Source organism: Cardiobacterium sp. Marseille-Q4385 (assembly GCF_916618745.1).
Taxonomy (GTDB): domain Bacteria; phylum Pseudomonadota; class Gammaproteobacteria; order Cardiobacteriales; family Cardiobacteriaceae; genus Cardiobacterium.
In genome coordinates, this window is the sequence record NZ_OU745373.1 from 285,733 (window position 1) to 343,403 (window position 57,671).

Below are 57,671 nucleotides of genomic sequence, written 5' to 3' on the forward strand. Positions count from 1 at the left end.
GCCGCTGCCAAACAAACCGCCAAAGAACGTTCCGCTCAGGAAGTCAAAGCCGCTAAAGAACAGGCAGACAAAGAAGCGCGCGAAGCCGCCGCTGCCAAGACCAAAGCAGACAAAGAAGCAAGAGCTGCCGCTGAAAAAGCCGCTGCCGAAAAACGCGCTGCCGAACAAGCTGAGAAAAAAGCTGCCGCCGAAAAAGCCGCTGCCGAAAAAGCAGTGAAAGCCAAAGAAGCTGCTGAAAAACGTGCCGCTGAAAAAGCTGAAAAAGCCAAGGCTGAAAAAGAAGCGGCCGCCAAAGCCGCCAAAGAAAAAGCAGCTGCTGACAAAGCCGCAAAAGCCAAAGCCGAAAAAGAAGCAGCTGCCAAAGAAGCCAAAGAAAAAGTAGCTGCCGAAAAAGCCGCAAAAGCCAAAGCCGAAAAAGAAGCAGCAGCCAAAGCCGCGAAAGAAAAAGCGGCTGCTGAAAAAGCTGCGCAGGCCAAAGCCGAAAAAGAAGCAGCGGCCAAAGCCGCGAAAGAAAAAGCGGCTGCTGATAAAGCCGCAAAGGCCAAAGCCGAAAAAGAAGCGGCCGCTAAAGAAGCAAAAGAAAAAGCCGCCGCCGAAAAAGCTGCTAAAGCCAGGGAAGCCGCTGCTGCTGAAAAAGCGGCAAAAGCTAAGGCCGAAAAAGAAGCCGCTGCTAAAGCTGCGAAAGAAAAAGCCGCTGCCGAAAAAGCAGCAGCAGAGAAAGCCGCCAAAGAAGCGGCAGCGGCGAAAGCCAGGGCGGAAAAAGAAGCTGCCGCTAAAGCCGCAAAAGAAAAAGCGGCGGCTGAAAAAGCAGCAGCCGAGAAAGCCGCTAAAGAAGCAGCGGCAGCGAAAGCCAAAGCGGAAAAAGAAGCAGCCGCCAAAGCTGCGAAAGAAAAAGCGGCTGCCGAAAAAGCAGCAGCAGAAAAAGCCGCCAAAGAAGCCGCTGCAAAAAAAGCCAAAGAAGAAGCCGCCGCCAAAGCCAAAGCAGAAGCTGACAAAAAAGCAGCAATGGCGAGCCTTGCCGCAGAACTCGCCGGTGACGCCGAAAAAGCCGCCGGTAAAGAAAGCGCCGAAGCCAAAGCTGCCCTCGGCGATTTCGGCACCAATATCCTTGGCGCCAGAATGAAAAAATTCTGGCGTCTACCGCCAAACATACCGGGCAACCTCAAAGTCAAACTCTTCGTGAAGCTCGATAAAAAAGGCAACGTCACCAAAGCTGCCATCAAACAAAGCAGCGGCAACAAACTCTTCGACGACGCCGCCTTGCGCGCCGTACACGACGCCTCACCGCTGCCACTGCCGAAACATCCCGGCGCCGTTGAAGCCCTCGTGACCGACGGCATCATCGCCAACTTTGACCCCTAACCGCACATTCACTGCCGCGACCGCCACAAGCGGCTACAATGCGCGCCCCTCGCAACGATAACCCCAACACAAGGTGAACCTTATGAAACACAGCAACAAATGGAAACTGCTTGGCCTCAGCCTGCTCCTCCCGTGGTTCAGCGCACAGGCCCAAGTCGAAGTCAACGTTTCCGGCGCCCAAGTCGCCGCCCGCCCCATCGCCATCCTGCCCATACAGGGTGATCCGGGCGTCAAAATGGACTACCTCATCGCCAGCGACCTGCACAAAACCGGCCTCTTCCAGCCGCTTGACCCCAGCAGCTTCCCCGCCGCTGGCGCTGACAACTATCCCGCCTGGAAACAGGCCGGTGCGGATTACGTCGTCTCCGGCAACATGCAAGGCGGCAGCAGCGGCCAATTCAGCCTCGGCGACATCAACTCTGGTAACGTTCTCGCCAGCGACAACCTCAGCGACGCCGATGCGCGCCAACTCGCGCACCAAGTCTCCGACTGGATCCTCTACCGCCTCACCGGCAAACGCGGCGTCTTCGGGACCCAGCTCGCCTACATTCTCGAACAGGGCGGTAAAAATGGTCGCAAATACAGCCTCGTCGTCTCCGACGTGGATGGCGCCAACCGCCGCGAACTCTACACCTCCTCCGAGCCCATCCTTTCCCCGTCCTGGGCACCGAACGGTCGCGCCATCGCCTTTGTTACCTATGCCAACCACTACGCGCAAATCGTTATCCAGGAACTCGGCGGTGGCCGCCGCGTCGTTGCCCAGGGCAATGGCATCAGCAGCGCCCCAGCCTTCTCGCCGGACGGCAACTACCTCGCCTTTGTGCAGTCGGACAACAACAACCCCGACATCTACCTGCTCAACCTCGCCAGCGGCGGCAAAACCCGCCTGACCGACCACAGCGCCATTGACACCGAGCCTGCCTTCTCGCCGGACGGCAACTACATCTACTTCACCTCCGACCGCTCCGGCAGCCCGCAAATCTACCGCATGAGTCGCAACGGCGGATCTGCCGAACGCGTCGTTTCCGGCAACGGTTACAGTGCCAACAGCCACCTCTCGCCGGACGGCAGCTCGCTCGTCCTCACCCGCCAAAGCGGCGGCGGCTACCAAATCGGCACCTACGATCTCGCCAGCAAACGCTTTGACGCCCTCACCAATGGCCGTCTTGACGAAGGCGCGAGCTTTGCCCCGAATGGCCAACTCATCATCTACGCCACCAAAGAAGGCGGCAGATCCGTCCTCAAAGTCATCAACAGCAAAGGCGGCGTGGCGCAAACCCTGTCCGACCCGAACGGCCGCCTGCGTGACCCGGCCTGGAGCCCGGATACCCGCCCCTAATCCCCTCTACTAAAAACAACAACAGGAAGACCCGACAATGAAACGCAAACACTACCTTGGCACTCTCCTCTTCACCCTGCTCGCTGCCGCCTGCTCCAGCCCCTACGGCCTCGAAGGCGAAGAAGGCGCGAACGGCGCGGGTGCAGACGGCATGGGCGGCGGATACGGCTACGGCGACGGCGCTACCTACGGCAGCAATACCAGCTACGGACGCGGCAATGCCGGCACTGCCGACTACTACAACGACCCGCAATACGGACGCAACGTCACCGGCGGGCCACAATCGGCAGACAAAGACCGTATCATCTACTTCGCCTACGACAGCAGCACCATCGACAGCCGCTCCGAAGCCGTCATCCGCGAACACGCCGCTTACCTGCGCGCCAACCCGCAGGCTAACGTCGTTCTCGAAGGCCACACCGACGAACGCGGCACCCGCGAATACAACATCAGCCTCGGCGAGCGACGCGGCTACTCGGTCAAAGAACACTTCGCCGCCCAGGGCGTCGCGCCGCAACAAATGCGCGTCCTCAGCTACGGCGAAGAACGTCCCGCCGCCTACGGCTCAAGCGAAGAAGACTACGCGAAGAACCGCCGCGTCGTCATCATGTACTGAGAAACCACAGGAGAGCACCCATGAAAAAACACACCGGCATTGCCCTCATCGCCCTGGCCCTTATCCTTGGCGGCTGCGCCACCGTTGACCCGGCGGAACTCGCCGCTACCCGCCGCCAGGTGGACGAACTCAACAACCGCATCAAACAAATGGAAAGCGACCAAGCCTCCATGAAAGTGCGCATCGACGAAGTCGGCAAAAGCCCCCGCCTGCCGAGCGGCGTTTCCGCCGTACCGACCGCGCGCCGTGGCGAAGCAGCCCCGCAAGGCGGCCAGCAAAGCGGCGGCGGTTACGAAACCGGCCTTGCCCAATACCGCGCCGGCGACCTGAATGGCGCCATCGGCACCTTTGAACAATTCCTGAACAGCGGCAGCGCCAGCGCTAACGAAGCCGCACTCGCCCAGTACTGGCTGGGCGACGCCTACTACATGCAGCGCAATTTCGACATGGCCAGCCGCTACCTCGGTGCCTACCTCAAAGCCCAGCCAAACGGCGAACGCTCACAAGCGGCGCTGAACAAACTGGTGGAAAGTCTGCGCGCCCTCGGCCGCACGGCTGACGCTGACACCCTGGCCAGCCAGGGCGTCAGTGCCTTGCAATAAAGCGCACAACATCAAGCAAAAGCCGAAGCCCCGCTTCGGCTTTTTTTATGCCGACGGCGCCAAGCGGCGTCATTACTGGACTCACCAAGCGGCGTAAATACTGGGCCCGCCAAGATACCGATAAAGGAAGATTGGCGACAGGCTCAAGCTCATCTCTACCCTATCGTCGTCAGCAGGCGGCGTACCGGTGCGGGCAAGCCTTTATCAAGCGCGACTTCTCGCGGCAGCCAGTCGGCCGGATTGGCAGGATGTCCGATTTGCACGGCAAGCGGGGTGATGTGCAGGGTGTAGTGGGTGAAGATGTGGGTGATGACGGGCAGGAGGCGCTGTGCGGTGATGCTGCCGAGCCGGCGGGCGGCGTGCAGGGCGGCGTCTGCATCATCGTATTCGGGTAATGACCACAGGCTGCGCCAGATGCCACTATCGGGGCGGCGGTAGAGGTGGACGCTATCGCCGCAGTAGGCGAGCAGCATCACGGTCGTTTTTTCCGGCTTGGTTTTAGGACGGCGTTTTTCCGGCAATGCAGCGGTAGCGTCGTGGGCAATAGCGTAGCAGTCGGCGGCGACAGGACAGGCGCCACACTGCGGACGGCTGCGCGTGCAAATGGCGCTGCCGAGGTCCATCAGGCCCTGGGTGTAGCGACGCAGAGTGGCAGCGTCGTCCGGCAGGAGGGCTTCGGCTGTCGCCCATAATGCCTGCTGCGTGGCAGGGCGGTCAGGCGCGCCGTAGATGCCGGCGTGACGAGCGAGAATGCGTTTGACGTTGCCATCGAGGATGGCCTCTTTGTGGCCGTAAGCGAAGACGGCGATGGCAGCGGCGGTGCTGCGCCCAACACCGCGCAGGGTTTCGAGGGCAGCGCGGTCGGCGGGGAAACGCCCGCCGAAGGTATCCATCACTTGCTGCGCGGCCTGATGCAGGTTGCGCGCGCGGCTGTAATAGCCGAGCCCCGACCAGCAGGCAAGCACATCATCGGCGGAAGCGGCGGCGAGCGCGGCGACGTCGGGGAAGCGGGCAAGGAAACGCGGATAGTAGTCGAGCACGGTCGCCACTTGCGTTTGTTGCAGCATGATTTCCGAGAGCCAGACGCGGTAGGGATCATCGCATTGCCACGGCAGATGATGGCGGCCATGCCGCGCCTGCCAGGCGGCAATGCGGGTGGCAAATGGCGGCAGGTGGGCAGGGCGCGCAGACGGCGGAAAAGCGAGGGAAGTTTGGCTCATCAGGCAAAGGAATCAGCCGTTCAGATGATGCCGATGCCGTGTAGGAAAACGACGATGATGGCGAGCGGCGCGAGGTAGCGCACGAGGAAGTACCACAGGTTGAACAGCCACACGGGCAAGGTACTGCCGGTCATCGCCTCCTGCTGCACTGCGTTCTTGCGCCACGCCCAGGCGGTGAAGAGCGCTATCAGCAACGCACCAAGCGGCATTGACCAGCCGGTAACGAGGTAATCGAGGGTATCGAAGATGCCGCGTTCGCCGATGAGTTTGACGCCCGCCAATTTGCCGAAGGCCAGCGCCGAGGGGATGCCGCAAAGGAAGATGGCGCTGCCGATGAGCCAGGTGTAGCGGGCGCGGGTGTGCGGCTTTTTGTAGGCGAGCACGGCGACGATATTTTCCAGCATGGAGAAGGCCGAGGTCAGGGTGGCGAAGAGGACGAGCACCATGAAGACGACGAAGAGCGGCACGCCGAGCGGCAGTTTGGCAAAGACAGCGGGCAGGATGGCAAAAATCAGGCCGGGGCCCTGATCAGGCTGGTAGCCGAGGGCGAAAACGGCGGGGAAGATGACGAGACCGGCAAGGAGCGAGATGGCCAGATTCATCCACACGATGCTGTTGGCGCTGCGCAGCAGGTCGTAATCATCACGCAGGTAAGAGGCGTAGGTAATCATCACCGAAACGCCGATGCTGAGGGCAAAGAAGGCCTGCCCCAGCGCAGCGAGCAGGGTTTCGCCGGTGAAATACGACCAGTCGGGTTTGAGCAGGAAAACCACACCCTGCCAGGCGCCGGGCAGGGTCAGCGAGCGCACGGCAAGGAGGAGGAACATGACAAACAGGGCGGGCATCATGTATTTGTTCGCCTTTTCGATGCCCTGGCTGACACCCGCGCTGACGACGTAGATGGTCGCGATCATAAACAGTCCCTGGAAGAGGACGGCCTCAGTGGGGTTGGCAATCATCGTGCCGAAGAAATTGCCGTAATCCGTGCCTGCGCTCAGGTCGCCGATGAGGCCATGATAGAGGTAAGCGATGACCCAGCCGCCGACCACGCTGTAAAACGAGAGCAGGACGAAGCAGGTGATGACGCCGAGCCAGCCAACCAGCGGCCAAGCGCTGCCGGGGCGGATGCGGTGGAAAGCCTGGATAGCGTTGTGGCGGCTATGACGGCCAATGACAAATTCGGCGATGAGCACGGGCGCGGCGACGAGGAAGGTCATGACAGTAAAGAGCAGGAAAAACAGCGCACCACCGTGAGTACCGGCGGTGTAAGGGAATTTCCAGATGGCGCCGAGGCCGATGGCAGAGCCGGCGGCAGAGAGAATGAAACCGAGGCGGGAAGTCCAGTTATCGTGCGTTTTTTTCATGAGTAATGACGGAATGTTTGGTGGAAAGGGGCGACATTATGCCCGCTTCCGCCAGCAATAGTGGTTTCAAATAGCGATGGCGAGCCGAAGGAAGACGGGAGGGAAGCCGATCAGACGGTGCAACACCGTGACGATTTTTTAGATGTTTAACTATGTTTTCCCTACATCATGCTCATGCCGTATCGCAACAGACCATAGGCGATGCCCCACATGATGAGAGCGATGACACCGTCCAGCAGCCGCCAGGTAACAGGGCGGCGAAACAGCGGTATCAGCAGGCCTGCGCCATAGCCGAGGGCGAAAAACCACAGGGCGGAGGCACTCACCGCGCCGAGCAGGAACAGCCCCCGCGCCAGCGGCGATAGCGTCCCGGCAATGCCGCCAATGATGACCACGGTATCAAGATAGACATGCGGATTGAGCAGGGTGATGGCCAGCATCAGCAACACCACCTGCCACGGACTGCCCTGCGTGCTGTCGCCGTCCACAACCAGCGCAGTGCCACCACGCCAGGCACTGCGCCATGCCCGCGCGCCATAAACCAGGAGGAACAGTGCACCAACGAAGGCCAGCGCGACTGAAGCCGTCTGGCTTTGGCTGATAAACGCACCGAGGCCGAAGACACCAACGCTGATAAGCAGGCAGTCGCAGAGAAAACAAGTGAGGATGATGGGCAGGACGTGCCAGCGGCGCAAGCCCTGTTTGAGAACGAAGGCATTTTGCGCGCCGATGGCGACGATGAGCCCGCCGGAGACGAGAAAGCCCTGAAGGATGGTGTGCATGATGGATAACCTGGGGAAGCGAATAAAGTGGAATTAGAAAACGTGCAGACTTCGGTGCTTGCACAGAATATCGCCGCTTGGCACGGTTTTCATAAGTGCCGCGTCAATCCGCCCCTGACAATATCCCCGCCGCCCAGTCCCGATAGCCGGCGCTGACCGCAGCGGCGTCCACACAGACAATCTGCGGGCAGTCATACGGATGCTGCGCCAGGAGCAGTGCCTCCACCGCCGCATACAGATGCCGCGCCGTCTTAATCACCAGCCGCACTTCGTCATCGCGGCACAGCTCGCCCTGCCACCAGTAGCGGCTTTCGATCGCCTCACATTGCACGCAGGCGGCAAGATGTGCCGTCAGCAGGGCATCTGCCAGCCGCGCGGCATCGTCGCGGTTGGCGACCGTCGTCAGCACTAGACACAATTCGATATTCATGGCAGACCTCATGGGGCAACAAAAAAACACGTTTATTGTCATATAATAAAAGTTCTCAACAACATTGGAGATGATAACATGCTGAAAAGACGACAATTTATTACCACTACCACCGCATCATTGGCCGCCCTGTCCCTGCCGCTCTCCGCGCAAACGGGCAGCAAACTCACCCTGTGGGGGCCGCCGGTCACGCCGAGCGTGCTGCTCGCCATTGCCGCCCGCGACGGCAAAGCGAAAGACATCCGCCCGTTTGCCGTGCAAATCTGGCGCAGCCCCGACCAGCTCCGCGCCGGCCTGCTGAACGGCGACATCGCCGCCTCCATCGTGCCGAGCTACGTCGCCGCCAACCTCTACAACCAGGGCAGGAAGGTCAAGCTGTTCAACATCATGAGCGAGGGGCTGAACTATATCGCTGCGCCTGCCGCCGATGGCAAGCCGTTGGTGACAAGCCTTGCCGAGCTTGCCACGCACAGCGTCGTCATCCCCTTCAAGAACGATATGCCCGACCTGCTCCTGCAAATCCTCTACAAAAAAGCAGGGCTTGAATTTGCGAATATCCACTACACCGCAACGCCGCCGGAAGCGCTAGTAATGTTCCTGAGCGGCAAGGTGGACTGTGCCATGCTGCCCGAACCGCTCCTGAGCCTCGCGCAAATCAAGGGGAAAGAAAAAGGCAGGGAGATCGTGCGCGCGCTGGATGTGCAGCAGCTGTGGGGCGAAGCCTTCGGCATTGCGCCGCGCGTACCCATCGCTGGCCTGCTCTTCACCGACGATTTCATCCGCGACAATCAGGAGTTCATCACCGCCCTCAACGATGACCTCAGCGCCGCCGTTACCTGGAGTAAAGAGAACCCGCAGGAAACCGCCGCCCTTGCCGCAGAGTACCTGCCCTTCCCGAAAGAAGCGCTGGCTGCCGCTATCCCGCACTCACGCTTCGCCGCCATTCCCGCGGCGAGCATTGACAGCGAACTGCGCAATTTCTACACCGAACTGCACGCGCTGAACGCAAAAATCACCGGCGGCAAAGTGCCGGATGCGGGATTGTTCTACCGTTAAGATCCTATCGACATCCCCCGGCAGCCGCATAACCCAGGAATCCTCATGCCCCCTCCTTCCCACCGCCATGCGGCGCCGCTGCTGCTCCTCGGCTGCGTCATCTTCGGCCTCGGCAGCCTGATCGTGAAATTTGTCGCCGTCGGCTCTTACGCCATCGCCTTCTGGCGCCTCGCCATCGCTGCCGTCATCTTCCTTGTCCTCGCGCGGCTCTGTCGTCATCCCTTCCCGCAGAGCCGCCGCGCCATCGGCGCCGCGCTACTGTCCGGTGTCTTCCTCGCCTTCGACCTCGCCTTATGGCACGAAAGTATCCATGCTGTCGGCCCCGGCATTTCCACCCTGCTGAACAGCCTGCAAATCTTTTTCCTCACCGCCATCGGCATTGCCTGCTTCGGCGAGCGACCCAACACCCTGCAAAGCCTCAGCCTGCTGCTTGCCATCGGCGGCGTGGCACTCATCGGCAGCCCCGAATTCGGGCATAACGGCAACGCGGTGTGGGGCTTTATCAGCGGCACGGCCTCAGGCGCACTGCTGGCGCTTTCCATGCTCTGCGTGCGCAAGACGCATCAAATCGAAAAAACCAGCCTCTTCCCGCTGATGATGATTTTGAGCCTGGGCGGAGCGCTGGCGCTGATTACGCCCGCGCTCATCTTTGACCGGGGCGCGCTCTACCCGACGACACTGCACGACATCACGCTAGTGTTCATCTACGGCGCGGTGATGCAGTGCTTCGCCTGGGGGCTGATTGCCTATGCCATCCCGCTGCTATCGCTATCGCTGACCGGGCTACTGCTGCTTTCCGAACCGGTCGCCGCCCTGGTTATTGACTATTTTTGGCTGCGCAAACCCATCAACAGCGTGCAATGGGGTGGTGCCGCATTAACCCTCATCGCCATTTACCTGGGCTCATACCAGCCCCGGAAAAACGTCTGAATGTGCCTGCGCCGCACCATCTTCTCCGCTTAACTTGCTGAATCGGGATGACTTCAGCGTTCCAGCACATAGCCGTAACCGCGCCGCGTGCGGATGGGGTCGGCGTCCGGTGCGATAGCGCGCAGTTTCTGGCGCAGCGTCTTGATATGGCTGTCCACTGTGCGGTTATCGATATGATCAGGGTGATCCCATAGCGTGTTGACCAGCTGGTCGCGGTCGAACGTCTGCCCGGCGTGGGCGAGCAGATGACGCAGCAAGCGGAATTCATAGCGGGTGAGATCCAGCGTCTGCCCGTGATAGGCGATCGTCTGCGCGCTTTCATTCACCTGCCAGACATCGGCAGCCGCCCTGCCCTGCCCTTCGCTGCGGCGGCACACCGCCTTGATGCGCGAAATCAGTTCGCGGCTGCTGAACGGCTTGCCGCAGTAATCATCCGCGCCCAGTTCGAGGCCGACGATGCGATCCACCTCCTCATTGCGCGCGGTGAGGAAAATCAGCGGCGTCGCCCAGTCACGGCGGATGCGGCGGCACAGCTCGAAACCGTCCGTATCCGGCAGGCCAACATCCAAAATGATGCAGTCAAACGCCTGCTGTTGCAGGGCGGCAAGGGCGGCGATGCCGGTGTCGTGCCAAACGACCTGCCAGTTCTCACGCGCCAGCGCGTAAGTCAGCGGATCGGCAATGGCGGGATCGTCTTCAATCAAAAGAATCTGTTTCATGGCCGGATTATAACGTGGCGTTAAGCGGCCGTTCAGGGCGGAAGGCTAAGATAGCCCGCACCTGCACACCGGCAGGCGACAACCAAAGAGGTAAACCGTGAAAAAAACATTTTTGCCACTTTTACTCGCCCTCGGCGCTCCCGCGCTGGCCTATAACGACAACGCGGTGGACATGGCCGAACCCACCCCACCCTCCAAAGTTACGACCACATCAACCATCACCACCAGCCGCACCGTCGGCACAGGCGCAGACAGCACGACCACACAGGAAACCGCCGCGCCAGTCACGGCAGTGCAGGAAGCGGTAGCCACCGACAAACTGCCCGCGCCGCAAAAATACGACGGTGCCAACGCGCAGCAAACCATGAAATTGCTCAACCAGAACTTCCGCGCCCTGCAACGGGCGGGCTCCCTAGAAGAAATGACCGGACCGCTGCACCTCCTCTCCGCTTACGCCGACCAGGCCCAAGTGCTGGGCCTCGGTCGCGACGTACCGAACAGCCAGCAGCAAGTCTATGTGGATGAACTGGCACAGTTCCGTCAAGAAATCGCCACACTGCGCGGCCATGTGGAGGCGGGCGATTTTGACGCTGCCAAAGCACAGTTGCAGGTTCTCGACCAACTGCGGCAAAGCGGCAACAAAATGTTCCGCCTGGAATGACCATAAAAAAAGCCCCGCAATGGGGCTTTTCTATCAATAAAACACAAAATACTTGGCAGCCTCGCCTTCACCTTCCTGAATAATCATCAGCCAGTCCACATCGCCCTTTTCGGCAATATACACATCACGATGGATAGATTGCTGAATCGGCGAATTGTGGCGGATCGCCTCTTCCACCAGCGCCACCATGCCGTTATAAGCGCGCGGCGTAAGAGTGGCGGCGGAATAAGCGATGATCTTCGGACGCGGGCACTTGTTAATCAGCGACAACACCGTAATCAAGGCCGCATTGGAACTGAGCAAACTGCCAATTTTGCCGAACAATTCCTGCTTTTCATAAACAGCGGTGCTGGTGATGGTTTTCAAATAATCAGCCAGATTCTTCATGATGACCCCAGAGGTTTAGCGGTTTGAGACATGTGGATTATAAGCCCTTTTCCCACCAAAATGGGTGGATTAATACCGCTTAAACGGGGATTTTTATGTGGATTTCTGTGGAAAATGCCGCTTTACCGCTTGCCGGATGCCAAAGTGACCGAAAAATCCGTCTCCCCCTGCGCATCCTCCCGCAGCAGCACCGCATAACGGCGCACCGTGCCGCAAGCAGAAACCTGCCATACCTCATCAAAGCGCCACCGTCCCCGCACCTTGCGCTTGCTGACAATCTCGCTCGCGACCGCCTTCACCTTACGGCAACCGAAAGAATCCTGCTCGAAGCGACGCACCATCGCCAACACATCATTGCGCAGGACATTGTCGCCGCCGAACGTCGCACTCTCACCGCTGAACGCAATACCGCTTGCCGCACAAGCCGACAGCAGACAAGCGGACAACCACAGCATCATCCTCACCAAACCGTTACCCATAAACCCCCTCCCTAACAACCTGCCGCCAGTGGCAAAAACGAAACCGCGACCGAAGTCGCGGCACTATTCTAATCAAGCGCCCTACCTGCCGACATCTTCACCGCTTGCAACGACTGCTCCCTACGCGAGCGGTTCCAGCCTCAAAGGGCGGAAGGCTCAAAGGCAGGACGAATTTAGCCAACCGGGCAGACGCTGCTTGCTTTTCACCGTGCACGAAGTCCCAGCCGAACCTCAGCGAATATCCGCTTCGAGGACAATACTGCCGTCGCCGTCTGCCGCGCAGAGGCGTTGCAGGGCAGGCAGCGTGGTGGCGAGTTCTGCCGGCAGGGTATAGGGCGGATTGATGAGGAAAAGGCCGCTGCCGTGCATGCCGTAATCGTCATGAGCGGGGCGGACATGCAGTTCGGCGCGCAGATAATCGTGCGGGAAACTCGCGCGCAGGGCGGCGGGGAAACGGCGACTTTCAGCGCGGGCGAGGCAGGGATACCAGATGAGATAGCAGCCATCGGCAAAGCGCTTGTGCGCGGCGGCGAGGGTATTGAGGACGGTTTGATAGTCGCTTTTTTGCTCGTAAGGCGGGTCAATAAGGATGACGGCTCGCCGGCTCGGCGGCGGCAGGCGGGCGATGAGGCCGGCAAAGCCGTCACTCTGTGCGACGTGCAGGCGGCGGCCTAGGCGGAGCGGACGCAGGTTATCCTGCAAGGCCTGGTAATCGGCGGGATGCAATTCGTAGAGATGCAATTTGCCGGGCGTTGGCAGGGTTTTAGCGGCGATCAGGGCGGAGCCGGGATAGGTATCCGACGCCGGCAACAGGGCGCGCAGTTCGTCCCGCCAAGCGGCAAGTGCTGCGGGCAGATCGGTAGCAGATAGGAGACGGGTGAAGCCGCTGTCGTATTCGCGGTTTTTCTGCGCGTAATCGCCGCTGAGGTCGTATTGCCCCGCTCCGGCGTGGGTATCAATGTAGTCGTAGGGCTTCTGTTTGCTGTTGTAGTAGGCAAGCACGCGACTGAGCAGATAGTGTTTCAGGAGGTCGGCGTGATTGCCGGCGTGGTAGGCGTGGCGGTAACTGAGCATGGCGGGTTCCGGAGAATGTGTCCGCATCATTGTCGCGCGTACGCGGCGTGGTGGCAAAAAGCCCCGCATGAGCGGGGCTTGGTGGTGCGAGGCGGTTACTGGCAACGATAGCCGCCGCACTCACAGTTTCAGGCGGTAGATTTCTTCTAGCGCGTCGTTGCTGTCCACCGAGCAGTTGAGGTCGCGCAGGCGGCCATCGTGCACGCTGTAGATCAGCCCGTGCACGCACAAGTTTTGTCCGCGCGCCCAGGCGCGTTGCACTTCGTCCGATTTGCAGACGTTTTTGACCTGTTCGATGACGTTCAGTTCGCACAGGCGGTCTTTTTTGGCCTGTTCGTCGATAAGGGCGAAGTTGGCGCGGTTGTTGTTATAGACGTCTTTGATGCTGCTCAACCAGTTGTTCATCATGCCGTAGTCTTTTTTGCTGAGGACGGCTTTGATGGCGCCGCAGTCGTAGTGGCCGCCGACGATGATGTCGCTCACTTGCAGTTCGTCCACGGCAAACTGGATAACGCTGTGGCAGTTGAGATCCATGGCGTGAACGATGTTACCGACGTTTCTGTGCACGAAGACTTCGCCCGGCAGAAGCCCCATCACCTGGTTGGCGGGGATGCGGCTGTCCGAGCAGCCGATCCACAGGTAGGCAGGATTTTGCTGGGCGGCGAGGGCGTCGAAGATGCCGGGGTTGTCAGCGGCGAAGGTTTCCGCCCAGCGGCTGTTGCTTTCCAGGAGGGCTTCGATGTGTGCTTTTTTCATGGTCTATTGGGTGAGTGATGGTTGCCAAGCGAGATAAATACTGGGTTCGCCGCCAAGCGAGGTAAATACCGGGTTCGCCGCCAAGCGAGATAAACACTGGGTTCGCCGCCAAGCGAGATAAACACTGGGTTTGCCGCCAAGCGAGGTAAATACTGGGTTTGCCGCCAAGCGAGATAAACACTGGGTTCACCGCCAAGCGAGGTAAACACTGGGTTTACCGCCAAGCGGCATAACCATACGCTTTTGCTTTATGCCCCGATGTCGCGGCGCCAGGTGATGCCGTCAAACTGCACGCGGGCAATGGCGTCATAGGCTTTTTGTCGCGCTTCGGCCGCAGTTTGGGCGACGCCGACAAGGTTCAGCACACGGCCGCCGCTGGTCAGGTATTGGCCGTCGTTGTATTTGGCACCGGCGATGAAGACTTGCGCGTAGAAGCGCGCCTGTTCGAGGTGGTGGATGGGTAGGCCGGTGCGGTAGTCGCCGGGGTAGCCTTTCGAGGCGGCGACAACGCAGCAGGCATGCGCGTCTTTCCAGCGGAAGACGCTGGCGTCGAGGCGGCGATCCAGCGCGGCCTGCACGGCATCAAGCAGTTCGCTGTCGAGTAGTGGCAGCACGGCCTGGGTTTCGGGGTCACCGAAGCGCATGTTGTATTCGAGCAGGTACACGCCGCGCGCCGTCACCATCAGGCCGAAGAAGATGACGCCGGCGAAGTTCATGCCTTCGGCCTGGATGCCGCGCAGGGTGGGTTCGAGGATGTCGTGGCGGAAAGCGTCCATTTCGGCGGCACCGAAGCGGGGATGCGGCGCGATGACGCCCATGCCGCCGGTGTTTTCGCCGGTGTTGCCTTCGCCAATGGTTTTGTGGTCGCGCGCGCTGACCAGCGGCACGATACTGCGGCTGTCGCAGAAGCTGAGTAGCGAGCATTCGTAGCCGTCGAGGTATTCTTCGATGACGATTTCCGCGCCCGCCTCGCCAAAGCGGCGTTTTTCCATCATGGCGCGCACGGCGGCCTCGGCCTCGGCCTGATTCTGGCAGATGACGACGCCTTTACCGGCGGCGAGGCCACTGGCTTTGACCACGGTCGGGTAAGGGCAGTCGTGCAGGTGGGCAAGTGCCGCATCCAGTTCGTGGAAGGCAGCATAAGCGGCGGTTTTCACGCCGTATTTGTGCATGAAATCTTTGGCGAAGCGCTTGCTGCCTTCGAGTTGTGCCGCCTGCTGGTCGGGGCCGAAGATGGTGAGGCCTTGGGCCTGGAAGGTATCGACGATGCCTTCAACCAAAAGCGCTTCCGCGCCGACGAAGGTGAGGCCGATGTCGTTCTGTTTGGCAAAGGTCAGGAGGTCGCTGACGCGGGTGAGCGGGATATTGCGTACCCGCTGCATGTTGGCGGTGCCGGCGTTGCCGGGGGCGACGTAAATCTGCTGGACGCGGGCGTCTTGCGCAAATTTCCAGGCCAGCGCGTGTTCGCGCCCGCCTGCGCCGATGATCAGGATATTAAGCATGGTGGTGTTCCTCTATGGCTTGGTTGTGTGGGAGGCGGCAAAAGCGCGTGGTTGTCTCGCTTGGCGCGTGTTTGCCGTATCCGTGAAAGGTCGTGATTATAGTCGGTTCAAACGAGCTGTTTTAGGCGACTATGTCGCCAGCAGGCGGGCGACGGTTGCCGTGAGCAGGCGGTGTTCCTGCGGCTGGATGCGCGCTTGCAGGGTATGCGGCGTGTCATCCGCCAACACCGGCACCCGCGCCTGAGCGATGACCGCGCCGCTGTCAATGCCGCTGTCCACATAATGCACGGTGCAGCCGCTTTCCCGCTCGCCCGCGTCCAGCACCGCCTGATGCACACGCAGGCCATACATCCCCGCGCCGCCGTATTTCGGCAGCAGCGACGGGTGCAGGTTAATGATGCGCTGCGGGAAGCGCGCGACCAGCGCGGGCGGCAGGATGCTGAGGAAGCCGGCAAGCACCACCAGTTCCGTGGCGGCAGGAATGGCGGCAGCCAGCGCTGCGGCAAAATCCGCTCGTTTGCGGTCAACGAGGACAAACGGCACGGCAGCGGCTTCGGCGTGCTGCCTGCCGCTGCACTCGCGATCAGCGATGACGGTGTTGACGCGCGCGGGAATCTCGCCGCGTGCGCAGGCATCAAGCAGGGCTTTGAGATTGCTGCCGCTGCCGGAAATCAGGACGGTAAAGGATTTCATATATTCTCCTTGAATTGCCTAGCTTGTAGAAAAAAAGCATGACTATCCCTATTGGCGGCAGCAAATGCCGCTTGTGGAATGAAATAAGCCACATTGCGATCCACATAAAAAAGCAGAAAATATTTGTCTTCAATGATGCGGTAAACCATAGGCCAAGTATAAAAATGTCTGACACGTCCCGCTTCTTCATGCGTCAAACCTTCCGGAGACAGGGTCATGGTGAATTGCCGTCCATCCAATGGATAAAACATACCGCGAATAAAATTACCATATTGCCAGCGCTGAAAAAATATCACGGCAAGGAGTAAAGCGCCCAGCAAATAGAGCATATATCGCAAGGATTGATAAGCACCATCAGCGACCGCGAGGCAAGTATCCAAACCTGTTTCATCACTGAATAGATGACAATTCCCGTATAGCGTATTGCCGACATTAGCCATCGCCCGTCCATACCAATAGAAAAGGGCAAACATCATCAGCGTGAGTGTCGCCATACCAAGCCACTGTTTCCGCCGCAAGGCAGGCTCCCGGTAGCGGCCAAGCCGTCGCCCCGCCTGCCGTTTCTCGCGCTCCGTTGCCGCGAAAGTAATTTGCATGGCGTTTGTCATGAAAAGTCCTTGTAGTATTGCAATAACTGGAAATAGCGGTTTTCCGTTTCCTTATCGGCAAATACACGTTGCGGAATCACGAAGGCGGCGGCCTGGTCAATAAATACGAACCACAGCCCCTGCTCACAGATTACCCGCTCAATAGTTGGCCAAAAATAAAGCATACGGTTTTTATCCGACTCCTCACTATAAAAGCCTTCCGGCGCTATCGTGTAAACGAATTGCCGCTGGGGCAATGGACGGAAGGCGGCATGCAGTTTAATGCGGATTTCATAAAAAATAGAAATCGACAGCGCCATTACCGCAAAAATTACCGCCTGAATCATGAACCATAGCGCCCGGATACCGTCTGCATCGGCAAGTAAAGCCCCATCTTTCAAGAAAGAAAAACGGTTAACAGCAATATAAACGCAGACAATAAAAATCAGCATACAAAGCGCATCCACCCAACGGATACGCCGCAATATAGGCTTGGGCAAAAAGCGCTGCAATACACGCGAGGCCGTACGCTGTTCCGCAGCCGTCGGTACGACCGTCACTGATAAAGTCTCACCATTCATCCGCCACCTCTTCATCGCGCACGGCAACGATGGCCGCATCCAGCACTGCGGCACAACGCCGTACCGCCGCCTCGTCTTCCTCGCGACTAATGAAGCCGACACACAAATCCGGATTATCCGCCTGCCAGCGCCACAGTGTCAGACCGTAGCCCTGCAATTCCCGCGCGGCATGAACGAGCAGCAGGCGCGGTTCCGTCTCAAAAATCAGCGGCTCGTCATCCGCTTCCTGCACGCCGAAGAATACGTCCGCCTGCCAATTCGCCGCGACTGCGCGCAAATCATCCACCAAATCAAATACATCCACCCATTCAGCGGCAAACACCGCTTCATGCTGCAACAAATGGTAGGCCGCCCAAAACGGCGGTAAATCGTGATTACGCGCTTCCAGCAGCGCATCTTCAAGCGCCTCTTCCGCCTCCATAAAACGATCCGGTTCGGCGTCAATTAGTTGCAGCAACTGCCGCAAGGTGGCGGCATGGTGTCCCTGTTCCGACATATTCTCCCCCATAAAAAACGCTGCGTATCATAAACGACACATATTCTTTCATCACAAGATGCTGATTTCATGGAGATAAAAAAGAAACATGGAAAAAATGTCATTTTTCCTGTCGCAAAATGGCAAATATGTTACATTACTGCAATCTCTTCTTAATCCGCACAGGAGTGTTTACACAATGAAAAAAGCCCTCATCCTGCTACTCGCTGCCGCCCTTGCGACCACGGTTGACGCCGCTCCGCGCCAGAAAAGCAAAGCGAAAGCTAACCGTTCGGCGAAAACGAGCCGGGTCACGAACTACAACGAAACCTACACCGTCGGCGGACAGCGCATTCCTGCCATCCGTAACCGTCACCTGCTGAAAGCCATTCCGCCCGGCACACCAATCATGCCGCCGAATGCCGCTGCTGCACGTGACCGCATCGGTGTTCGTCCGCTCAATTTCAATGGCGGTCAGGCGCATATCTCCGGCAGCATTCGCGGTCTCGGTATCGCCGCTTACAGCTTCAGCGGTAGCGCCGGACAGTCTATCCGCATGGTGCCGAACGGCAAAAACTTCGCGATGGAATTTGCCCTCTTCAACCCGCAGATGGGGATGCGCTTCGGCTCGGTACACACCCTGCCGTACAGTGGCGAATACGAAGTGCGCATCGTGCAGAACCACAAAAACGCTGCACGCAGCAAGACTGCTCGACCCTACAACGTGACCGTTTACCTTGATGGCGCCGCAGACGGCATGCCGATGCCGGTCGGGCAGCGTAGTGTGCCGATGGGTGCAGCGCCCATGGCGATGGACGGCAACGAACCGATGCCGGTGAAACGCGGTTCACCGATGCGTGCGGCTCCGGCTGCCACTGCCATGCCGGCCCCGGAAATGGACGCCGAACCGGAAGCAGCACCGGCACCGCGTAAAGCTGCCCGCACCCCGGCAAAAGGCAAAGGCAAATCGCGCAATTATCAATGTGAAAACGGCGCCAAATTCAGCGTTGAATACCTGAACATCAACACGCCGAACCCGACCGCCATTGTTCACAGCGATTCCGGCGATTCCAGCCTGCCGCTGGACACCTCGGCCAGCAGCGGCAAGAACCTGATTTTCAGCTCCGACGAAGGCATGCTGCACTTGGTCAAAACCCAGGGCAACAACCTCGCCCGCGCAGAAGTGCTGTCATTTGACCACAACGGTTCACCGATTGGCTTTGGCTGCAAACCGCGTTAATTCGCTCAGGTTTGACGATAAAAAAGGATGCTGCGGCATCCTTTTTTATTGCCGAATCGGTATCGCTTACAGCTGCGGCAGAATGTAATCGGGGACAATCCCGCTGTCCTTAATGTAATGCGCATAATCCAGGCCGCGATAGAAGCCGTGCGCGGTAAAGAGCGCGGTGCGTACGCCGTAGGCGTTGCCGCCGAGGATGTCAGTGTGCAGGGTGTCGCCGCACATCAGCGTCCGCGCCGGATCGTAGTGGTCAAGGCGGCGCACGGTGATGTCGTAGATGGCAGGATAGGGTTTGCCGCAGACGCGTACATTGGCAAAGAGCGCATCCGGCAGGGTGAGGATATAGCTGCCCGGCTCGTAACTGATGTGATCCGGCATCGGCGCGATAAGGTCGGGATTGCCGAGGATGACGGGGCGTGGGCGGGCATCCAGCGCGGCAACCAGCGCCTGCTGACGGGCGGCGTCCCAGTCGGCGGTGGCGAGGAAGAGGTAGCCGTCAACGCGATCATGAAAATGGGCGTCGCTCTGATGAATGACACGCAGGCCGAGGGCATCGAGATCTTGCTGACGGTCGGCGAGGCCGATCAGCCCCCAGATCATGTCGCGCGGATAATCGGCGAGCATGGCCAACACGGCGTCGCGGCTGGTGACAATTTCTTCGGCGCTGAAGTCGTAACCGAGGCCTGCGAAGCGCTCGACCATATGCGGTTTGCCGACGCTGGCGGCGTTGGAGAGGACAAATACACGCTTGCCTTGGGCGCGCAAGGCGGCGACGGCCTGCACTGCACCGTCGATGGCAACGGGGCCGACGTTGAGCACGCCAAAGGCATCAAACCAGAACACATCAAAATCATCGGCGATGGCAAGGATATCGGCGGCGTGCTGCGGTGCGCGGTCATGCGGGCGGTAAGTCGGCAGGCGGTAGCGGATATCTTCAAGTTGGCGGTAAGCATTGAGAGCGGGCATGGGGATTCCTTAAGGTTGGGCGGCAAAAGCGGCGGGGGCGAGCGGCATACGTTGCAGCAAGGTAGTGAAGGCGTGATTATCGGCGGTTGAGCCTTCCTGCAACAGGCGGATATTGCCGGCACTAAGCACGCCATTACTGAGCAGATTGGTCAGCGGCAGAAAAGGACGCAGCAGCGCCAGCGGGATAGGCAGAATGCGCGGCGGGCGGCGCCGGTGCATCGTCTGCCGCAACACGCCGAGATAGGCAGCAAGCGACAGCACTTCCGCACCGCACATATTCATGACCGTGCCGTGCGCGGGCGCATCTGCGACCAACGCGGCCATGCCGTCGGCCACATCCTGCACATGCACCGGTTGCAAGGCAAAACGGCCACCGGCAGGCAGGGCGAGGATAGGTAAACGGGTGAGCTTCAAGAACAATTCCGTGCTGTGCCCGCCGCGCCCGTACACCAGCGACGGACGGGCGATGGCAACCCGCATACCGCTTGCCACGACTGCTGCATCCCCGCGTCCCTTGCTGCCCACAAAAACGACCGGATGGGCGGCATTGGCGCCCAGCGCAGAGAGCTGCACCCAGCGCGGCACACCCGCTTCCACTGCCCAGGCGGCGAGTTGCGCGGGTGCGTGATGATGCACCGTTTCCAGCGCATCCGCGCGGCGGTGCATGATACCGACCGCGTTCACCACCACATCCTGCCCGGCAAAGAGCGGACGGACACGGGCAGGGTCAAGCGCAAAAAAATCAGCCTCACGATGACTAGGCGTGGTGAGCGTATGCCCACGGGCGCGCAGCACCGCAGCGATGCGGCTGCCGATAAAACCGCTCGCGCCAAAAAGCAAAATATTCATAAAACCCCTGTGTCAAGAAAGCGGCAAGGGTAAAACAAACCACGCGCGGATGCGACCAGCATGGCTCTCCGCGCACAATAGGGAAACCGCAGGCAAAAAAGAAGGATAGCTGTCTATCCTTCTTTTTTTATTCACGCGCCGAATGATCGTCAGTTCTCCGGAAAGATGACGCTCAACAGCATCTTAAAGTTTTCTTTGCCATAGACAGCGTGGGGATGATTAGCGGGCATCACGATGGATTCGCCGCTGCGCAGCAGGTATGGCACGCCGTCAATGGTAAATTCGCCTTCGCCGTCAAGGACGGTAACGAGGGCGTCGCCTTTGGATTCGTGCGTACTGATGCCTTCGCCTTTGGCAAAGGCGAACAGGGTCAGGCCAACGCCTTTGTTTTGTACCAGAGTTTTGCTGACCACCTGCCCTTCGCTGTACTCAACGAGTGAGGCGAGGGTTAGCACTTCGGCTTTGGCGATGTTTTTGAGTATGTCGCTCATGGTTGTTCTCCGTTGCAGTAGCGCATATTGCTACACCGTCATCATACGCCCCGCTTAATGCGATTGCAGTACGCGCCTGCCTGCCCCGTTTTTGCCGTCGGGGCAGGCGGATTTCCCGCCGCAGGCGGGCAGGTTTCCTTTTACAATAGCCGCCCGTTTTCCCGTTTTTTCCGTAGCTAGAGAGGAGTGCCGCTTATGGAAAGCATGAACCTGTTATTCCTGATTTTTGCCTTTTTGTTTTTTATCAGTGTGATAGCGACTCGTCTCTCGGCGCATTTGGGAATGCCGTTGCTCTTGGTGTTCCTCGGTGTCGGTATGCTGGCGGGGGAACAGGGCATCGGCGGGATTCAGTTCAGCAATTTCCTGGTGGCAAACCTCATCGGCCAGCTCGCGCTCGCTATCATCCTGCTTGACGGCGGCCTGCGCACCAGCATCGCCAGTTTCCGTATTTCGCTCAAACCGGCGGCGGTACTGGCAAGCTGGGGCGTTATCGGCACGGTACTGGCGCTGGGACTCTTCATCACCTTCTTTCTCAATGTAAGCTGGCAGATGGGCTTCCTGATGGCGGCAATTGTCGGCTCGACGGACGCGGCGGCGGTATTTTCGCTCTTGCGCAGCAGCGGTGTGCGCCTTAATTCGCGGGTCATTTCCACGCTGGAGCTGGAAAGTGGCGCGAACGACCCGACGGCGATTTTCCTGGTAACGGCGATGATTACGCTGTTTGACCCTTTGCAGATGACCAGCGGCTGGTCGTTCCTGATGATTCTGGTGCAGCAACTGGGCCTTGGCCTGCTCTTCGGCTGGCTGGCGGGGCGCGGTCTCGCCTGGTTGTTACACCGCATCCCGCTTGCCGATGGCTTATACGCCCTGCTTGTCGCTTCGGGTGGGCTGATGCTTTTCGCTTTCACCAATCTTTTCGGCGGTAGCGGTTTTCTCGCGGTTTATATCGCGGGCATCCTCATCGGCAATTCGCGCAATCCCGCCAATGAACATATTTTCAATGTGATGGACGGCTTTGCCTGGCTGGCGCAAGCGACCATGTTCCTCGTGCTGGGCTTGCTTGTTACCCCCAGCCGCCTGCTGGAAACCGGCTTGTCCGCGCTCATCATTGCTGGCTTTCTCATCCTTGTCGCCCGCCCCTTCGCAGTCGCCACCGGCCTCTGCTGGTTTCCCTCGTATAGCAGGCGTGAGATGGCGTATATCAGCTGGGTCGGGCTGCGCGGCGCGGTGCCGATTACCCTGGCGATGATGCCGCTAATGGCCGGGGTGCCGGAAGCGCGCTTCATCTTCGACATCATCTGCGCCGTGGTCATCCTTTCGCTGCTCTTTCAGGGGACGACGATTGCCTACATGGCGCGCAAACTCAAAGTTGTGCTGCCGCCGCAACCGGAGCCGCTGGATAACAAGGAAATCTGGCTCACCGACAAACTCACCATCCAGCTGCAATCCTTCAAGGTGGCCGAGCACTCGAAGGCAGAGCGCAGCCACCCCTATGCGCTCACCCGCCAGAAACCATTCGCCAATGCCCGCCTCTTCGCCCTGCTGCGCGACGGCGCCATCATGAAAGTCGGCATGAACACGCAGATGAAAAAAGGCGACATCGCCTGGTATGTCTTCCCGGAAGACCGGGGCAATGAATTTGCCGAACAGTTCGCCGGACACCAGCAAAGCGCGGACGAACAGGCGTTTTACGGGGAAATCGAAGTCAAACCCTATGTGCGCATGGGCGAACTGGCAGCGACGCAAGGCATTAACATTGGCGAAGGCAACGATGGCCGCACCCTCGGGGAACTCTTCCGCGAGCGTTTCGGCGATGTGCCGGTCGCCGGTGACCGTCTCGATCTGAACGGCTGCGAAATCACCGTCAAGGAACTGGACGAACGCGGCTATATGAAATGGCTGGCGGTGAAAAGGCCGCCGCCCAAACCCACCATTACCATCGTTGCAGCGGAATAAAACATGAACAATCATTCAACCACCACACATTGGAGCGTGCACCTGCGCCTGCTGGGCATGGTGATGTTTTGGGGCGCATCGTATTCCTGGGCAAAAACCGTGGTCGCCACAGTGCCGCCGATCACCGCCGCCACCCTGCGCTTCTTTCTCGCTTCCTTTGCCCTGTTTATTTGGCTGCACCGCCTGCGCCGCACCCGCCAACTGCTGACCATCACCGCGCGGCAATGGGCGGGACTGACGCTCGCGGCCATCAGCGGTATTGTTCTCTACACCATGTGCTTCATGATCGCGTTGCGCCATATCGATGCGGGACGGGCAGCGGTCTTGTTTGCGCTCAGTCCGGTGCTGACCCTGTTGCTTGCTGCCTGGCTCTTCCGCGAGAAGCTGAACACGCTGATCGTAACTGGGATTCTGCTCGCAGTCGTCGGTTCGGCCATCGTCATCGCCCACGGCAACCCACTGACATTGTTACGCGGACACATCGGCCTCGGTGAATGGCTGATCTTCGCCAGTATCTTCCTGTGGACAGGCTACACCCTGATCGGACGCAAGATGCTGGGCGGCATGGACGCCCTGAGCACGACGGTAGCGACGCTGCTGATCGGTGCCGTCCTGCTGCTGCCAGTCAGCCTGATCGTGGAAGGGACGGCGGGCTGGGCGACCTTGCTCCACGCCACGCCTGCCACTTGGGGTGCCCTGCTGGCGCTGACCTTCGGCTCGACCGTGCTCGCCTACGCCTGGTATTTCGACGGCATTCGCGCCCTCGGCGCGGGCAATGCCGCCGCTTATCTGACCCTGGAACCCGTCTTCGGCGTCCTCTTTGCCGCCTTATGGCTGGATGAAAGCCTGCATCTGTCGCTCATCGGCGGCGGTGTGCTGGCGGTCGGCGGCATGGTACTAACCTACCTCGGTCGTCGGCGTCATGGCAGTGCCCTGCGGAGAAAGCGCCGTCTCTCACAAGCGGACACGAACACCTCGTCATAATCCGGAAAATCTCACATGAACCTCTTGCGCCAACGCCTGCACCAGCGCGCTGCCTTCCTTGCTGCTATCCGCGCCTTCTTTGCCACACGCGGCGTCATCGAAGTCGATAGCGAACAACTGCGCGCCTACGGCGTTACCGACCCGCAACTCGTCCCGCTTGCCGCTGACGGCGGCTACCTGCAAACCTCGCCCGAATACGCACTGAAAATCCTGCTGGCAGCGGGTGCGGGCGACATTTACCAGCTGGCGCACGTCTTTCGTGGTGAAGAACAGGGACGCAAGCACCGGCGCGAATTCATGCTGCTCGAATGGTATCGCTGCGGCTACGACCATCTGCGCCTGATGGACGAAGTGACGGATCTCGTCCGCACCCTGCTGCCTGCCTGCCGTGATTGGCCAGTGCGCCACACGCCCTACGCCACCCTCTTCCGCGACCGCTTCGCCATCGACATTCACCGCGCCGATGACGCCACCATTCGCCGCCTGACCACCGCGCACATCCCGGAAAGCGCTATCTGGCAGCTCAATCGTGATGCCATGCTGGATCTGCTGTACAGCCATTACATTGAGCCGCAACTGGGGCGCGGCGCACTGGAATACATCTGCGACTACCCGCCCTCGCAGGCGGCGCTGGCGCGTATCAGCGAGAACGCTGACGGTGAGGCCGTCGCCGCCCGCTTCGAGCTCTACATCGACGGTATGGAACTATGCAACGGTTTTTGGGAACTGACGGACGCTGCCGAACAGCGCGCCCGCTTCCTCGCCGACAACCACACCCGTGTGCAAGCGGGGCTGCCGCCTATCCCGCTCGATGAAGACTTCCTCACTGCCCTCGCCCACGGTCTACCGGACTGCGCCGGTGTCGCCCTCGGTGTGGACCGTCTGCTGATGCTGGCAAGCGACGCAACACATATAGAGGATGTCGTTCCGCCGTCACGACTGTGATGCCAATCCTCCTCGTGCACAGCAAATTTCTTTCCCCCGGTAAAGGATATGTTTGGGAACTCGCAAAGCCACGTAGCGGAAAAGGTTGGGCAAGAACCGTTCGGTACACGTAACCTCGGTTAGCAGAGAAATTCTTGTCGTATAGAAGAATAGAGACAAAAAAAGCGCGGCAGATGCCGCGCTTTTTTATCGCTCGGATTCGCTTACCAGCCTACGCAGAGGGTGATGAGAGCGCCGAGGATGGCAATGGCGTAAAAAATATTACGCGTACGGTTGCCGATGTGAATGTGCAGGTCGTGCAGGACGTAGTAGAAGCGGTGCACGCCGTGCCACAACATGGCAAAGATGATGCCGACCAGGATCAGGTAAACGAAGTTGTTGGCTACCAGCCAGTGAATGCTGTAGTAGAACTTCGCCGGATCACCAAGCATACCGAAGGGCAGCAGGACGCAGAGAACGAGGATAATCGGTGCGAGCGCGAGAGCCGCGATGGTGCCGCCGACTGAGAAGAGTCCCCAGTAGATGGGTTTCAGGTGACGGGTATGGCGGACGTGTTCGTGTTTGAAACGCCACCAGTAATTTTTGGTGCTTTGTTCGTTCATGGGTCTCTCCTCAGGACAGGCAGGCGACGAGTATCAGCAGGATGACGAGAACGCCGCCGAATGCCGCCCAGCCGCCTTTGATGATGAGGTTGTCCGGCACAAATTTTTCGCCGCGCTGGATGCGGATGGCTTTCGGCATGGCTTCAAACCAGGTTTTGCTGTTAAGCAGCGAGCCAACGATGGCAATGATGTTGATGAGCAGCATCAGCGGATTGTGCTGGAAGTGCATCCAGCCAAGCCAGGCGGCTTCGCTGTTTGCCAAAGCGGCGACACCGTAAAAGAGGTTGAAGGCGGCGATGGCGGTGGTGATGCTGGTCAGCTCGCGCAGCATGTACCAGCGGTAGGTACAGTTGGCTTTGTACCAGTCGTCGGGTTGGGCGTGATGATAGGGTTTGCGCGCCATGTCATGCCTCCTTGTTTTTCGGCGTTTTTTCGGGTTTGACGAGGTTCAGGCCCCAGTACGGCACGGCTGTCGCCTTGACTTGCTGGATAGCACCTGCCGGGTCAACGTGTTTCGGGCAGACTTCCGAGCAGCTGCCGACGAAGGTGCACGGCCAGACGCCGTTTTCGTCGATGAGTGCGCTGTAACGCTGACGGTTGCCTTCGTCACGGTTATCAAGGTTATAGCGCTGCGCGAGAGCGATGGCGGCTGGACCCAAATAGTCGGCGTTGATACCGATTTGCGGGCAGGCCTGATAGCAGAGCATGCAGTTGATGCACATGGTGTACTGCTTGAATTTGGCCAGTTGCTCCGGGGTTTGCAGGTATTCTTTTTCGGCCAGCGCGCGCGGGTTTTTGGTGATGATGAAGGGGCTGACGGCATTGAGCTTGTTGATAAAGGGGTCAAGGTCAACGACGAGGTCTTTTTCGATGGGGAAGTTATCCAGCGCGCCGATGGTGATTTCGCCAACATCCGCGTATTCGCGCACAAAGGTCGAGCAGGCAAGACGCGGTTGCCCGTTGATTACCATCCCGCAGGAACCACAGACTTCCATGCGGCATGACCAGCGGTAAGCGATGCTCGGATCGAAGTCGGCTTTGAGCAGTTCGAGGGCATCCAGGATGGACATGTCTGGCGTCCATTCAATTTCAAAGGGCTGCGCCCAGGGTTTTTCGTCCTCGTCGGGACGGTAACGCATCAGGTTGATTCGGATTTTTTGTGCCATGTTGGGTGCCTCTTAATGGTTCGCTTGTTCTGCTTCTGCGCCGTACACCCGTTTGGCCGGCTGGGACTTGGTGATGCAGACGTCGCTGTAGGCAATTTCCGGTTTTTCCCCATTTTCTTGGTAGAAAGCCAGGGTGTGTTTGAGGAATTTGTCGTCGTCACGTTCGGGGTAATCCAGCCGTTGGTGCGAGCCACGTGATTCGGTGCGCTGTTCGGCGGAATAGATCATGGTTTCGGCGACATCGAGCAAGTAACCAAGCTCAATGGTGGTGAGCCAGTCGGTATTGAAGGTATCGCTGTGATCGGTAACGCGGACATTTTTGTAGCGCGCTTTCAGTTCCTTGATTTTGGCACTGGCGCGAGCGCAGTTTTCAGCGCTGCGATAAATACCGATTTCCGCTTCCATCATTGCGGTAAGTTCACGGCGGATGTCCGCCGGTTTTTCGCTGCCGCCACTGCGGTTTTTCAGTTCGAGGAACGGCTGCCAAGCTTTTTCTGCGAGTTTGGCGAATTGTTCTTTGCTGGCGTGATAGCTGCTGCCGTTGGCACGTTTCCAAGCGTCTTCGCCGGCTACTTTGCCGAAAACGCAGAGTTCAGCGAGTGAGTTCGAGCCGAGGCGATTTGCGCCGTGCAGACCGACGGATGAACATTCACCGACTGCAAAGAGACCTTGCAGGCGGGTCTCGCAGCGCTGGTTGGTTTCGATGCCGCCCATGGTGTAGTGCGCAGTCGGACGGACGGGAATCGGCTCATGCACCGGGTCAACACCGACAAATTTTTTCGCCAGCGAGCAGATAAAGGGCAAACGCTCGGTAAGGTAGGCTTCACCGAGGTGACGCAGGTCAAGATTGACCACATCGCCGCGCGGGTTCTGCACAGTGCGGCCAGCTTTCCATTCGTGATAGAAGGCTTGCGAGAGTTTGTCACGCGGACCGAGCTCCATGTATTTGTTTTTTGGTTCACCAATCGGGGTTTCCGGCCCGAGACCATAGTCTTGCAGATAGCGGTAACCGTCTTTATTGGTGAGAATGCCGCCTTCGCCCCGGCAGCCTTCCGTCATCAGGATGCCGGAACCGGGCAGACCGGTCGGGTGATACTGCACAAATTCCATGTCGCGCAGCGGTACGCCGTGGCGGTAGGCAAGCGCCATACCGTCGCCGGTAACGATGCCACCGTTGGTGTTGAACGCGAAGACGCGACCGGCACCGCCGGTTGCGATGATGACGGATTTAGCCTGAACGGCACGCAGGACGCCGTTTTGCACGTCGTAACAGAGGACGCCGTGCAATGCGCCCTTCTCTTCAATCAGGTCAACGGCGAAATGCTCGTCCAAGCGGTGGATATTAGGGAATTGCAGCGAAGTCTGGAACAGGGTGTGCAGCATATGGAAGCCACTTTTATCCGCCGCAAACCAAGTACGCGGGATTTTCATCCCACCGAAACGACGTACGTTGGCGCGGCCATCGGGTTTGCGCGACCACGGACAGCCCCAGTGCTCCATCTGAATCATTTCTTCGGTGGCATGTTCGACGAAGTATTGCACCACGTCCTGCTCACACAGCCAGTCGCCGCCTGAAACCGTGTCGTTAAAGTGATATTCAAGCGAGTCATCTTCGCGCACCACACCTGCCGAGCCACCTTCTGCCGCCACAGTATGGCTGCGCATCGGATAGACTTTGGAAATCAGGCTGATTTTGGCATTGGGCGCACTGCGGGCGATTTCGATCGCGGCGCGCAACCCGGCGCCACCGGCGCCGACGATGGCCACATCGGACTGGATTATGTCCATAGAGTACCTCTTTGTTATGTTTCTTGTGGATGCGCGCATTTTATCATCATTTTACCGGCGCGGGCGAACGCAATCAGCTTTTTCTTTAATGAAAATAAGAATTTATAAGCACCAAATGGGTTCGCATTGAGGCACATCAAGCGACAAACCGTCACCGGTATTCGCGTAATTTCTCGCTTTTATTGAGGATTTTTGTGCATTCGTACCTTTGTTCCTCATATTGAGATGAGGGCAGTATTTCCTTTTCATTGCCCTCTACACCGCTCGCTTGCCCATTCATGGGCAACTGTGGCGATGCTGGGGCTACGTTCCTTGTGGTTGCAGCATGTGCATGATGAGACGGATAAGCGTGTCTTTTTGTGCCGGGGCAGATTATCGGCGACAAGCAGGGTCAGGGCAGCGAGGCCGATGTCGTTGATGACGGGCTCACCGTCAGCGCGCAGCAGACGGCGGTTGCGGTGCAGGAAATCCACGAATAGGAAGGCGCCGCTGCGTTTGTTGCCATCGACAAAGGGGGGATTCTTCACGAAAAAATATAGTCGTTTCAAATAGGGCTGAGACAAGGCGGCGAGCCGAAGACAGTACAGATAGTACGGCGAGGCGAGCCAACACCGTATCAGTTCTATTTGAAACGACTATAAAGCAGGTGCGCCGCTTTGCTTTCGCTAGTGGGATAGGCGGGTGCGCTAAAAATGCTTTGTTCGAGGTTGCCCAGCAGGGCGGCGAAACCGTCTTCCCGCTCGCGGGCGAAGAGTTCGGTCGCCTCGCCGCGCGCGATGAGTTGTTGTTTGAAGGTATGCAGCGCGGTGCGCGCCTCTTGCACATTGGGCAGGATGCCGCCGTTTTCACCCGACGGTTCTTGCAGCAGGCCTGCGTCGTATTGCTGCAGCCAGAGGAAGGTGTGGGTGTAGCGGCTGACGATGTCCACCAGACCACGCCCGCTCTCCACAGTCAGTTCGGGGGAAGTGGCGGTTTTTTGGATGAGCCGCAGCGCCTGTTCGAGTTCGGCGGCGTTTTGTTGCAGGCGTTGTTGATTCAGCGCGTAGCCTTTGAGCAGGTAATCTTTCAGCCGTGCCGTCGCCCAGCGGCGGAACTGGGTGGCATTTTTGGATTTCACGCGGTAACCCACGGAAAGCACCGCATCCAGGTTGTAGTATTTGATCTGCCGCGTTACCTGACGTTTGCCTTCGGCACGAACTACCGAGTAATCCTCGGTAGTTGTTTTTTCTTCCAGTTCTGCCTCGGCATAGATGTTTTTCAGGTGCAGATTGATGTTGTCGTACTGGTATCAAACAGTTGTGCCATCTGCGCCTGCGATAGCCAGGACGGTGTCGGTATCGAAACGTACTTCGACTTGGCTTTGTCCGTCCGCACTTTGGTAGATTTCGATGGGGTTGTGGGGATGCGCCATAATGCGGTCTTCTTTTGGTTGACCTCTTATATTAGCAGAATGCGCCCGCAGGGAATGCGGGCGCAGTATGGGTAAGGGAAACGGGGCTTATTTTTTCCGCTGATAAATCAGAACGGCGCGGTCATCAAAGCTGTAGTTATCTTTGCTGATGCCTTTGGTTGAGGGGTGTTTGATGCGCATCGGGTCAGCCGCGAGTTGCTCGCGCAGGGTTTTTTCGTAGCTGTCCACGCTCGCTTCGGGTGGATAGATTTCGTAGCCGTCCGAGCTGAGTTCGATGACTTCTGGCGCTTTGTCGAATTGCCATACGCGCAGTTTGTCGTGCGGGATGGGGAAGCCGTCTATCGCCCAGAACTGGAAGGCAGTGGGCGCTTCGGGGTTGTTCTGGAATTCGGCCTGGCGTTGCAGGAGCGGTAGGATGTAGTAGCGGCCGAGGTCGTTCTCACGGATTTGTTCGTCGCTCAGTTTGAGTTCGTCGATGACTTTGACGCGCAGGGCGCTGTTTAGGGTGTCAACCAGTTTTTCTTCGTCGTTATAGGCTTTGCCGTCGATGCGCGCTTTGGAATCCCCAATGGCGACGAGTTCGTTTTTGTCGAGGTTGTACCAGATCAGGGTGGCAGTCGGTCGGTTGACCGGTTCTTTGGCGAAGTCGATGTCTTTGTTCGCGGTGTAGAATTCCTGGTATTTGTCGTTGATGCGTTTCAGGATTTCTTCTTTGTCGGTATTGGGCGGCAGGTTCTGGAAGATGTCCTGGATGATGTCGCGGCTGACGCGGCCACCTTTTTTGCCGTCGTAGGTTTTGCCGGATTTGTCGGTCGCCCCGTCGAAGACAGCGAGGTAGTGGTCGTTATAGAAGAGGCCGTCTTCGCAAACGGCGTTGTTTTTTTCGCCCGCGCCTTTTTTGCCTTCGAGGAAGTAGGCAATTTTGCTGCCGTCTTTGAGGGTGGCAGCGGTTTCTTTGCTGTATTGCAGGTCATCTTTGGCTTGTGCGGTGAGGCTGATGGCCGCAATAGCGGCGGCAAGGAGTGCTTTTTGCATGGTGTTTTCCTTTTTTGGGGGAAGGATGGGGGCCGGGCGCGGGGTTCCCGCGCCCGGCAGGCTGCGCTCTGGCTGTGCAGAGTGTTGGTACCGGCTGCCTTTGTCTACGGCACGGGCGAAGCGGGGCTTTCGTCGCTTGTGCCGTAGGCAAAGGCCGCCACTGCTGGCGGTGGTCGGGGTTGGCAGCGATTTGCCACGAACCCAGTGTTTATCCCGCTTGGCGGCAACCTCAGTGTTTATCCCGCTTGGCGGCAATCCCAGTATTTGTCCCGCTTGGCGGCAATCCCAGTATTTGTCCCGCTTGGCGGCAACCTCAGTGTTTATCCCGCTTGGCGGCCTTTCCGTTATTTTCACTCGCGTGGGCAACGGGTCGCCCACGCTGTGTCTATTTTGCGTTGCCGTTATTGCGGCGCTTTGTCTTTGATGCGTTTGATCAGATCAGCCATTTTTTCCGAGCTTTTTGCCGCTTCTTCGTGCATCGGCAGGACTTTGGCGGCAAATGCGGCGGTGTCCACGTCTTCCACGAAGGTCACGCCCAGTTTGTCTTTGGCTTCTTTGATGACTTTGTCGGTGTTTTCTTTCCACAGGTCTTTTTGCAGCATCATGGATTCGCGACCGGCTTTTTTGATGGCGGCTTGCTGCTCAGGGGTGAGTTTGTCCCAGTCTTTGGTGCTCATGACGAGGACGTCCGGAATCATGGTGTGGCGGTCGTAGCTGTAGTATTTGCTGACTTCGCCGTGACGGTTGTCAACCAGTGCGGATTCGTTGTTTTCTGCGCCATCAACCACGCCTTGTTGCAGGGCGGTGTAGAGTTCGCCGAAGGCAATCGGGGTGGGGTTGGCACCGAGTGTTTCCACCATTTTTACCGCGGTCGGGCTGGGCTGGACGCGGATTTTCATGCCTTTCAAATCGTCCGGGGTTTTAATCGGTTTACCGGCGTAGAAGGAGCGGCTGCCTGCGTCGTAGTAGGTGATGCCGATGAAGCCTTTGTCTTTGGAGGCGTTCAATACTTCGTCACCGATGTCGCTGGTGAGCACGTCGTAGTAGTGCTGTTCATTTTTGAAGATGTAGGGCAGGTTGAAGACGCCATAGAGCGGTTCGAAGGCTTCGAGTTCGGCAGCGTTCGATTTGGCAAGCGCGAGGCCGCCCGATTGCACGAGTTCAACGGATTCGCGCTGGGTGCCGAGCTGGGCGTTCGGGTAGATGCGGATTTTGATTTCGCCATTGGTGTATTCCTTCACTTTGTCAGCGAAGTTTTCCATGGCTTTGTGCACGGGGATGTCTTTGCTCTGGTTGTGGGAGAGTTTGAGGGTGACGGCGGCCTGGCTACCGGCAGCGAGGCCAAAGGCAAGGGCGGCGGCAAGGGCTTTTTTCGTGAAGGTCATGGATTTTCTCCGTTGTGTGTGAATGCCTGTGGTTTATGTTATGTCTTCCTGTGTTTTTTTGTCAATACATTGGTTGACCACTCACAGAAAAATGGTTAATCTGCGCCTATTTCCTATTCTCCGCGAGGTGTTTATGTCTGATGTTGCTGTTCCCCCCCGTTCGCCGTTGGCGCGGCTCGCCGCCGTCGTCCGCCTGGCGAATGGTTATGTGTTGACGGTGCTGGCGTTTGCGCTGGTGGTCTGTGTGGTGTGGCAGGTGATGTCACGCTATACGCAGGTATGGGCGAACAAGATGCCCCTGGTTTTTCTGGCTGACCTGCTACGCCTAATCAAGCCCAGCACGGTCACGGATGAACTAGCGCGCTTCATGTTTATGTGGGTCGGGCTGCTCGGCGCCGCGCAGGCATCTGCCTACAAGCAGCATCTGGCGATTGATTTGCTGGCCATGAAGCTGCAAGGCGGAGCGAAACGTGCGCTGAATGTGGTCATTGAGTGCTGCATCATCGCTTTTGCCGCGCTGGTGATGATCAAGGGCGGCTGGGAACTCACCGTCAAGACGTTCGCCAATGACCAGGTCACGCCCGCACTGCAATGGCCGATGGGCTATGTCTATATGGTCGTGCCGGTTGCAGGCGCCTTGATGGTGTTTTTTGCCGTGGTGGAAATCGTGAACACATTATCAGGCCGTGAAGGGGGTGCCGCATGAGTCCGGAGATGTTGAGTATTCTGGTCCTGTTCGGGCTGTTTTTCCTGCTGATGTTCTTGAGTGTGCCGGTGTCGTTTTCCATCGGTATCGCCACGGTGGCGACGATTCTGATCACTATGCCGTTTGATAACGCGCTGTTCGTTACCGCGCAGAAGATGATTACCGCGCTGGATAGTTTCGCCCTGCTCGCCCTGCCGTTTTTCATCCTCGCGGGCAACATCATGAACCGGGGCGGGATTGCCATGCGCCTCATCAATCTGGCGCTGGTGCTGGCAGGCCGCCTGCCCGGCGCGCTGGCGCACTGCAACGTCATCGCCAATATGCTTTTTGGCTCGATTTCCGGCTCGGCGGTCGCCGCCGCAGCAGCCGTCGGCGGCACAATGAGCGAGATGCAGCGCAAGGCGGGCTATGACCCCGGTTACGCGGCAGCGGTCAACATCGCTTCCTGCCCGACCGGCCTGCTGATTCCACCCAGCAACACCTTCATCGTCTATTCGTTGATTTCTAACGGCACATCGGTGGCGGTTCTCTTCCTTGCCGGCTACCTGCCCGGCATCCTGATGGGGCTCGGCATCATGGTGGTTGCGGGTGTCATCGCCTGGCGGCGCAAGTATCCGGTGAACGAACGCGTGCCGCTTAACGCCGCCGTCGGTGCCTTCATCCAGGCCATCCTGCCGCTATCGCTCGTGATAATCGTCGTTGGCGGTATTGTTGGAGGCTACTTCACCGCGACCGAAGCTGCGGCCATCGCTGTGGTTTATTCCCTCTTCCTCGCCGTCGTCGTCTATCGTGAAGTCAAGCTCAAAGACCTGCCAAAAATCTTTCTTGATTCCATGGTGACCAACGCCATCGTCATGCTGCTTATCGGCTGCTCCTCCGGCATGAGCTGGGCCATGGCCAATGCCGACATCCCCTTCATCATCGAAGAAGCCATCCTCGCCATGTCCGAGAACAAAATCGTCATCCTGCTGACCATCAACCTGATATTGCTCATCGTCGGCTTCTTCATGGACATGACCCCGGCCATCCTCATCTTCACCCCGATCTTCCTGCCGATCGCACAATCACTCGGCATGGACCCCGTACACTTCGGCGTAATGATGACCTTCAACCTCTGCATGGGCATCGTCACCCCGCCGGTCGGCAGTTGCCTTTTCGTCGGTTGCTCCGTGGGCAAAGTGCGCCTCGCGCAAGTCATCCCCTTCATGCTGCCGATGTACATCGCGCTCATCATCACCCTGCTGCTCGTGACCTTCATCCCGCAGATCTCCCTGATCCTGCCGCAACTGCTGCTCGGCTACGGAGGCTAAACCGTGAAAACCCTCAAACACTGGCAATTGCACCGCGAAAACCCGGACGGTGTGACACTTCTCTGCGACGAACGCCACCTGCTGCACATCATCGTCCTCGAAGACTACCTCTGGCGCGTCTGGCTCATGCAGGACGGCGCTAGCCGCCTCGACCGCACCTGGCTCATCTCACCCGACACCGCGCCCTGCCCGATGGAAGGGCGCGAGCGGGCGAGCCGCGCGGGCTTCACCTGCCCGCCGGTCACCATCTGCCAGGATGACGACCGCCTCACCCTCACCGGCAGCACCCTGCGCCTAATCGTCCACCGCCCGCTGTGGCTTGAATGGCAAGAAAAACACGGCGACGACTGGCGCACCATCGCCAGCGATCGCCCGACCGGTGCCTACCAACTCGGCCACTCGCGCCCCGGCATCGCCCACTACATGAAACTGAACACAGGCGACCGCTACTACGGCCTCGGCGAAAAAGCCGGCACCGTGGACCGCTACGGCAAGCGCTACCAAATGAAAAGCCTCGACGCGATGGGCTACAACGCCGAAACCACCGACCCGCTCTACAAACACTGGCCCTACTACCAGGTCGTGAACAGCGAAGGCGCGCACTACGGCCTCTACTACGACAACCTCAACACCAGCACCTTCGACATGGGCAACGAGCTGGACAACTACCACCCGCGCTACCGCAGCTACCGCGCCGAAGACGGCGACCTCGACTACTACCTCATCCACAGCACGAGCATCCTCAACAACACCCGCCGCTTCGTGGCACTCACCGGCCGCCACGCCTTCCCGCCCAAATGGAGCCTCGGCTACTCCGGCTCCACCATGAGCTACACCGACGCCCCGGATGCGCAAGACCGCCTGCAACACTTCATCCGCGACATCCGCGCCCACGCCATCCCCTGCGACAGCTTCCAGCTCTCCTCTGGCTACACCAGCATCGACGGCAAACGCTACGTCTTCAACTGGAACCGCGACAAATTCCCCGACCCCAAAGCCTGCTTCGCCGCCTACCACGACGCGGGCGTGCGCCTCGCCGCCAACATCAAACCCTGCCTGCTACACGACCACCCGCGCTACCAAGAAGCCGCGCAACAAGGCCTCTTTATCCGCGCCAGCGACAGCGACGCGCCGGAAGAATCCATGTTCTGGGACGACACCGGCTCACACCTCGACTTCACCAACCCCGCCACCGGCGCGTGGTGGCAAAAAAATATCCGCGAACAACTCATCGATTACGGCATCGACTCCACCTGGAACGACAACAACGAATACGAAATCTGGGACGACAACGCCCGCTGCCACGGCTTCGGGCGGGAAATCCCCATCCACCACATCCGCCCGCTCATGCCGCTCCTGATGATGCGCAACTCCCATGAAGCACAAACCGCCGCCAGCTACGAGCGCCCCTACCTCATCTCGCGCAGCGGTTGCCCGGGGATGCAGCGCTACGTCCAGACCTGGAGCGGCGACAACCGCACCAGCTGGCATACCCTCAAATGGAACATCCGCATGGGCGTCGGCATGAGCCTCTCCGGCATGTACCACATCGGACACGACATCGGCGGCTTCGCCGGCGACAAACCCGAGCCCGAGCTCTTCCTGCGCTGGATACAAAGCGCCCTGCTCCTGCCGCGCTTCACCATCCACAGCTGGAACGACGACGGCAGCGCCAACGAACCGTGGATGCACCCCAGCGTTACCAACGCCGTGCGCCAGGCCATCGAACAACGTTACCGCCTCATCCCGCACCTCTACACCCTGCTCTGGCAGACCCGCGAAAACAGTGAACCCTACCTCCGCCCGACCTTCCTTGACCACGAACACGACCCGCGCACCTACGCCGATACCGACGACCACATGATTGGCCGCGACATCCTCGTCTGCCCCGTCACCGCAGAAGGTGTGCGCGAACGCGACGTGTACCTGCCGAATAACCACAGCGGCTGGTACGACTATTACAGCGGGCAGTACCACAGCGGCGGCCAGACCCTGCATGTTGCCGCCCCGCTCGAACACCTGCCGCTCTACATCCGCGCCGGCAGCCTCATCGCCGAAGGCAGCCTGCTGCATGCCGACAGCCCGGACGACGACACCGAGCGCACCCTGCGCCTCTACCCCGACCCCGGCACCAGCACAAACAGCGGCACCCTCTACGACGACAACGGCACCGCGCGCGAAGGCGAGCCCTACTGGCGCCTCGACTGGAAACTGCACGGCGACGCGCACAACCTCTACCTGCGCCTCAACGAAAGCGGCGACTACGAACCCGCCTACCGCGACAACATCCGCGTTACCCTGCCGCCCGGCGAAAAACGCCGCCTCATCATCAGCGGCAACCTGGACGTGCAGCAGGTATAATATATTGCTCACATCTATTATTTTTATTGAATATTTTTTGTTCGTGCAAAACATCCTATAGTAGAAGATGAATTTGGGGAAAAGAGTAAGAGTTGAATGGATAAATTACGATAGCAATAAATTTTGCAATTACATCGTTTGATAAAGCGACAGCAAATTCTACTTTGACGACCAATGAAACTTTATTGCAGGCAAAAATTGAATATAAAAATAGCGTGTGAGTTATCAAAATTTTCTTGTCTATATATCTTGTTAGGAGACATTTATGGAAACCTTAAACCCTTTATACACTAAAAATGATGCAATTAATTTTAACCGAATAGTAGATACTATACATGAAAGTATTATCTTTATTAAAGACTTAGACTTCATGACACCATTCGATAGAAATATCTTGAATAAGTTTTTAGAAATAATATATATAAATAACCATGATATTTCATTCAGTTTTGATAATTTAGAGTTAGAATCTTTAAGGAAAGAGCTTTTAAAATATATTGAGGAATTTAATTACCTAATTAATTACTATACTTATCCAACAAACAATTCTACTTTTAGTAGTGTTTATACAGGATATGAATCTGGTCATGATGATTATGAACAAGCTGAAAAAACAGCATATAAAATTATTGACTCTGTAAAAAAAATACACGAAAAATATCAGTCTTTTTATAAAAAGAGAATGGATATACTAAAAAACTATCCAGATCTTATGTAACCCATATATACCAATCTCAGGAAATCAAAGTAAGACGATATACAAGAAAGCAATACAGCTAGTATTCAGAGGCTCGTCCAAACTATTTTTTTGGATTGGTATTTTTTATTTTGGAGCCAACCATGACCTTCCTGACCGACGACTTCCTCCTCCACAACGACACCGCGCGCACCCTCTACCACGACTACGCCAAAGACCAGCCCATCTACGACTACCACTGCCACCTGCCGCCTGCTGACATCGCCGCGAACCGCCAGTTCGCCGATCTCGCCGCCATCTGGCTCGAAGGCGACCACTACAAATGGCGCGGCCTGCGCACCCTCGGCATCCCCGAACGCCTCATCACCGGCGACGCCAGCCCGCGCGAAAAATTCCAAACCTACGCCGAAGCCGTGCCGCACTTCATCGGCAACCCGCTCTATCACTGGACACACCTCGAACTCAAACGCCCCTTCGGCATCACCACCCTGCTGAACGGCGCAAGCGCCGAAGCCGTCTGGCAAGAAGCGAACGCCCGCCTCAAAGAACCCGCCTTCCGCGCGCGCGGCATCCTCGAACAAATGAACGTCAAAATGGTCGGCACCACCGACGACCCCTGCGACAGCCTCGAACACCACGCCGCCATCGCCGCCGACAAAACCTTTACCGTCAAAATCCGCCCCAGCTGGCGTCCGGACAAAGCCATCAAAATCGAACACGCCGACTACCCCGCCTACATCGAGCGCCTCGAAGCGGCAAGCGGCATCACCATCCGCCGCTACCACGACCTCACCGCCGCCCTCGACAAACGCCTGGAACACTTCGCGGCTCACGGCTGCCTCGCCTCCGACCACGGCCTGGAAATCCTGCGCTACGCCGCCGTGCCGGACGAAAAAAACCTCGACACCATCCTCGCCAACCGTCTCGGCGGCAAAACCCCCAGCGAACAAGAAACCGCACAATTCCAGACCGCCCTGCTCATCCATCTAGGCCGCGAATACGCACGGCGCGGCTGGGTCATGCAACTGCACATCGGCCCCATCCGCAACAACAACAGCCGCATGTACGCCCGCCTCGGCCCGGATAGCGGCTACGATTCCATCGGCGACCGCCCCATCGCGGACAACCTCGCCGCCCTGCTCGATGCCCTCGACAAAACCGGACAACTGCCGAAAACCATCCTCTACACCATCAACCCGCGCGACAACGCCCTGCTCGCCACCATGTGCGGCAACTACGCGGACGAAGGCGTGCGTGGCAAAGTACAGTTCGGCTCCGGCTGGTGGTTCAACGACCAAAAAGACGGCATGGAAGCGCAACTCACCACCCACGCGCAAATGGGCATCCTCTCAACCTTCGTCGGCATGCTGACCGACAGCCGCAGTTTCCTCTCCTACACCCGCCACGAATACTTCCGCCGCATCCTGTGCAACCTCATCGGCGGCTGGGTGGAAGCGGGCGAAGCACCGCGCGACCTGCCGCTGCTCGGACAAATGGTGGCAGACATCTGCTACGGCAACGCCAAGCGCTACTTCGAGCCCTAGACCGGTAACGCCCCTACCTGCCACAAACGCCGCCCGCATCGAGGCGGCGTTTCTTCAACAGAAGCCAACACGCGCCAAGCGGGATAAACACTGGGCCCGCCAAGCGGCGTAAATACTGGGCCCGTCAGCGGCGTAAATACTGGGGCGGCGTGTCGCCATGCGGCATTCGTTTGTCTCCGTATAAGCAAAAGCCATTAAGTATCTTGCCCACTCTGCAAACAATTTTTTAGATGTTTAACGATATTTCTGACGATAGGCCAATCATGGATAACTATCGCCATACAATTCCCACGCTGGCATAGAGAAATAAAAAGCCGGATGACCTCCGGCTTTTTATATTCCTTTTTATCGTACATTAGTGATCATCCATTTCTGCCTTTGCTCTTTTTACTGCTGATATTTCCTAATCTCCTTGTTTGGGTTTGATAACTTGGTCAACAAAAAAACGTATATCATGACCCTTTCTTTCAGGACAATTTATTGCTTCCAGCCAAGGTAGGCGATGTCCCTCATGACCGAATCCTGTTTCAAAGGCATACCATGTCTTGCTTGCCATAAGCGTATCGGTTTCCATGTCGTAAATATTGATGGTCGCGCCCGCAATCCATTCTTCCCTATCCTTGGGGTCAATAATGGGGACATATTCCACCGCATAACGCGATGGTTTTCCTTTTACGGGACTTCTCAATATTACCCTTGGGTCTTCACGCACGGCATCGTCCGGATACCAGTATCTGCGATAACGGCCATAGGGCTGTTTTACATCCACATAGCGATAGCCGGAAAAGATTTCTTCATCTGGGGCAAGATCAAAGGCATGTCCCCAATAGCGCTTTTCCGCTGTGTGCCTGCCTGGGCGCGTATCATAGATGAATAGTCTTCCCCGTTTGTCTGAGCCTTTTTCCTTCACTTCCCACATTAAATATTCTTCCATATAATCCTTTTCGGATGATTCCCATGCTAAAGCTGCTCTTTCCCACATGGGATCGAAGAAGTCAAGATAAGATGATTCCGGAATCAAATTCAGCAATGTAATGCCTTCAACGTTTTCCGCCGTGTGGTAGATCTTCTCGCCGGCAGTTTTACAGCGTTCGTCAAAGATGGCGCGCGCTTTTGCGTAGCGTGTTTCGTAGGCGGTTTGTACTTCCTTGGCTTCTTCATCTTCTTCAAAGAGCGGCAGGATGAAAAATGTCGGAGTTACGATGCAGGCACAGAAGATGGCGATAAATCGGTAACCGCCTGCGGGGATAAGTTTGCAGATGGCAAAGATGATGATGGCAAGCAGCACCAGCATCCCACCCCAGTAGCTCCAATAGATGAGCTGCATGATGTCGTAGATGGTGATCATCGTGCCCCTCCTTCATGGCACGGACACAAAAAAGCACCATTGCCCACAGCATCGCTGTGCGTGATGGTACCTTGCTGCCGGTTCATCCGGGATGACCGCCGCTGTCGTTGCCGGCGCATGTTGCCTCCTTGTGGAGATGTGTTGACGGTGAGCGGACTGTAACACCGCCCGCAGCCAGCATCAATCCGCCGTATCAGCCCTCTCCAAGACCCTGCCATGCTGTTTTTCTCCTATATATCGCAACGAGCGGTGCCAACGCGTTTTCGGCACAGGGTTTGCATGGTGAAAGGTAGCGCGAGGCCGCTATAAGGCGGCATGGCGCATGTCAACATTATTAGGTTTGGAGATAGCAGTGAATCGATTTTTTCCCGCCACGCTGTGTCTGCTGGTGGCGGTTATGGCTCAGGCACAAACGGGGCGGCTCGTCGGCATGGACGCGCTGCCGGAAGACGGCACACCGCGCCTGGTCGGCGCAGATGAGGTGGATTGCAGCCGCATCCTGGATGCCGGGGCGCGGCAGTCGTGCGAGGATGCCCAAGGCAAACCCGCGCCGCCGGTTGAAACGATCTCCGCCGAAGACCGGGCATTGCTCGCCGCGCGCATGACGCCGCAAGCGCGGCAGGCCGCTGCCCCCAAGAATCTGCAAGACCCCATCGTTTGCGAGCGTTTCAGCCCGCAGGAAAGCGACCACTTCACCATCGCCGCCCGGGATGGTTCGCAGGAAGTGGTCGATGGCAATGCGTATCTGTATTTCCGCGTCAGCAAGGACGACGACCTTATGGAGTTACCGGAGGTGTTCGTCGGCGATACCCTACCGAAAACGTTTGCCGCGCGCATGAGCGACGGCTCCACCAAGTATCTCGGCGACGGCAAATGGCTGGAAGAAGCGACACGGGTGCAGGCCGGCGAGAGTTACCGCGTCCGCCTGACCATCCAGTCACCGGGGACAACCAGCATCGCGGAAAGTCTGGCCTGCCTGACGCCGTAGGGCAGCGGGGTGGTGTGGCTAACCGTCCCCGCTGATGCGATGCATTCTGCGATCGGACATCACCCTACTCTCCCCCGCAAGCGGGGGAGTTTTTTCTCCTTGATTCTTAGGGATTTTTTTATTTATCCCGATAGGTGGATACCCATGATGACGGCTGTATGGCGTTCGCGCAGCCCCCGCTATATGATTGCCCGGAAACCTCAACCGGGAGAACCTCTATGGCCATCAAGCCCATTCCAACCCTGATCGCGCTCGCCATCACGCTCTTCATCTGGTTTGTCCTGCCCGTGCCGGCAGGAGTCAGTGAAAACGGCTGGCATTTGCTCGCCCTCTTCGCCGGCACTATCGCTGCCATCATCGGCAAGGCTTTGCCGCTTGGCGCGGTTTCTGTCATTGCTGTGGCGCTGGTCGCCATCACCGGCGTGACCGTCGGTGCCGACGTAAAGAATCCCGGCGGCCAGGCGATTAAAGATGCCCTGTCTTCTTTTTCCAACCCGCTCATCTGGCTCATCGTCATTTCCATCATGGTCGCCCGTGGCGTTATCAAGACCGGCCTCGGCGAACGCATCGGCTATTACTTCATCGCCCTGTTCGGCAAACGCACCATCGGCATCGCCTACGCGCTGGCATTGTCCGAGACCGTCCTGGCGCCGATTACGCCTTCGAACACCGCGCGCGGCGGCGGCATCATCCACCCCATCATGAAATCCATCGCCGGCGCCTTCGATTCTGATCCGGCCAAGGGTACGCAAGGCAAGATCGGCCGCTATCTCGCCCTGGTCAATTACAACGCCAACCCCATCACTTCCGGCATGTTCATCACCGCCACCGCCCCTAACCCGCTGGTGGTGGACGCCATCAACAAGATGGTCGGCAGCGATTTTCATATGAGCTGGACGACCTGGGCGGTCGCCATGTTCATTCCAGGCATGGTCTGTATCCTGCTGATGCCGCTGGTGCTTTATTTCATTTACCCGCCGGAAATCAGGGAAACCCCCGATGCCGCTGTTTTCGCCCACAAAAAACTCGCCGCCCTCGGCAAAATCAAGCGTGATGAATGGTGGATGCTCGGCGTCTTTGCCCTGCTGCTGTTCTTCTGGGCGGATATTCCCTTCCATCTCACCCACATCACCGCCCTGAAACTCAATCCGACCACGACCGCCTTCCTCGGCCTCAGCGTCCTGCTCATCAGCGGTGTGCTGAGTTGGGGCGATGTCACGGCGGAAAAAAGCGCCTGGGATACGCTCATCTGGTTCGGCGCGCTGGTCATGATGGCCGACTGGCTGAACAAGCTCGGCGTCGTCACCTACTTCGCGGGACAAATTGAAGGCGGTATTGAAGCTCTCGCCCTGCCCTGGTTCATCTCGATGATCCTGCTCGCCCTCATCTACCTCTACGCGCACTACGCCTTCGCCAGCACCACCGCGCACATCTCCGCCATGCTGCTGGCCTTTTACGGCGCGGGAATCACGCTCGGCGCACCGCCGCTCCTCTTTGGTCTCGTTCTCGCGGCAGCAGGCAATATCATGATGAGCCTCACCCACTACGCCACCGGCACCGCGCCCGTCATCTTCAGCTCCAACTACGCCACCCTCGGCGAATGGTGGAAGGCGGGATTCATCACCAGCATCGTCAACTTCACCGTGTGGATTGCCGTCGGCATGCTGTGGTGGAAGGCGCTTGGCTATTACTGATTCCAACCCTCACCGGCCGGGCGGAATGCCCGGCCCAAAGGCTCTCTATGGCACTTATCTGTAACCGCTACTACTACCCTTCGCTACACGTCTTTGTCCGCCTGCTGCCCGCCTATCTCATCACCCGCACGCTGGCGGACATCCTCTTTTCACCCCAAGCCGTGATGCTGGTCATGGAAAACCCTGCCCTGATTTTCCAACAATACCTGTTCCATCCCGCCTTCCTCTTTTCCGCCCTCGGTGCCGTCGCCTGGGCCATCTGGCGCCGCGCTGCCTACAACAGCCGCGAAGTTTTCTATACCACGGCGGTCTGCCTCGCCCTGGAAATCCTCGTGCAGCTCTACCTGCTCAAACGCTATTTCGACACCCTGCCCGACATTTACCTGCACGACGACTCCTTTTCTCTCGCCAGCCTCTCCATCCTCCACCATGCCGCCATTGGTGCCGTGATCATGCTGGTGCTGGCGCGCCTTATCCTGCCCGAAATCCAAGATGACGACTAACCTGCCCCTGCCCTACTCCGCCCCCACCATTCCCCTGGCATCCGACCAGATCAGCCGCCAGCGCAAAGCACGCCGCACCGGCATCATCCTCATCTGCGCCATCCTCGTCCTGCTGACGCTGAACAGCATCCACAGCTTCGGTCAGGCGGCGATGAGTGGCCAGCCGCTGCAACGCAGCCAGCTTGCCCTCATCAACATCACCATCGCCGGTCTCGTCATCCTCATCCTCATCACCCTGTGGCAAATCATCCGCAGCGCGCGCGACCACCGCCGCAAAAAAAAGAGCAGCCTCGGTTTTTACTACGGCTGGCGCATCTTCACCACCGCCATCATCCCTGCCGCCATCATCGCCGCATTCAGCTGGCAATACCTCACCTACGACCTCGGCAAAGTCTTCAATACCCGTATCAACAACGCCCTCGACAACGCCCTGCAACTGTCCCGCACCGCCATCGCCATCCGCACCGGGCAAACCCTCGAACAAACCCGCATCCTGCGCCAGGCGATGGGCGACATGAACCAGGCGACGCTAATCGCCAACATCGAGCCGCTGCGGCGGCAGACCGGCGCGCTCGAACTCGCCGTCTTCGACCTGCAAGGCACCATCGTTGCCTTCAGCAGCGCCGACACCGGCAAACTCATCGTTGAAGCACCAAGCACCGCTGCGATGCTGAATGCCACCGACGAACAGGAACACTTCGAATACGGCGACAACAACGGCGAATACACCATCACCGTCCTCACCATCATCAGAAAACCCGAAAACACCTTCTACCTGCAAGCGGTGTACAGCATGCCCGAAGCCTTCAACACCCAGGCGGAAGGCGTACGCGAACAATACCGCCAGCACCAGAGCTACAACGCCCTGCAACCACGCATCCGCGCCAACATCATCCTCGTCTTCGCCACCACTATCCTGCTCACCACCCTCATCATCATCTGGCTGGCGGCGCATTTCAGCGAACGCCTCGGCCACCCGCTGCGCGCCCTGAGCCGCGCTGCCGAAAACATCGCCGGCGGTGACTACCATGCGCGCATCACCGACCTGCCGCAAAACGAACTCGGCAACCTCGGCCGCCAGTTCAACCACATGAGCCAGAGCCTCGAAGACGCCCGCGAGACCAACGACCGCGTGCAGCGCCTGCTCGTCGAACAAAAAGCGCGGCTGGAAACCATCATGGACAACATCACCGGCGGCGTGCTCACTCTCGACGGCGGCGGCCGCCTGCAAAGCTGGAACCGAAATGCCGGCAAAATCCTCGATCTCCCCCTCGTCAACCTGCACAAAACCCCGCTGCCCGAAACCGACAAACCCAGCGAAAACAGCTACCAGGAACTCATGCAGGCACTCTTGCCCGTCATCACCACCAGCCAGGAAAACTGGCAGCAGGAAATCACCCTGAACCGCCACAGTGCGCGCAAAATCCTCATGTGCCACGGCAGTCGCCTGCCGGATAGCGGCAAGCGCGGGCGGCACGGCCACGTCATCGTCATTGACGACATCACCGAATTCCTGCATGCACAGAGAAACGCCGCTTGGGAAGAAGTCGCAAAACGCCTCGCCCACGAAATCAAAAACCCGCTTACCCCCATCCGCCTGCAAAGCGAACGCCTGCAACGCCGCCTCGCCGACAAACTCAGCGACGAGGCGGACAAACAAATCCTCAGCAAAGCAACCGGCACCATCATCGACCAGGTCGAAGCCATGCAGCAAATCGTCGCCGACTTCAGCCAAATCGCGAAACCGCTGGAAACCCGCCGACAAAACCTGCAACTCAACCCGCTGCTCCGGCAAATCGCTGAACTCTACCGCGAACACCATCCCGAACTCGACCTTGCCGAACCGCAGCGCCCGGTGCACGCTGATCCCGTCCATATCCGGCAAATCCTCATCAACCTCATGAAAAACGCCATCGAAGCGACACAGAACGAAGCCAACCCGCGCATCCGCTGGCGCAGTCACGAAGAGGGTGGCAACATCATCCTCGACATCGAAGACAACGGCCCCGGCTTTGCCGACCTCACCAAAGACCCGTTTGAACCCTACGTCACCAACAAACCCAAGGGCACTGGCCTCGGCCTCGCCATCGTCAAAAAAATCGTGCACGAACACGACGGCACCATTAGCGCCGGCCATAGCCGCGAACTGGGCGGTGCTAAAATAACCCTCATTCTGCCCGCCACCCAACCCGCGAGTACCCCCGTATGACCAACACGACCAATGCCGACATCCTCATCATCGACGACGAAACCGGCATCCTTGACACCCTCTCCGACATCCTCGGCGACGAGGGTTACACCACCTACACCGCCGCCAATGCCGCTGAAGCGCGCACACAAAACCTGCAACACAAACCGCAACTCATCCTCCTCGACATCTGGATGCCCGATACCGACGGCATCAGCCTGCTGCGCGAATGGCAACAAAGCGGCAGCCTGCAATGCCCCGTCGTCATCATGAGCGGGCACGGCACCATCGAAACCGCTGTTGAAGCGACCAAACTCGGCGCCTACGACTTCCTGGAAAAACCGCTATCCAGCGCCAAACTGCTGCTCACCGTACAGCGCGCCCTGCAAGCCCATAGCCTGCAAACCCAAAACGCCGCACTCAAAGCCAAAATCAACCCGCCTGCCGAAATCATCGGCAAAAGCGCACAAACCCAGGCCCTGCGCCAACGCGCCGCGCAGCTGGCCGAACAGAACATGCCCATCCTCATCCACGGCAATGCCGGCACCGGCAAACAGCACCTCGCCCGCCACATCCACCAGAACAGCGTGCGCCGCGACGCCCCCTTCATCAACACCAACCTCGCTGCCATCGACAGTAACGACATCCCCACCATCCTCCTCGGTGACCACAAACGCCCCGGCCTCATCGCCCAGGCTGGCGACGGCACCCTCTACCTCGACGAAATCGGCAACCTACGCGAAGACATCCAAACCACCCTGCAACACCTGCTCGAACACCACGAATACTATCCCGGCGACAACAGCGGGGCGCGACAAAGCCGAGCCCGCGTCATCGCCGCCACCCGCCTGCCGCTGAACATCCTCAAAGAACGCCTGAGCCCCGCCCTCTACGACCACATCACCATCGTCACCATCGCCATCAGCCCGCTCGAGGCGCACAGCGAAGACGTGCCCGAACTGCTCGACTACTACAGCCAGCAATACGCCGACACCGAACAACTGCCCTACCGCCACTTCAGCCTCGCTGCACAAAACCTGCTGCGCCAGCACAACTGGGCGGCAGGCAACATCCGCGAACTGAAAAACCTGGTGCAACGCCTGCTCGTGCACAGCGACGAACCGGAAATCGGCGCCGAAGAAGCCAAAGCGGCGCTTATCCCGAGCGAACATAGCAATCCGGACAGCCTGTGGTCGCAAATCATCCCGAAAGACATGACCCTGCGTGATGCGCGCGAAGTCTTCGAGCGACAATACCTGCTCGAATACTTCCGCCAATGCGACGGCAACATCGCCAAACTCGCGGGCAAAGTCGGCATGGACCGCACTAACCTCTACCGCAAATTGCGCAGCCTCGGCATCGACCCAACCCATAAACCCAAATAACAACAGCCGCCGGCACAGGTAGCTTTTTCTTGCCATCCGGACATCCGGCGCCATATCCCGGCCGATATAATGCGCGCGTCCTGTTTGGCGTATGTCTGTGTTGCCTGCCGTGATTAACAATGTCGATAAAAATTCATGCCGCAAGAAACCTGTCTTGCGTAAGCGGCAATAGCGTAATGAATGACATGAGAAAGCCACTATCACGACAACAGGAAAAGAACGGCATAAAAAAAGCCGCCTTACGAGCAGCAAACGCCGCAAAAAAACTCACAATCTCAGCGAATACTTCCATGAATATCCTGCAAAATTTCATCTTTCCAGACTATAACCCGCTTGCACCCGCAGACATGTATTTCCGTGGCAACGATGCTGGCGTATTCCTGCGCAATGAAAGCTGTCTGCAATGCAAAAAATACGGCCAATATACCTTTGATACTTACTTTAACGGTTTCATGCTCGATGCCTGGTCTGGCCGGGCCAAAATCGACAGCCTGCATGCCACCTTGCGCGGTAAAGGCACTTTCCAAATCCAATTCATTCTAGAGCGGCACTGTGATTACGCACAGCGGATTATCCTGACGCAGCAAGTCACACTGACCGAAACCGGCATTTCTTTCCCGCTGGATAGCGCCCTCGCCTGGCAGGACGGTATGCTCTATCTCGCTATCACCGCCTTGGAAGAAGACGCCCTTTTTTATGGCGGTGCCTATTGGACGGATACCGCGCCGAGGAATCCGGTCAAGCTGGGCATGGTCATCACCCACTTCAACCGCAAAAACTATATCCTGCCCGCTATTGCAAGAATTAGCCGCCATATTCTCGGCAATCCGCAATGGGCAGAGAAAATCGCCCTGATAGTCGTCGATAACTCGCAAAATATTTCGGCGGAAGAGGCGGGACTGGCGCATGTCATTCCCAATAAAAATCTCGGCGGTAGTGGCGGATTCACGCGCGGTCTGCTGTATTTGCAAGATGCCGGGGATTTTACCCATTGCCTTTTTATGGACGATGACGCTTCCTGCGAAATCGAATCCATCCTGCGCAGCTATGTTTTGCTGCAATACGTACAAGAATCCCGTTTCGCCATTGCGGGCGCTTTATTGCAGGAAAATCATCCGTCCATCCTGCATGAAAAAGGCGCTGTCTATCGCCATACCCTCAATCATGGCCTGCATCGTGGTCTGGATATTCGCGAGAAAGCAAATATCATTGCCTCGGAAATTGGCGAGATGGCCGCCAATTTCGGCGCCTGGTGGTTTTTCGCTTTCAGCATCCGCGATGTCGAGGTGTATCCCTATCCCTTTTTCGTGCGCGGCGACGACATCCTCTTCGGCATCAGTAACCGCTTCAACATCCTCACCCTCAGCGGCATCGCCTGCTGGGGCGATGACTTCGCCATCAAGGAAAATCCGCTCACCCGCTATCTCGGCCTGCGCAGTACCCTGGTCTGCTCAATGCTCTTGGGCGATGTCTCCTGGCCGCACCTATCGCTTACCTGCCTGCGTTGGTTTGCGGCGAGTGCCCTCTCCCATAACTACGCCTCCACCGAAGCGCTCCTGCTCGCCCTGGATGACGTGTGCCAAGGGCCGGATACCTTCTTGCAAGATATGAGCGCCGCCAGAGTGCGCGAAAAAATAGCGCCCCTCGCTGCACAGGAAAAAATGACCCCGGTACGGCATGAAGATATCGGCGCCCAATTCGTCGGCATGCACGAAAGCCGCTGGCGCAAGCTGTGCCGCCTCCTCACCCTGAACGGTCTGCTCCTGCCATCCTTCCTGCTTAAAGACGATACCGTCTGGCAGCGCAAAGGCTTCCGTGCTTCCTTCCGCGAAATCTTCCGCTTCAAGCGGGTCTATTATGAATACGAAAGCGGACATGTCGGCTATCTGGCGCATTACGACCGCAAACGTTTCTTTACCCTGCTTTTCCGCCTGCTGGGCATGCTGCTGCGCAACGCACCGCGCTACCGGCAACTGCGGCAGGAATACCGCACACGCTTCCCAGCGATGACCTCGCGTGCCTTCTGGCAGACGGTGTACGCCGACGACGACAAGACACAGGCGTAATCTCGCCGGGGCCGCCCGTAAGCGGGATGTACAATGGCGCTTTTTCAAGGATTCTTCATGTCCCACGCTAAAAACAGCCGTCTTTTTCTCATCCTGCTGCTCGGCTCGCTCTCTGCCTTCGGGCCTTTTATCACCGACCTTTACCTGCCCGCGCTGCCGGGTATGGGCGAGTATTTCCACACCAGCGCCTCCATGGTGCAGCTGACCCTAACCACGTCCATGATTGGCCTCGGTCTCGGCCAGCTTTTTATTGGCCCCATCAGCGACAAATACGGACGCATCCGCCCGCTGATGGTGTCGCTTGCCATCTATATCGCCAGCAGCCTGCTTATTGTTTTTACGCAGGATATTGAAGGGATGATCGTGCTGCGCGCCATTCAGGGTCTGTCGTCGGCAGGCAGCGTGGTGCTGTCGCGCGCGATTGCCGCCGATTGGTATCAGGGCGAGGAGCTTGGCCGTTTTTACGGGCTATTGATGTCAGTGAACGGCATCGCGCCGATTATCTCGCCAGTCATCGGGGCGCTGCTGTTGCAGTTCACCAATTGGCGCGGGATTTTTGTGGTACTAGTGCTAATTGGCGTGGTGCTGATGGCCTTCTGCCGGCGTCTGGAAGAGTCACACCCGCCGCATAAACGCGTCTCCGGCTCGCTGCTCTCCATTTTTGCCGTGCTTGGCAAGATTCTCGGCAACCGCACTTTTATGGGGTTTGCCTGTATTCAGGCACTGGTGATGGGTGGGCTGTTTGCCTACATCGCCTCGTCGTCATTTATTTTTCAGACCGCTTATGGCGTCAGCGATTTTGTTTACAGCCTCTGCTTTGCTTTGAACGGCGCAGCGCTGGTCGGCGGGGCGACTCTCGCACGCAAGATGCGGGTGCAGCGCGCGCTGCGTTTCGGTATCGGTGGTTATGCCGCTGCCGCTTTACTGGTGGCGCTGGTGTTGTGCGCGCAGGCACCAGTCTGGTTGGTGGAAATCGGCTTTTTCCTGCTACTTTTTTGTATGGGCTGCGTCAATCCGGGGCTGTCCGCGCTGGCCATGTCCGCCGAACGACAATATGCGGGCAGTGCTTCCGCTTTTCTCGGTTTTTTCGGCTTTACCCTCGGCGGTGCGGTCTCACCGCTGGTCGGCATCGGCAATATTTTTTATGCGGCCGCAAGCGCTATTCTCGTCTGCGCCCTCCTCGCTGCCGCCCTCTATTGGCAAATGCGCGATAAGGCCTGAATCAGCGTAGCTCGTTGATAAACGCACTAATCACCGCATCGGCTTCTTCCATCGTGTAATCATGACGCTGATGCAAACGGATGGGCGCTGGCAAGTGGCGCTGCTGCGCCCAGATGTCGGGGCGGACGGTGACGCTCAGTTGCGGCGGATGCGGTAATTTTTGCGCGAGGACGTTTTGGATTTCACTAAGCAGGAAGCGCAGACGGGTACCGTCGCTGCCGTTTGCCACCCACAATTGCCAGCGCAAGCCTTCCACACTGCCGAGCAGCACGCGATCGCGCCACATTGCCGGCAGACAGGCGTCAAGCAGTTGCCGGTAGCGTGCTGCCTGCTCGCTGCCCGCATCAAGCTGCAGCTGGCGCAAAATGTTTTTTAAATGCCGTGGCGGCTGGGTGAAATGTTTTTTCATGGCAGGCCTTGATTCCCACGCGGTGCGGACGCATATCGCGAACGTTAGGCGTGTCATCATATCAAGGTCATGCAACCACCGTTTACGGTATGATGCGCGCTGTCTTGCCGCCCGTTTGGCGCGGCGCAACCCTTTAGAAAGGATGGAACGATGCTTAACAATATCGCCGCAAAAATTTTTGGCTCCCGTAACGAACGCCTGATCAAGCAGTACCGCAAAACGGTCAGCAAAATCAATGCGTTCGAACCACAGATGCAGGCACTGGATGATGACGCGCTGAAAGCGAAAACCGTCGAATTCCGCGAGCGCCTGGGCAAGGGCGAGACGCTGGACCAGCTCCTGCCCGAAGCGTTTGCCGTGGTGCGCGAAGCGAGCCAGCGTGTACTCGGCTTGCGCCATTACGACGTACAGATGATCGGCGGTATCGTCCTGCATCAGGGCAAAATCGCGGAAATGCGCACCGGTGAAGGGAAAACACTGGTAGCAACGCTGGCGGTGTATTTGAACGCACTTTCGGGCAAAGGCGTACACGTCGTTACCGTTAACGACTACCTTGCTCGCCGCGACGGCGAGGAACTGGGCGAGCTTTACGGCTTCCTCGGCCTCTCGACCGGCATCATCATTGCCGGCATGTCGCAGGAAGACAAACAGGCGGCATACCGCAGCGATATTACCTACGGCACCAATAACGAATTCGGCTTCGATTACCTGCGCACCAACATGGCGCTCTCCCCGGAAGACCGTTTGCAACGCGAGCTGAACTTCGCCATCGTGGACGAAGTGGACTCCATCCTCATCGACGAAGCGCGCACCCCGCTCATCATCTCCGGCGCGGCGGATATGGATACCGAGCTCTATCAAAAACTCAATGCCCTCGTGCCGGAACTCGAACCGCAAAAAGAAAAAGACGGCCCTGGCGATTTCAGTATCGACGAAAAAACCAAGCAAGTCGGCCTCACCGAAAGCGGTCACGACCACCTTGAAACGCTGCTGGTCGAACGCGGTATCCTCGGCGCTGACGAAAGCCTCTACGACCAGAAAAACCTCGGCATCTTCCACCACCTGAACGCCTGCCTACGCGCACACCACCTCTATCACAAAGATGTGGACTACATTATCCGCAACGACGAAGTTGTCATCGTTGACGAATTCACCGGTCGCACCATGGAAGGCCGCCGCTGGTCGGACGGCTTGCACCAGGCAATCGAAATCAAAGAAGGCGTGCCGATCAAACAAGAAACGCAAACGCTCGCTTCTATCACCTACCAAAACTTCTTCCGCCTCTACACCAAGCTGGCAGGCATGACCGGTACTGCAGATACCGAAGCCTTTGAATTCCAGGATATCTACGGCCTCGAAACCGTTGTCATCCCTACCAACCGCCCCATACAGCGCCAAGACTACACTGACCTCATCTACCTTAACCAAAAGGGCAAATACGACGCTATCGCCGAAGACGTGCGCGCCTGTCAGGAAAAAGGCCAGCCGGTACTGCTCGGCACCGCTTCCATCGAAACCTCCGAACTTGTCTCCGGCCTACTCAGCAAACTCGGCATCGATCACAACGTGCTGAACGCCAAACAGCACGCACGCGAAGCAGAAATCATCGCCCAGGCGGGTCGTCCCGGACAGGTAACCATCGCTACCAACATGGCCGGACGCGGTACCGACATCGTTCTCGGCGGCAGCCTGCGCGCCGAGCTGAACGCACTGGGCAAAGACGCCAGCGAAGAACAAAAACAGGCGGTGCGCAACGAATGGCAGGCGCGCCATGACGCCGTGGTTGCCGCCGGCGGTTTGCACGTTATCGGCGCTGAACGCCACGAATCACGCCGTATCGACAACCAGCTGCGCGGTCGCTCCGGCCGTCAGGGCGACCCCGGTTCCAGTCGCTTCTACGTCGCCCTCGACGATAACCTCGTGCGCATCTTCGCCGGCGAACGCATGGCTTCCATGATGGCGCGCCTAGGCATGGGCGAAAACGAAGCCATCGAATCGCGCATGGTTTCCAAACAAATCGAAGGCGCGCAACGCAAAGTCGAAGCACACAACTTCGACTCGCGCAAAAACCTGCTCGAATACGATAACGTCGCCAACGAACAGCGCAAAGTCATCTACACCCAGCGCGCCGCCATCATGGATGCCGACAGCATCGCCGACATGATTGCCAACATGCGCGTCAGCGTCATTGACAGCCTCGCCGGCCGCTACATCAGCGACGAACAAGTACGGCAAAACTGGGATCTGGACGGCCTCGAAGCGGCCCTCCTGCAACAATTTGGCATCGGCAAAGACGTGGTGGACATCAAAGGCCACTGGCTCGAAACCAACCCAAACATGACCGCGCAGGAAATCAAGGACGGTCTTGTCGAATTCCTGAATGCCGTGCAAGCGGACAAAGAAGCACAAGTCGGGGCGGACATCATGCGCCGTGTCGAAAAATACGTCGCCCTGCAAACCATCGACACCCAATGGAAGCAGCACCTGCAAACCATGGATATGCTGCGCCAGGCCATCTGGCTGCGTTCGCGCGCGCAAAAAGACCCGAAACGCGAGTACCAGCGCGAATCCTTCGAGCTCTTCCAGGACCTGCTGCAAAACATCCAGTTTGAAATCGTGCGCGTCCTCGCTCACATCCAGTTCCAGCAACAAAACGCTGCTGACGAAGCCGACGCCATGCAGCAACATGCGCGTGAAGAGCACGACGCCGAACTCGCCCACGCCCATTATCAGGGTGGTCACGACGGTGACGACGCCACGCCCATCCCCAACCCGACCCCGGAACAACTGGCGCGCGTCGGTCGCAACGGCCTCTGCCCCTGCGGCTCCGGCAAACGCGTCAAAGACTGCCACGGCAAACTCGCCTGATGGGCGCGCCCATTGCTGTTGTCGCGGCTATCATCGAAAATCGCGACGGCCAACTGCTCATCGCCGAACGCCCGCCCAACAAAAACTGGGCGGGTTACTGGGAATTTCCCGGCGGCAAAATTGAGACGGGCGAAAGCCACGAAGCCGCACTTATCCGCGAACTGCGCGAAGAACTCGGCCTCGATCTCGCGGGGGTGCCCTTCCACCACTACTACCACGGCATGCGCGGTGCAGAAATCAGCATTGATTTCTACCACTGCCGCCCGACGCATGACCTCCAACCACAGAGCCTCGAAGGCCAACGCTGGCGCTGGGTGGCACGTGCCGACCTCGGCAGCTATCGCTTTCCCGAACCCAATACCATCGTCCTGCAAAAACTGATGAGCGACGACAACACCTGACAATAAAGCCCCGCGATGCGAGGCTTTCGTTTTGAAAAGATGGTCGAAAATCCGTAACGGCTAATGCAGGGAAAGTCTTACTTCGAACCGCACCGGTAAGATGGGTGGTACATTTGCATCGAAAAGCCTTGTAACAGCAATCAGATAAGGCTTCGCATAGCAAAAACTGAAAGAAGACCTGTATTCGCCCATAAAAAAGGCGGGAAATCCCGCCTTTTTTATGTGATGCCAAATGGCTCGATTAACGCGCTGCGCCAAAGCCGCCCACATACTGCACGGCTGAACCATCGGTTGCTGTTCCTTGCAAACCGAAGACGCCGCCCACTTCATCGGCATTCGGGCCATAGAAACGGCCTTGCCATTTCCCAGTCAAGCCTTCGGCAGTACGGATATCACCACTGAAATCGCTGCTATTGGCTGCCCAAGAGGCAGAACCACTCAGATTGAAGGCCGGTTTGTCTTCGATCACATGATCCGTACCTTCAAAGGTATGCAACTGCGACACGCCGGTCGTTTCGTAGCTGATGCTGCGTTTGCCGAAATTGGCATGCAGTTTGTTCAGCGCCGTGACTTGGTTACCATTGTAATAGCCGTGGCTGATACCGTTGTAATCGGCAGAGCCAGACTTCGGCATTTCGCTCGGCAGGGTCGGTTTACCGATGCTTTGATAGCCAACAAAGGTATCTCGGGACGCATCCAAGAAGCGATTATTGGAATTGCCAAAGAAACTGCCGAAGGTCTGATAACTCCAACCGGCAGCACCAGGACTGCGGAAAAAGGAACTCAAATAGCCATTGGGATTGGTAATGTTGGCAGTCCCATTATTTACGATCGGAGCAAAAAGTAGGATTCTATTGAATCTGCGGTCAATCGTGCCACCATAATCCCTCAAAACACCATTTTCACGTTTCTTGGTAATTTTGTTGGTGCCAGCATCGCGGGGGAAATGATTAGGAGTGAATGCTGTATTCAAATCGACCGTTCCGGAATCCACTGTGAAATTCCACAGATTGTTCACATCCCGCATAACAATAACATCGTCTCCGTAAGTGACACCTTCAGGTTTTGAACCATCAGGTATTTCCTTATACGTTGTAATTTCGCTCACAATACCAGGTTGATTAAAGCGGATGTCATCGGCAGGATCAATAACTTTGTTGTTATTATTATCAACGGAAGAGACGGATGGGCTGTTTTGCTGACCAACGTCCTTTATTTCAACCAAAAATTTATTGATGGTCGGATCCGTTTTATCAACTACTTTGGGTGCATTACCGCTGTTGTTATTGGTGCCATCCGGTATCAAACCTTTATGGCTTTGGTCCGTTGGCGAGAAGGTGCCGGAGCCGCCACCGCAGGCGGCCAGTAATGCGACGCTGAGGACGGACAGCATCCATTGCGGTTTGAGGGTTTTCCGTTGCATAGGTACTCCATAGAGGGTTGGTTAGGGAAGAACTATTAACTTACGTTAAGGTGGACAATAATACATGATTGATAACTGATTGCAAGCCTTTTGCAAGGATGCCACAAGCGCGTTGTATGAATACGACTTTTCAGTAATGGCGCAGTTTGGCAATGCCTGTAACGGCAAGATACGCAGCAAGGCCGACCACGCTGCCGACGGCGATGGATAGCGCGGCTTCTGTGCACCAGGCAGCAAAGCCGCCTATGTTATACGTCCAGCGTTGGGCGAGGTGGTGCAGTGGCGCGATGTTTTCGACCCAGAGGTGGCCGCCGACGATAAACATGGCCGCCGTCCCAACCACGGACAGGGCTTTGAGCAGTCTGGGCGCAAACCACAGCAGGGTTTGTCCCACTGTTTGCAGGATGCGGTTGGCGGTTCTGCTCCAGTACAGGCCGAGGTCGTCGATTTTCACGATGATGGCGACGACGCCATAGACGGCGGCGGTGAGTACAAGGGCAACTATGCTGAGGCCGAGGATTTGTGTGACGAGCGGTTTGCCGACGAAGCTCGCCAGTGCGATGACGATGATTTCGATGGAGAGGATGAAGTCGGTGCGAATGGCGCTACGGATTTTGTCTTGTTCCTGCTGTTCGGGTGTTTGTGCGTCATCTGCCTGTGCCGGCGCCGCTTCTTCATGGTGATGCAGTAGGCGGTGCAGGATTTTTTCCACGCCTTCGTAGCAGAGGTAGGCGCCGCCGATCATAAGGATAAGCGGCACGACAGCGGGCAGGAAGGCGCTGAGCAGGAAAGCGATGGGAACGATGATGGCTTTGTTGAGCAGCGAGCCTTTGCTGACGGCCCAGATGATGGGTAGCTCACGGCTGGCGCGGATGCCTGTGAGCTGGTTGGCGTTCAGTGCCAGATCGTCGCCGAGGACACCGGCGGTTTTTTTGGTGGCGACTTTGGTCATCGCCGCCACGTCGTCCAGGATGCTGGCAACGTCGTCCAGCAGGGCAAAGAAACCGCCAGCCATCAGGCGTCCCCACGCAGCTTGGGCAGCCGCAGCACGGGTTTATTGTGCATTTTCGACCTCGGTAACGTTGGAGACGAATGTCGGCAGTTGCCATGCCCCGCCGCCAAAGCCGCGACAGAGGCCGCTATCAAGGGCGCTGCTGAGTTCGTATTTTTCGCCAGTCCAGATGTATTCGCTGCCAGACCAGCAATCACCAAGGCCACGCCCTTTCATTTGGCCGCTGATGGTTTTGCCGTCGAAGTCGTTCATGGGCTCTTCGTCGCTGCCAAGCCGCTGTTGCAGGTTTTGCAGTTTGTTATCGAAGAGGCCGTAGTTGTGGGTTGTGTTGTAAGGGCCACGCCAGCAGAGTTTGTCCACCAGTTTGTGCCGGGCATCCAGGTCGTAAACCTCCAATGTTTTTTCTTCGGCGCTGTAGGATTCTTGATCGGCGCTGCTGTCGCTGGTGAGGCATTCTGCTTTCGGATCCAGCAGTTTGTTGAGGCGGGCGTAATCGGCGGCATCGGGCGCAATAAGTGTCGGTTTGCCGGGCTGGATGTTTACGGCTTTGAGCTCCGGCTTGGCTGCTGGCGCGACGATGACGGTTTTTTTGCCGCGTTGTTTCAGGGTAACGGCGCTCGGGGTCTGCAAGCGTCCTTGTGCTTCGTCCCATTTGAGGAGGACGGCTGACGCCCCCGCCGCAGACAGTTGCCATTGTGTTTTTCCGCCGCTGAATTGGATGTCAGCATGCGGTGCTTGTAGAGCGGTTAATAGCGCTTCGATTTGGGCGGCATTCAGTTCGGCTTCTCCGTTATTTTTGTCCGGGCGCAGTTCGCCGAGGTTTTTGCCGTCGAGGATGAAGGTGATGTGGTCAGGTAATGGCGATTCATCATCGGTAAGCAGGCTGATTTTGCCGCTGATGGGCGCATCGGCACCGGCGGCGCGGGTGAGGAGGACGGAAACCGGCGCCTTTTCGCCATCGTCTGTTTGGTAACCGGCGACGCGGCAGGTGTGGGTGTTGTCGCAGTTTATTTGCCAGTCGCCGTGGGTGAAGCTGACGGCAGCCGTGGCGGTAGTGCCGAGCAAGGCTAGCAGGAGGAGGGTTTTATTCATATATGTCTCTATTCGTTGAAAG

The 57,671-nt window shown here is 57.9% G+C and carries 53 protein-coding genes and 2 pseudogenes (1 of these 55 running past the window's edge); 25 read left to right on the forward strand and 30 right to left on the reverse strand.

Annotation, left to right across the window (positions count from 1 at the left end; all coding sequences use genetic code 11):
- The 4 genes from tolA to LG374_RS01410 form a co-directional block, all read left to right on the forward strand.
- A protein-coding gene (gene tolA / locus LG374_RS01395; RefSeq protein WP_225756030.1) for a cell envelope integrity protein TolA crosses the window boundary here: on the forward strand, positions 1-1,362 show its 3' portion. It extends 486 nt beyond the left edge of the window; 1,362 of the gene's 1,848 nt are visible here — the last part of the coding sequence; its start codon lies off the left edge, out of view; the stop codon is at positions 1,360-1,362.
- An 82-nt stretch (positions 1,363-1,444) separates the two neighbouring features.
- Complete coding sequence (gene tolB, locus LG374_RS01400) at positions 1,445-2,701, forward strand: Tol-Pal system beta propeller repeat protein TolB (RefSeq protein ID WP_225756031.1); 1,257 nt, start codon at positions 1,445-1,447, stop codon at positions 2,699-2,701.
- 37 nt (positions 2,702-2,738) lie between these two features.
- The gene (pal, locus tag LG374_RS01405; RefSeq protein WP_225756032.1) at positions 2,739-3,317 is read left to right on the forward strand and encodes a peptidoglycan-associated lipoprotein Pal; all 579 of its coding nucleotides are present in this window, start codon (positions 2,739-2,741) and stop codon (positions 3,315-3,317) included.
- A 20-nt stretch (positions 3,318-3,337) separates the two neighbouring features.
- A complete protein-coding gene (locus LG374_RS01410; protein WP_225756033.1) occupies positions 3,338-3,919 on the forward strand; it encodes a tetratricopeptide repeat protein in 582 nt (193 codons plus the stop codon).
- A gap of 155 nt (positions 3,920-4,074) precedes the next feature.
- Here LG374_RS01410 and mutY read toward each other — a convergent pair whose 3' ends face one another.
- The 4 genes from mutY to cutA form a co-directional block, all read right to left on the reverse strand.
- Entirely contained in the window at positions 4,075-5,139 is a 1,065-nt protein-coding gene (gene mutY, locus LG374_RS01415) for an A/G-specific adenine glycosylase (RefSeq protein WP_225756034.1), read from the reverse strand.
- Positions 5,140-5,159: 20 nt separating this feature from the next.
- Entirely contained in the window at positions 5,160-6,503 is a 1,344-nt protein-coding gene (locus LG374_RS01420) for a sodium-dependent transporter (protein ID WP_225756035.1), read from the reverse strand.
- A 161-nt stretch (positions 6,504-6,664) separates the two neighbouring features.
- Positions 6,665-7,285: a LysE/ArgO family amino acid transporter gene (locus LG374_RS01425; RefSeq protein WP_225756036.1), complete on the reverse strand. Its 621-nt coding sequence runs from the start codon at positions 7,283-7,285 to the stop codon at positions 6,665-6,667.
- 103 nt (positions 7,286-7,388) lie between these two features.
- Positions 7,389-7,715, reverse strand: a complete 327-nt coding sequence (gene cutA, locus LG374_RS01430) for a divalent-cation tolerance protein CutA (protein WP_225756037.1) — start codon at positions 7,713-7,715, stop codon at positions 7,389-7,391.
- 78 nt (positions 7,716-7,793) lie between these two features.
- Between cutA and LG374_RS01435 the strand changes: the two genes are divergently transcribed.
- Positions 7,794-8,771, forward strand: coding sequence for an ABC transporter substrate-binding protein (locus LG374_RS01435; RefSeq protein WP_225756038.1), 978 nt, complete (start codon positions 7,794-7,796; stop codon positions 8,769-8,771).
- Between the two features lie 45 nt (positions 8,772-8,816).
- Positions 8,817-9,701 carry a DMT family transporter gene (locus LG374_RS01440; protein WP_225756039.1) on the forward strand — a complete coding sequence of 295 codons (885 nt, stop codon included), beginning with the start codon at positions 8,817-8,819 and terminating at the stop codon, positions 9,699-9,701.
- A 53-nt stretch (positions 9,702-9,754) separates the two neighbouring features.
- Here the strand turns inward: LG374_RS01440 and creB are convergent, their stop codons facing one another.
- Positions 9,755-10,420, reverse strand: a complete 666-nt coding sequence (creB, locus tag LG374_RS01445; protein WP_225756040.1) for a two-component system response regulator CreB — start codon at positions 10,418-10,420, stop codon at positions 9,755-9,757.
- A gap of 97 nt (positions 10,421-10,517) precedes the next feature.
- Here creB and LG374_RS01450 point away from each other — a divergent pair, with 97 nt between their 5' ends.
- On the forward strand, positions 10,518-11,081 hold the full coding sequence (locus tag LG374_RS01450; protein ID WP_225756041.1) for a cytochrome b562: 564 nt from the start codon (positions 10,518-10,520) through the stop codon (positions 11,079-11,081).
- 33 nt (positions 11,082-11,114) lie between these two features.
- Here LG374_RS01450 and LG374_RS01455 read toward each other — a convergent pair whose 3' ends face one another.
- The 9 genes from LG374_RS01455 to LG374_RS01495 all read right to left on the reverse strand — a co-directional run bounded on the left by LG374_RS01455 (position 11,115) and on the right by LG374_RS01495 (position 17,636).
- Entirely contained in the window at positions 11,115-11,468 is a 354-nt protein-coding gene (locus LG374_RS01455) for a hypothetical protein (RefSeq protein WP_115611417.1), read from the reverse strand.
- A gap of 122 nt (positions 11,469-11,590) precedes the next feature.
- The gene (locus LG374_RS01460) at positions 11,591-11,947 is read right to left on the reverse strand and encodes a hypothetical protein (protein WP_225756042.1); all 357 of its coding nucleotides are present in this window, start codon (positions 11,945-11,947) and stop codon (positions 11,591-11,593) included.
- Positions 11,948-12,178: 231 nt separating this feature from the next.
- The gene (locus LG374_RS01465; RefSeq protein ID WP_225756043.1) at positions 12,179-13,021 is read right to left on the reverse strand and encodes a 23S rRNA (adenine(2030)-N(6))-methyltransferase RlmJ; all 843 of its coding nucleotides are present in this window, start codon (positions 13,019-13,021) and stop codon (positions 12,179-12,181) included.
- 120 nt (positions 13,022-13,141) lie between these two features.
- Entirely contained in the window at positions 13,142-13,777 is a 636-nt protein-coding gene (locus LG374_RS01470) for a carbonic anhydrase (protein WP_006986188.1), read from the reverse strand.
- A 248-nt stretch (positions 13,778-14,025) separates the two neighbouring features.
- Entirely contained in the window at positions 14,026-15,279 is a 1,254-nt protein-coding gene (gene purD, locus LG374_RS01475) for a phosphoribosylamine--glycine ligase (protein ID WP_225756044.1), read from the reverse strand.
- A 129-nt stretch (positions 15,280-15,408) separates the two neighbouring features.
- Positions 15,409-15,972: a phosphoribosylglycinamide formyltransferase gene (gene purN / locus LG374_RS01480; RefSeq protein ID WP_225756045.1), complete on the reverse strand. Its 564-nt coding sequence runs from the start codon at positions 15,970-15,972 to the stop codon at positions 15,409-15,411.
- Complete coding sequence (locus LG374_RS01485; protein ID WP_225756046.1) at positions 15,969-16,580, reverse strand: YcxB family protein; 612 nt, start codon at positions 16,578-16,580, stop codon at positions 15,969-15,971. Before LG374_RS01485 ends, purN begins: the two co-directional genes overlap by 4 nt.
- Complete coding sequence (locus tag LG374_RS01490; RefSeq protein ID WP_225756047.1) at positions 16,577-17,140, reverse strand: YcxB family protein; 564 nt, start codon at positions 17,138-17,140, stop codon at positions 16,577-16,579. The genes LG374_RS01485 and LG374_RS01490 overlap by 4 nt, the downstream gene beginning before the upstream one ends.
- Entirely contained in the window at positions 17,130-17,636 is a 507-nt protein-coding gene (locus tag LG374_RS01495; protein ID WP_225756048.1) for a hypothetical protein, read from the reverse strand. The genes LG374_RS01490 and LG374_RS01495 overlap by 11 nt, the downstream gene beginning before the upstream one ends.
- Before the next feature lie 178 nt (positions 17,637-17,814).
- On the opposite strand from LG374_RS01495, the gene LG374_RS01500 reads away from it, so the two are divergent.
- Positions 17,815-18,855 (forward strand): hypothetical protein, encoded by a 1,041-nt coding sequence (locus tag LG374_RS01500; protein WP_225756049.1) that lies wholly within the window; start codon positions 17,815-17,817, stop codon positions 18,853-18,855.
- Between the two features lie 66 nt (positions 18,856-18,921).
- Here the strand turns inward: LG374_RS01500 and LG374_RS01505 are convergent, their stop codons facing one another.
- The 3 genes from LG374_RS01505 to LG374_RS01515 form a co-directional block, all read right to left on the reverse strand.
- Entirely contained in the window at positions 18,922-19,821 is a 900-nt protein-coding gene (locus tag LG374_RS01505) for an HAD-IIA family hydrolase (protein WP_225756050.1), read from the reverse strand.
- Between the two features lie 9 nt (positions 19,822-19,830).
- The gene (locus LG374_RS01510; protein ID WP_225756051.1) at positions 19,831-20,670 is read right to left on the reverse strand and encodes an NAD-dependent epimerase/dehydratase family protein; all 840 of its coding nucleotides are present in this window, start codon (positions 20,668-20,670) and stop codon (positions 19,831-19,833) included.
- A 149-nt stretch (positions 20,671-20,819) separates the two neighbouring features.
- Positions 20,820-21,161, reverse strand: coding sequence for a cupin domain-containing protein (locus LG374_RS01515; protein WP_225756052.1), 342 nt, complete (start codon positions 21,159-21,161; stop codon positions 20,820-20,822).
- A 195-nt stretch (positions 21,162-21,356) separates the two neighbouring features.
- Between LG374_RS01515 and LG374_RS01520 the strand changes: the two genes are divergently transcribed.
- The 3 genes from LG374_RS01520 to epmA are packed head-to-tail and all read left to right on the forward strand — an operon-like array spanning position 21,357 to position 25,046.
- A complete protein-coding gene (locus tag LG374_RS01520; protein ID WP_370639300.1) occupies positions 21,357-23,117 on the forward strand; it encodes a potassium/proton antiporter in 1,761 nt (586 codons plus the stop codon).
- A 3-nt stretch (positions 23,118-23,120) separates the two neighbouring features.
- Positions 23,121-24,101: a DMT family transporter gene (locus LG374_RS01525; protein ID WP_225756054.1), complete on the forward strand. Its 981-nt coding sequence runs from the start codon at positions 23,121-23,123 to the stop codon at positions 24,099-24,101.
- Between the two features lie 15 nt (positions 24,102-24,116).
- On the forward strand, positions 24,117-25,046 hold the full coding sequence (gene epmA / locus LG374_RS01530; RefSeq protein WP_225756055.1) for an EF-P lysine aminoacylase EpmA: 930 nt from the start codon (positions 24,117-24,119) through the stop codon (positions 25,044-25,046).
- 203 nt (positions 25,047-25,249) lie between these two features.
- Here epmA and frdD read toward each other — a convergent pair whose 3' ends face one another.
- The 8 genes and pseudogenes from frdD to LG374_RS01570 form a co-directional block, all read right to left on the reverse strand.
- A complete protein-coding gene (gene frdD, locus LG374_RS01535; protein ID WP_225756056.1) occupies positions 25,250-25,648 on the reverse strand; it encodes a fumarate reductase subunit FrdD in 399 nt (132 codons plus the stop codon).
- A 10-nt stretch (positions 25,649-25,658) separates the two neighbouring features.
- A complete protein-coding gene (locus tag LG374_RS01540; protein WP_225756057.1) occupies positions 25,659-26,051 on the reverse strand; it encodes a fumarate reductase subunit C in 393 nt (130 codons plus the stop codon).
- A 1-nt stretch (position 26,052) separates the two neighbouring features.
- Entirely contained in the window at positions 26,053-26,814 is a 762-nt protein-coding gene (locus tag LG374_RS01545; protein ID WP_225756058.1) for a succinate dehydrogenase/fumarate reductase iron-sulfur subunit, read from the reverse strand.
- Positions 26,815-26,826: 12 nt separating this feature from the next.
- Positions 26,827-28,602, reverse strand: a complete 1,776-nt coding sequence (gene frdA / locus LG374_RS01550) for a fumarate reductase (quinol) flavoprotein subunit (RefSeq protein WP_370639301.1) — start codon at positions 28,600-28,602, stop codon at positions 26,827-26,829.
- 303 nt (positions 28,603-28,905) lie between these two features.
- A pseudogene (locus LG374_RS01555) lies at positions 28,906-29,135 on the reverse strand (hypothetical protein); the annotation flags it as partial.
- Positions 29,136-29,239: 104 nt separating this feature from the next.
- Positions 29,240-30,013, reverse strand: a pseudogene (locus tag LG374_RS01560) (virulence RhuM family protein); the annotation flags it as partial.
- 87 nt (positions 30,014-30,100) lie between these two features.
- On the reverse strand, positions 30,101-31,048 hold the full coding sequence (locus tag LG374_RS01565) for a hypothetical protein (RefSeq protein ID WP_225756061.1): 948 nt from the start codon (positions 31,046-31,048) through the stop codon (positions 30,101-30,103).
- Positions 31,049-31,449: 401 nt separating this feature from the next.
- The gene (locus LG374_RS01570) at positions 31,450-32,433 is read right to left on the reverse strand and encodes a TRAP transporter substrate-binding protein (protein WP_225756062.1); all 984 of its coding nucleotides are present in this window, start codon (positions 32,431-32,433) and stop codon (positions 31,450-31,452) included.
- 133 nt (positions 32,434-32,566) lie between these two features.
- Between LG374_RS01570 and LG374_RS01575 the strand changes: the two genes are divergently transcribed.
- The 5 genes from LG374_RS01575 (at position 32,567) to uxaC (ending at position 39,051) form a co-directional block, all read left to right on the forward strand.
- Positions 32,567-33,139, forward strand: a complete 573-nt coding sequence (locus LG374_RS01575) for a TRAP transporter small permease (protein ID WP_225756063.1) — start codon at positions 32,567-32,569, stop codon at positions 33,137-33,139.
- A complete protein-coding gene (locus tag LG374_RS01580; protein ID WP_370639302.1) occupies positions 33,136-34,449 on the forward strand; it encodes a TRAP transporter large permease in 1,314 nt (437 codons plus the stop codon). Before LG374_RS01575 ends, LG374_RS01580 begins: the two co-directional genes overlap by 4 nt.
- Before the next feature lie 3 nt (positions 34,450-34,452).
- Positions 34,453-36,810 carry a TIM-barrel domain-containing protein gene (locus LG374_RS01585; protein ID WP_225756065.1) on the forward strand — a complete coding sequence of 786 codons (2,358 nt, stop codon included), beginning with the start codon at positions 34,453-34,455 and terminating at the stop codon, positions 36,808-36,810.
- A 265-nt stretch (positions 36,811-37,075) separates the two neighbouring features.
- Positions 37,076-37,528, forward strand: a complete 453-nt coding sequence (locus LG374_RS01590) for a hypothetical protein (RefSeq protein ID WP_225756066.1) — start codon at positions 37,076-37,078, stop codon at positions 37,526-37,528.
- 122 nt (positions 37,529-37,650) lie between these two features.
- Positions 37,651-39,051, forward strand: coding sequence for a glucuronate isomerase (uxaC, locus tag LG374_RS01595; RefSeq protein WP_225756067.1), 1,401 nt, complete (start codon positions 37,651-37,653; stop codon positions 39,049-39,051).
- A 403-nt stretch (positions 39,052-39,454) separates the two neighbouring features.
- Here the strand turns inward: uxaC and LG374_RS01600 are convergent, their stop codons facing one another.
- Entirely contained in the window at positions 39,455-40,399 is a 945-nt protein-coding gene (locus LG374_RS01600) for a hypothetical protein (protein WP_225756068.1), read from the reverse strand.
- A gap of 352 nt (positions 40,400-40,751) precedes the next feature.
- On the opposite strand from LG374_RS01600, the gene LG374_RS01605 reads away from it, so the two are divergent.
- The 7 genes from LG374_RS01605 to LG374_RS01635 all read left to right on the forward strand — a co-directional run bounded on the left by LG374_RS01605 (position 40,752) and on the right by LG374_RS01635 (position 50,444).
- Positions 40,752-41,387, forward strand: a complete 636-nt coding sequence (locus LG374_RS01605) for a hypothetical protein (RefSeq protein ID WP_225756069.1) — start codon at positions 40,752-40,754, stop codon at positions 41,385-41,387.
- Between the two features lie 218 nt (positions 41,388-41,605).
- Positions 41,606-43,081 (forward strand): DASS family sodium-coupled anion symporter, encoded by a 1,476-nt coding sequence (locus tag LG374_RS01610; protein ID WP_225756070.1) that lies wholly within the window; start codon positions 41,606-41,608, stop codon positions 43,079-43,081.
- A gap of 47 nt (positions 43,082-43,128) precedes the next feature.
- Positions 43,129-43,584, forward strand: a complete 456-nt coding sequence (locus LG374_RS01615) for a hypothetical protein (RefSeq protein ID WP_225756071.1) — start codon at positions 43,129-43,131, stop codon at positions 43,582-43,584.
- Entirely contained in the window at positions 43,574-45,793 is a 2,220-nt protein-coding gene (locus LG374_RS01620) for an ATP-binding protein (RefSeq protein WP_225756072.1), read from the forward strand. Before LG374_RS01615 ends, LG374_RS01620 begins: the two co-directional genes overlap by 11 nt.
- On the forward strand, positions 45,790-47,157 hold the full coding sequence (locus tag LG374_RS01625; protein WP_225756073.1) for a sigma-54 dependent transcriptional regulator: 1,368 nt from the start codon (positions 45,790-45,792) through the stop codon (positions 47,155-47,157). The genes LG374_RS01620 and LG374_RS01625 overlap by 4 nt, the downstream gene beginning before the upstream one ends.
- A gap of 290 nt (positions 47,158-47,447) precedes the next feature.
- Positions 47,448-49,223, forward strand: a complete 1,776-nt coding sequence (locus tag LG374_RS01630; RefSeq protein ID WP_225756074.1) for a hypothetical protein — start codon at positions 47,448-47,450, stop codon at positions 49,221-49,223.
- Between the two features lie 57 nt (positions 49,224-49,280).
- Positions 49,281-50,444 (forward strand): multidrug effflux MFS transporter, encoded by a 1,164-nt coding sequence (locus LG374_RS01635; protein WP_225756075.1) that lies wholly within the window; start codon positions 49,281-49,283, stop codon positions 50,442-50,444.
- 1 nt (position 50,445) lies between these two features.
- On the opposite strand, the gene LG374_RS01640 is transcribed toward LG374_RS01635, so the two are convergent.
- On the reverse strand, positions 50,446-50,808 hold the full coding sequence (locus LG374_RS01640) for a hypothetical protein (protein WP_225756076.1): 363 nt from the start codon (positions 50,806-50,808) through the stop codon (positions 50,446-50,448).
- 195 nt (positions 50,809-51,003) lie between these two features.
- Here LG374_RS01640 and secA point away from each other — a divergent pair, with 195 nt between their 5' ends.
- Positions 51,004-53,721 (forward strand): preprotein translocase subunit SecA, encoded by a 2,718-nt coding sequence (gene secA / locus LG374_RS01645; RefSeq protein WP_225756077.1) that lies wholly within the window; start codon positions 51,004-51,006, stop codon positions 53,719-53,721.
- Entirely contained in the window at positions 53,721-54,122 is a 402-nt protein-coding gene (locus tag LG374_RS01650; RefSeq protein WP_225756078.1) for a (deoxy)nucleoside triphosphate pyrophosphohydrolase, read from the forward strand. Before secA ends, LG374_RS01650 begins: the two co-directional genes overlap by 1 nt.
- Before the next feature lie 241 nt (positions 54,123-54,363).
- Here LG374_RS01650 and LG374_RS01655 read toward each other — a convergent pair whose 3' ends face one another.
- From LG374_RS01655 to LG374_RS01665, 3 genes are all read right to left on the reverse strand, one after another.
- On the reverse strand, positions 54,364-55,545 hold the full coding sequence (locus LG374_RS01655) for a transferrin-binding protein-like solute binding protein (RefSeq protein ID WP_225756079.1): 1,182 nt from the start codon (positions 55,543-55,545) through the stop codon (positions 54,364-54,366).
- 130 nt (positions 55,546-55,675) lie between these two features.
- Positions 55,676-56,560, reverse strand: a complete 885-nt coding sequence (locus LG374_RS01660) for a DUF808 domain-containing protein (protein ID WP_225756080.1) — start codon at positions 56,558-56,560, stop codon at positions 55,676-55,678.
- 39 nt (positions 56,561-56,599) lie between these two features.
- A complete protein-coding gene (locus tag LG374_RS01665) occupies positions 56,600-57,649 on the reverse strand; it encodes a DUF1176 domain-containing protein (protein ID WP_225756081.1) in 1,050 nt (349 codons plus the stop codon).
- Between the last annotated feature and the right edge of the window lie 22 nt (positions 57,650-57,671).

Excerpts from the sequence above, each read along its gene's own strand:
- LG374_RS01490 (WP_225756047.1), bottom strand. The coding sequence starts at position 17,140 with ATGAATGGTGAGACTTTATCAGTGACGGTCGTACCGACGGCTGCGGAA.
- LG374_RS01650 (WP_225756078.1), top strand. The coding sequence starts at position 53,721 with ATGGGCGCGCCCATTGCTGTTGTCGCGGCTATCATCGAAAATCGCGAC.
- LG374_RS01570 (WP_225756062.1), bottom strand. The coding sequence starts at position 32,433 with ATGACCTTCACGAAAAAAGCCCTTGCCGCCGCCCTTGCCTTTGGCCTC.
- LG374_RS01500 (WP_225756049.1), top strand. The coding sequence starts at position 17,815 with ATGAAAAAAGCCCTCATCCTGCTACTCGCTGCCGCCCTTGCGACCACG.
- LG374_RS01625 (WP_225756073.1), top strand. The coding sequence starts at position 45,790 with ATGACCAACACGACCAATGCCGACATCCTCATCATCGACGACGAAACC.
- secA (WP_225756077.1), top strand. The coding sequence starts at position 51,004 with ATGCTTAACAATATCGCCGCAAAAATTTTTGGCTCCCGTAACGAACGC.
- LG374_RS01590 (WP_225756066.1), top strand. The coding sequence starts at position 37,076 with ATGGAAACCTTAAACCCTTTATACACTAAAAATGATGCAATTAATTTT.
- frdA (WP_370639301.1), bottom strand. The coding sequence starts at position 28,602 with ATGGACATAATCCAGTCCGATGTGGCCATCGTCGGCGCCGGTGGCGCC.
- LG374_RS01600 (WP_225756068.1), bottom strand. The coding sequence starts at position 40,399 with ATGATCACCATCTACGACATCATGCAGCTCATCTATTGGAGCTACTGG.
- LG374_RS01460 (WP_225756042.1), bottom strand. The coding sequence starts at position 11,947 with ATGGGTAACGGTTTGGTGAGGATGATGCTGTGGTTGTCCGCTTGTCTG.
- tolB (WP_225756031.1), top strand. The coding sequence starts at position 1,445 with ATGAAACACAGCAACAAATGGAAACTGCTTGGCCTCAGCCTGCTCCTC.
- LG374_RS01440 (WP_225756039.1), top strand. The coding sequence starts at position 8,817 with ATGCCCCCTCCTTCCCACCGCCATGCGGCGCCGCTGCTGCTCCTCGGC.
- LG374_RS01660 (WP_225756080.1), bottom strand. The coding sequence starts at position 56,560 with ATGGCTGGCGGTTTCTTTGCCCTGCTGGACGACGTTGCCAGCATCCTG.
- LG374_RS01470 (WP_006986188.1), bottom strand. The coding sequence starts at position 13,777 with ATGAAAAAAGCACACATCGAAGCCCTCCTGGAAAGCAACAGCCGCTGG.
- frdD (WP_225756056.1), bottom strand. The coding sequence starts at position 25,648 with ATGAACGAACAAAGCACCAAAAATTACTGGTGGCGTTTCAAACACGAA.
- LG374_RS01545 (WP_225756058.1), bottom strand. The coding sequence starts at position 26,814 with ATGGCACAAAAAATCCGAATCAACCTGATGCGTTACCGTCCCGACGAG.
- LG374_RS01620 (WP_225756072.1), top strand. The coding sequence starts at position 43,574 with ATGACGACTAACCTGCCCCTGCCCTACTCCGCCCCCACCATTCCCCTG.
- LG374_RS01615 (WP_225756071.1), top strand. The coding sequence starts at position 43,129 with ATGGCACTTATCTGTAACCGCTACTACTACCCTTCGCTACACGTCTTT.
- LG374_RS01485 (WP_225756046.1), bottom strand. The coding sequence starts at position 16,580 with ATGACAAACGCCATGCAAATTACTTTCGCGGCAACGGAGCGCGAGAAA.
- LG374_RS01525 (WP_225756054.1), top strand. The coding sequence starts at position 23,121 with ATGAACAATCATTCAACCACCACACATTGGAGCGTGCACCTGCGCCTG.
- pal (WP_225756032.1), top strand. The coding sequence starts at position 2,739 with ATGAAACGCAAACACTACCTTGGCACTCTCCTCTTCACCCTGCTCGCT.
- LG374_RS01540 (WP_225756057.1), bottom strand. The coding sequence starts at position 26,051 with ATGGCGCGCAAACCCTATCATCACGCCCAACCCGACGACTGGTACAAA.
- mutY (WP_225756034.1), bottom strand. The coding sequence starts at position 5,139 with ATGAGCCAAACTTCCCTCGCTTTTCCGCCGTCTGCGCGCCCTGCCCAC.
- LG374_RS01505 (WP_225756050.1), bottom strand. The coding sequence starts at position 19,821 with ATGCCCGCTCTCAATGCTTACCGCCAACTTGAAGATATCCGCTACCGC.
- LG374_RS01610 (WP_225756070.1), top strand. The coding sequence starts at position 41,606 with ATGGCCATCAAGCCCATTCCAACCCTGATCGCGCTCGCCATCACGCTC.
- LG374_RS01575 (WP_225756063.1), top strand. The coding sequence starts at position 32,567 with ATGTCTGATGTTGCTGTTCCCCCCCGTTCGCCGTTGGCGCGGCTCGCC.
- purD (WP_225756044.1), bottom strand. The coding sequence starts at position 15,279 with ATGCTTAATATCCTGATCATCGGCGCAGGCGGGCGCGAACACGCGCTG.
- LG374_RS01465 (WP_225756043.1), bottom strand. The coding sequence starts at position 13,021 with ATGCTCAGTTACCGCCACGCCTACCACGCCGGCAATCACGCCGACCTC.
- LG374_RS01425 (WP_225756036.1), bottom strand. The coding sequence starts at position 7,285 with ATGCACACCATCCTTCAGGGCTTTCTCGTCTCCGGCGGGCTCATCGTC.
- epmA (WP_225756055.1), top strand. The coding sequence starts at position 24,117 with ATGAACCTCTTGCGCCAACGCCTGCACCAGCGCGCTGCCTTCCTTGCT.
- LG374_RS01630 (WP_225756074.1), top strand. The coding sequence starts at position 47,448 with ATGAATATCCTGCAAAATTTCATCTTTCCAGACTATAACCCGCTTGCA.
- LG374_RS01420 (WP_225756035.1), bottom strand. The coding sequence starts at position 6,503 with ATGAAAAAAACGCACGATAACTGGACTTCCCGCCTCGGTTTCATTCTC.
- uxaC (WP_225756067.1), top strand. The coding sequence starts at position 37,651 with ATGACCTTCCTGACCGACGACTTCCTCCTCCACAACGACACCGCGCGC.
- LG374_RS01455 (WP_115611417.1), bottom strand. The coding sequence starts at position 11,468 with ATGAAGAATCTGGCTGATTATTTGAAAACCATCACCAGCACCGCTGTT.
- LG374_RS01565 (WP_225756061.1), bottom strand. The coding sequence starts at position 31,048 with ATGCAAAAAGCACTCCTTGCCGCCGCTATTGCGGCCATCAGCCTCACC.
- LG374_RS01580 (WP_370639302.1), top strand. The coding sequence starts at position 33,136 with ATGAGTCCGGAGATGTTGAGTATTCTGGTCCTGTTCGGGCTGTTTTTC.
- LG374_RS01510 (WP_225756051.1), bottom strand. The coding sequence starts at position 20,670 with ATGAATATTTTGCTTTTTGGCGCGAGCGGTTTTATCGGCAGCCGCATC.
- LG374_RS01520 (WP_370639300.1), top strand. The coding sequence starts at position 21,357 with ATGGAAAGCATGAACCTGTTATTCCTGATTTTTGCCTTTTTGTTTTTT.
- LG374_RS01435 (WP_225756038.1), top strand. The coding sequence starts at position 7,794 with ATGCTGAAAAGACGACAATTTATTACCACTACCACCGCATCATTGGCC.
- LG374_RS01665 (WP_225756081.1), bottom strand. The coding sequence starts at position 57,649 with ATGAATAAAACCCTCCTCCTGCTAGCCTTGCTCGGCACTACCGCCACG.
- LG374_RS01495 (WP_225756048.1), bottom strand. The coding sequence starts at position 17,636 with ATGTCGGAACAGGGACACCATGCCGCCACCTTGCGGCAGTTGCTGCAA.
- purN (WP_225756045.1), bottom strand. The coding sequence starts at position 15,972 with ATGAAATCCTTTACCGTCCTGATTTCCGGCAGCGGCAGCAATCTCAAA.
- LG374_RS01655 (WP_225756079.1), bottom strand. The coding sequence starts at position 55,545 with ATGCAACGGAAAACCCTCAAACCGCAATGGATGCTGTCCGTCCTCAGC.
- creB (WP_225756040.1), bottom strand. The coding sequence starts at position 10,420 with ATGAAACAGATTCTTTTGATTGAAGACGATCCCGCCATTGCCGATCCG.
- LG374_RS01410 (WP_225756033.1), top strand. The coding sequence starts at position 3,338 with ATGAAAAAACACACCGGCATTGCCCTCATCGCCCTGGCCCTTATCCTT.
- LG374_RS01635 (WP_225756075.1), top strand. The coding sequence starts at position 49,281 with ATGTCCCACGCTAAAAACAGCCGTCTTTTTCTCATCCTGCTGCTCGGC.
- LG374_RS01515 (WP_225756052.1), bottom strand. The coding sequence starts at position 21,161 with ATGAGCGACATACTCAAAAACATCGCCAAAGCCGAAGTGCTAACCCTC.
- cutA (WP_225756037.1), bottom strand. The coding sequence starts at position 7,715 with ATGAATATCGAATTGTGTCTAGTGCTGACGACGGTCGCCAACCGCGAC.